This window comes from Terrabacter sp. RAF57, from assembly GCF_052113925.1.
Lineage (GTDB): Bacteria > Actinomycetota > Actinomycetes > Actinomycetales > Dermatophilaceae > Terrabacter.
Map to the genome: position 1 here is coordinate 1 of NZ_JBFRDT010000004.1, position 57,671 is coordinate 57,671.

The 57,671-nt window shown below is 71.9% G+C and carries 43 protein-coding genes, 1 pseudogene and 1 riboswitch (1 of these 45 running past the window's edge); of the genes and pseudogenes, 18 read left to right on the top strand and 26 right to left on the bottom strand.

Annotated features, from left to right (window positions below; all coding sequences use genetic code 11):
- The 4 genes and pseudogenes from AB4Y83_RS07205 to mraZ all read right to left on the bottom strand — a co-directional run.
- A pseudogene (locus AB4Y83_RS07205) lies at positions 1-257 on the bottom strand (hypothetical protein); the annotation flags it as partial.
- A 4-nt stretch (positions 258-261) separates the two neighbouring features.
- Complete coding sequence (locus AB4Y83_RS07210; protein ID WP_442296423.1) at positions 262-924, bottom strand: hypothetical protein; 663 nt, start codon at positions 922-924, stop codon at positions 262-264.
- Entirely contained in the window at positions 921-1,931 is a 1,011-nt protein-coding gene (gene rsmH, locus AB4Y83_RS07215) for a 16S rRNA (cytosine(1402)-N(4))-methyltransferase RsmH (protein WP_442296424.1), read from the bottom strand. Before rsmH ends, AB4Y83_RS07210 begins: the two co-directional genes overlap by 4 nt.
- Before the next feature lie 364 nt (positions 1,932-2,295).
- Positions 2,296-2,727, bottom strand: a complete 432-nt coding sequence (gene mraZ, locus AB4Y83_RS07220; protein ID WP_442275442.1) for a division/cell wall cluster transcriptional repressor MraZ — start codon at positions 2,725-2,727, stop codon at positions 2,296-2,298.
- 495 nt (positions 2,728-3,222) lie between these two features.
- Between mraZ and AB4Y83_RS07225 the strand changes: the two genes are divergently transcribed.
- Genes AB4Y83_RS07225 through AB4Y83_RS07235 form a run of 3 tightly spaced genes read left to right on the top strand, consistent with a single transcriptional unit; the run spans position 3,223 to position 7,842 of the window.
- Positions 3,223-4,275: an AAA family ATPase gene (locus AB4Y83_RS07225; protein ID WP_442275443.1), complete on the top strand. Its 1,053-nt coding sequence runs from the start codon at positions 3,223-3,225 to the stop codon at positions 4,273-4,275.
- Between the two features lie 16 nt (positions 4,276-4,291).
- Positions 4,292-5,536, top strand: a complete 1,245-nt coding sequence (locus tag AB4Y83_RS07230) for a DUF58 domain-containing protein (protein WP_442296425.1) — start codon at positions 4,292-4,294, stop codon at positions 5,534-5,536.
- Positions 5,533-7,842 carry a transglutaminase family protein gene (locus tag AB4Y83_RS07235; RefSeq protein ID WP_442296426.1) on the top strand — a complete coding sequence of 770 codons (2,310 nt, stop codon included), beginning with the start codon at positions 5,533-5,535 and terminating at the stop codon, positions 7,840-7,842. Before AB4Y83_RS07230 ends, AB4Y83_RS07235 begins: the two co-directional genes overlap by 4 nt.
- 106 nt (positions 7,843-7,948) lie before the next feature.
- Here the strand turns inward: AB4Y83_RS07235 and AB4Y83_RS07240 are convergent, their stop codons facing one another.
- The 6 genes from AB4Y83_RS07240 to AB4Y83_RS07265 all read right to left on the bottom strand — a co-directional run bounded on the left by AB4Y83_RS07240 (position 7,949) and on the right by AB4Y83_RS07265 (position 15,307).
- Positions 7,949-9,580 (bottom strand): RNA polymerase sigma factor, encoded by a 1,632-nt coding sequence (locus AB4Y83_RS07240; RefSeq protein WP_442296427.1) that lies wholly within the window; start codon positions 9,578-9,580, stop codon positions 7,949-7,951.
- A gap of 319 nt (positions 9,581-9,899) precedes the next feature.
- Positions 9,900-10,298 carry a universal stress protein gene (locus AB4Y83_RS07245; protein WP_020144644.1) on the bottom strand — a complete coding sequence of 133 codons (399 nt, stop codon included), beginning with the start codon at positions 10,296-10,298 and terminating at the stop codon, positions 9,900-9,902.
- 164 nt (positions 10,299-10,462) lie between these two features.
- A complete protein-coding gene (gene metX, locus AB4Y83_RS07250) occupies positions 10,463-11,722 on the bottom strand; it encodes a homoserine O-acetyltransferase MetX (RefSeq protein WP_442275447.1) in 1,260 nt (419 codons plus the stop codon).
- A 15-nt stretch (positions 11,723-11,737) separates the two neighbouring features.
- Positions 11,738-11,852, bottom strand: a riboswitch (SAM riboswitch).
- Between the two features lie 82 nt (positions 11,853-11,934).
- Entirely contained in the window at positions 11,935-13,605 is a 1,671-nt protein-coding gene (locus AB4Y83_RS07255) for a DUF4192 family protein (RefSeq protein WP_442296428.1), read from the bottom strand.
- Positions 13,606-13,766: 161 nt separating this feature from the next.
- A complete protein-coding gene (locus AB4Y83_RS07260) occupies positions 13,767-14,447 on the bottom strand; it encodes a YkvA family protein (RefSeq protein WP_442296429.1) in 681 nt (226 codons plus the stop codon).
- 104 nt (positions 14,448-14,551) lie between these two features.
- Positions 14,552-15,307 (bottom strand): EcsC family protein, encoded by a 756-nt coding sequence (locus AB4Y83_RS07265; RefSeq protein ID WP_442275450.1) that lies wholly within the window; start codon positions 15,305-15,307, stop codon positions 14,552-14,554.
- 159 nt (positions 15,308-15,466) lie between these two features.
- On the opposite strand from AB4Y83_RS07265, the gene AB4Y83_RS07270 reads away from it, so the two are divergent.
- Positions 15,467-16,633, top strand: coding sequence for a MalY/PatB family protein (locus AB4Y83_RS07270; protein ID WP_442296430.1), 1,167 nt, complete (start codon positions 15,467-15,469; stop codon positions 16,631-16,633).
- On the top strand, positions 16,626-18,377 hold the full coding sequence (locus AB4Y83_RS07275) for a DNA polymerase (protein WP_442296431.1): 1,752 nt from the start codon (positions 16,626-16,628) through the stop codon (positions 18,375-18,377). The genes AB4Y83_RS07270 and AB4Y83_RS07275 overlap by 8 nt, the downstream gene beginning before the upstream one ends.
- Positions 18,378-18,513: 136 nt before the next feature.
- On the opposite strand, the gene AB4Y83_RS07280 is transcribed toward AB4Y83_RS07275, so the two are convergent.
- Together AB4Y83_RS07280 and hrpA are read right to left on the bottom strand one after the other, a co-directional pair.
- Positions 18,514-19,452: a proteasome assembly chaperone family protein gene (locus AB4Y83_RS07280; RefSeq protein ID WP_056776172.1), complete on the bottom strand. Its 939-nt coding sequence runs from the start codon at positions 19,450-19,452 to the stop codon at positions 18,514-18,516.
- An 83-nt stretch (positions 19,453-19,535) separates the two neighbouring features.
- Positions 19,536-23,669: an ATP-dependent RNA helicase HrpA gene (gene hrpA, locus AB4Y83_RS07285; protein WP_442296432.1), complete on the bottom strand. Its 4,134-nt coding sequence runs from the start codon at positions 23,667-23,669 to the stop codon at positions 19,536-19,538.
- Positions 23,670-23,805: 136 nt separating this feature from the next.
- Between hrpA and AB4Y83_RS07290 the strand changes: the two genes are divergently transcribed.
- The 3 genes from AB4Y83_RS07290 to AB4Y83_RS07300 all read left to right on the top strand — a co-directional run bounded on the left by AB4Y83_RS07290 (position 23,806) and on the right by AB4Y83_RS07300 (position 26,560).
- Entirely contained in the window at positions 23,806-24,504 is a 699-nt protein-coding gene (locus AB4Y83_RS07290; protein ID WP_442296433.1) for a DUF4232 domain-containing protein, read from the top strand.
- Positions 24,505-24,711: 207 nt separating this feature from the next.
- Positions 24,712-25,518, top strand: a complete 807-nt coding sequence (locus tag AB4Y83_RS07295; protein WP_442296434.1) for a hypothetical protein — start codon at positions 24,712-24,714, stop codon at positions 25,516-25,518.
- 64 nt (positions 25,519-25,582) lie between these two features.
- Complete coding sequence (locus AB4Y83_RS07300; RefSeq protein WP_442296435.1) at positions 25,583-26,560, top strand: hypothetical protein; 978 nt, start codon at positions 25,583-25,585, stop codon at positions 26,558-26,560.
- A 35-nt stretch (positions 26,561-26,595) separates the two neighbouring features.
- Here AB4Y83_RS07300 and AB4Y83_RS07305 read toward each other — a convergent pair whose 3' ends face one another.
- Genes AB4Y83_RS07305 through AB4Y83_RS07315 form a run of 3 tightly spaced genes read right to left on the bottom strand, consistent with a single transcriptional unit; the run spans position 26,596 to position 28,699 of the window.
- Positions 26,596-27,837 (bottom strand): lipid II:glycine glycyltransferase FemX, encoded by a 1,242-nt coding sequence (locus tag AB4Y83_RS07305; RefSeq protein ID WP_442296436.1) that lies wholly within the window; start codon positions 27,835-27,837, stop codon positions 26,596-26,598.
- 24 nt (positions 27,838-27,861) lie between these two features.
- Positions 27,862-28,344: a hypothetical protein gene (locus tag AB4Y83_RS07310; protein ID WP_442275458.1), complete on the bottom strand. Its 483-nt coding sequence runs from the start codon at positions 28,342-28,344 to the stop codon at positions 27,862-27,864.
- The gene (locus tag AB4Y83_RS07315) at positions 28,337-28,699 is read right to left on the bottom strand and encodes a hypothetical protein (protein ID WP_020144632.1); all 363 of its coding nucleotides are present in this window, start codon (positions 28,697-28,699) and stop codon (positions 28,337-28,339) included. Before AB4Y83_RS07315 ends, AB4Y83_RS07310 begins: the two co-directional genes overlap by 8 nt.
- 154 nt (positions 28,700-28,853) lie before the next feature.
- Between AB4Y83_RS07315 and AB4Y83_RS07320 the strand changes: the two genes are divergently transcribed.
- Positions 28,854-30,299, top strand: a complete 1,446-nt coding sequence (locus AB4Y83_RS07320) for an ADP-ribosylglycohydrolase family protein (RefSeq protein ID WP_442296437.1) — start codon at positions 28,854-28,856, stop codon at positions 30,297-30,299.
- Positions 30,300-30,331: 32 nt separating this feature from the next.
- Positions 30,332-30,787, top strand: a complete 456-nt coding sequence (locus AB4Y83_RS07325; protein ID WP_442296438.1) for a hypothetical protein — start codon at positions 30,332-30,334, stop codon at positions 30,785-30,787.
- 73 nt (positions 30,788-30,860) lie between these two features.
- On the opposite strand, the gene AB4Y83_RS07330 is transcribed toward AB4Y83_RS07325, so the two are convergent.
- Positions 30,861-34,211, bottom strand: a complete 3,351-nt coding sequence (locus AB4Y83_RS07330) for a TM0106 family RecB-like putative nuclease (protein WP_442296439.1) — start codon at positions 34,209-34,211, stop codon at positions 30,861-30,863.
- Positions 34,212-34,454: 243 nt separating this feature from the next.
- Here AB4Y83_RS07330 and AB4Y83_RS07335 point away from each other — a divergent pair, with 243 nt between their 5' ends.
- Positions 34,455-38,420, top strand: a complete 3,966-nt coding sequence (locus AB4Y83_RS07335; RefSeq protein WP_442296440.1) for a S8 family serine peptidase — start codon at positions 34,455-34,457, stop codon at positions 38,418-38,420.
- Positions 38,421-38,624: 204 nt separating this feature from the next.
- Here AB4Y83_RS07335 and AB4Y83_RS07340 read toward each other — a convergent pair whose 3' ends face one another.
- The 3 genes from AB4Y83_RS07340 to AB4Y83_RS07350 all read right to left on the bottom strand — a co-directional run bounded on the left by AB4Y83_RS07340 (position 38,625) and on the right by AB4Y83_RS07350 (position 43,455).
- A complete protein-coding gene (locus tag AB4Y83_RS07340; protein ID WP_082619794.1) occupies positions 38,625-39,212 on the bottom strand; it encodes a DoxX family protein in 588 nt (195 codons plus the stop codon).
- Between the two features lie 174 nt (positions 39,213-39,386).
- On the bottom strand, positions 39,387-40,619 hold the full coding sequence (locus AB4Y83_RS07345) for an McrC family protein (RefSeq protein ID WP_442275463.1): 1,233 nt from the start codon (positions 40,617-40,619) through the stop codon (positions 39,387-39,389).
- 19 nt (positions 40,620-40,638) lie between these two features.
- Positions 40,639-43,455: an McrB family protein gene (locus AB4Y83_RS07350; protein ID WP_442296441.1), complete on the bottom strand. Its 2,817-nt coding sequence runs from the start codon at positions 43,453-43,455 to the stop codon at positions 40,639-40,641.
- Positions 43,456-43,778: 323 nt separating this feature from the next.
- On the opposite strand from AB4Y83_RS07350, the gene AB4Y83_RS07355 reads away from it, so the two are divergent.
- On the top strand, positions 43,779-44,432 hold the full coding sequence (locus tag AB4Y83_RS07355) for a DUF6318 family protein (protein ID WP_442296442.1): 654 nt from the start codon (positions 43,779-43,781) through the stop codon (positions 44,430-44,432).
- 473 nt (positions 44,433-44,905) lie between these two features.
- Positions 44,906-45,334, top strand: a complete 429-nt coding sequence (locus AB4Y83_RS07360) for a PKD domain-containing protein (protein WP_442275466.1) — start codon at positions 44,906-44,908, stop codon at positions 45,332-45,334.
- Between the two features lie 110 nt (positions 45,335-45,444).
- On the opposite strand, the gene arfC is transcribed toward AB4Y83_RS07360, so the two are convergent.
- The 3 genes from arfC to AB4Y83_RS07375 all read right to left on the bottom strand — a co-directional run bounded on the left by arfC (position 45,445) and on the right by AB4Y83_RS07375 (position 47,084).
- Complete coding sequence (arfC, locus tag AB4Y83_RS07365) at positions 45,445-46,257, bottom strand: channel accessory protein ArfC (RefSeq protein WP_442296443.1); 813 nt, start codon at positions 46,255-46,257, stop codon at positions 45,445-45,447.
- On the bottom strand, positions 46,254-46,535 hold the full coding sequence (locus tag AB4Y83_RS07370) for a hypothetical protein (RefSeq protein WP_442275468.1): 282 nt from the start codon (positions 46,533-46,535) through the stop codon (positions 46,254-46,256). Before AB4Y83_RS07370 ends, arfC begins: the two co-directional genes overlap by 4 nt.
- A gap of 114 nt (positions 46,536-46,649) precedes the next feature.
- Complete coding sequence (locus tag AB4Y83_RS07375) at positions 46,650-47,084, bottom strand: hypothetical protein (RefSeq protein ID WP_442296444.1); 435 nt, start codon at positions 47,082-47,084, stop codon at positions 46,650-46,652.
- Between the two features lie 156 nt (positions 47,085-47,240).
- Between AB4Y83_RS07375 and AB4Y83_RS07380 the strand changes: the two genes are divergently transcribed.
- Positions 47,241-48,707 carry an amidase gene (locus AB4Y83_RS07380; protein ID WP_442296445.1) on the top strand — a complete coding sequence of 489 codons (1,467 nt, stop codon included), beginning with the start codon at positions 47,241-47,243 and terminating at the stop codon, positions 48,705-48,707.
- Positions 48,708-48,743: 36 nt separating this feature from the next.
- Complete coding sequence (locus AB4Y83_RS07385) at positions 48,744-51,203, top strand: Tex family protein (RefSeq protein ID WP_442296446.1); 2,460 nt, start codon at positions 48,744-48,746, stop codon at positions 51,201-51,203.
- Between the two features lie 18 nt (positions 51,204-51,221).
- On the opposite strand, the gene AB4Y83_RS07390 is transcribed toward AB4Y83_RS07385, so the two are convergent.
- A complete protein-coding gene (locus AB4Y83_RS07390; protein ID WP_442296447.1) occupies positions 51,222-51,602 on the bottom strand; it encodes a VOC family protein in 381 nt (126 codons plus the stop codon).
- Between the two features lie 133 nt (positions 51,603-51,735).
- Between AB4Y83_RS07390 and AB4Y83_RS07395 the strand changes: the two genes are divergently transcribed.
- A complete protein-coding gene (locus AB4Y83_RS07395) occupies positions 51,736-52,170 on the top strand; it encodes an SRPBCC domain-containing protein (RefSeq protein WP_442275473.1) in 435 nt (144 codons plus the stop codon).
- A gap of 127 nt (positions 52,171-52,297) precedes the next feature.
- Here the strand turns inward: AB4Y83_RS07395 and AB4Y83_RS07400 are convergent, their stop codons facing one another.
- The 3 genes from AB4Y83_RS07400 to AB4Y83_RS07410 form a co-directional block, all read right to left on the bottom strand.
- Positions 52,298-53,221, bottom strand: coding sequence for a universal stress protein (locus AB4Y83_RS07400; RefSeq protein ID WP_442296448.1), 924 nt, complete (start codon positions 53,219-53,221; stop codon positions 52,298-52,300).
- A gap of 174 nt (positions 53,222-53,395) precedes the next feature.
- Positions 53,396-54,934, bottom strand: a complete 1,539-nt coding sequence (locus AB4Y83_RS07405; protein ID WP_442296449.1) for a S8 family serine peptidase — start codon at positions 54,932-54,934, stop codon at positions 53,396-53,398.
- Positions 54,935-55,149: 215 nt separating this feature from the next.
- Positions 55,150-55,587, bottom strand: a complete 438-nt coding sequence (locus AB4Y83_RS07410) for a ChaB family protein (RefSeq protein ID WP_442275476.1) — start codon at positions 55,585-55,587, stop codon at positions 55,150-55,152.
- A gap of 233 nt (positions 55,588-55,820) precedes the next feature.
- On the opposite strand from AB4Y83_RS07410, the gene AB4Y83_RS07415 reads away from it, so the two are divergent.
- Positions 55,821-57,284, top strand: coding sequence for an MFS transporter (locus AB4Y83_RS07415; protein WP_442296450.1), 1,464 nt, complete (start codon positions 55,821-55,823; stop codon positions 57,282-57,284).
- On the top strand, positions 57,281-57,671 hold the 5' portion of the coding sequence (locus AB4Y83_RS07420; RefSeq protein ID WP_442296451.1) for a universal stress protein. Its footprint extends 164 nt past the window's final position; 391 of the gene's 555 nt are visible here — the first part of the coding sequence; its start codon is at positions 57,281-57,283; its stop codon lies off the right edge, out of view. Before AB4Y83_RS07415 ends, AB4Y83_RS07420 begins: the two co-directional genes overlap by 4 nt.

Sequence of the window (57,671 nt, forward strand, 5' to 3'; positions counted from 1 at the left end):
CCGGCGGACGAGCCCGGCTTCTGGCCCGACTTCTGGCCCGGCTTCTGGCCCGGGGGGCTGGCTGGACCGCTCGTCCGGACGGAGCCCGGCTGGGCCGCGCGCCCCTGGCCGGACCGACCCTGGGCGGGCCGGCCCTGGCTCGCGCGCGCCTGGCCGACGCGGGCCGTGCCCGTCGCGGAGGAGGCGCGACGGGTGTCCCCTGCGGGCGCAGCACCGCGACCGGTCCGTCGTGGATCGGTCGCTCGGTTCTGCGTCACGGGATCACCTCACCGTCGTCTGCTGGGCCTGCCCTGCCTGGCCCGCCCCGGTCGCGCCCGTGGCCTGACCGGACGCTCCGGGCGTCGTGCCCAGTGTGGGTGCTGCGGGGGTCTCCGGCTTGGCACCCGGCGTCGTCGGCGTGGCGGCCTGGGACGGCGTGGCCGGCGTGGCCGAGGCCGCCTTGCTGGCCTTCGTCGCGGAGGACAGGACCTTCTTGACCTTGGCCGTCACGGCGGGCGGAGTCGGGCTCGTGACGATCGGGAAGGCGTTGTTCTTCGTCGCCGGCTCAGGCTCGCCCGACACGGTGCCCGTGGAGAGGTCGATGTAGCCGCGGGTGTTCATCCGCACCATGCCGATCTCGGCGGCGCTGCGGGCGAGCGCGCCCGTGGCAGAGGCCCGGTCGATGTCCTCCTGGAGGTTGCCGGCCGTGTCGCTGAGGCGTGCCGACTCGCGTTGCAGGTCGCCGACCGCCAGCGAGCCCTGGGCGAGTGCCGTGTTGAGCAGGAGCAGGGCGATGAGCCCGGCCGTGAGCAGCCCGATGCAGATCGTCACGAACGCGCCGTTGCCGGTGTGCGTGATGCTGCTCGGGATGACCCGGAGCGGCGTGGGGGCTGGGCCGCGCCGCGGCGCGCGGAGCGGTCGGGCCGTGGCGGTCATCTGGCTCATCGGGTGGGTCCCTTCCTGGTCCTGCTGGCTGAGGTGTGCGTGGAGGTGTCGCGCACGCGCTCGGCGACGCGAAGTCGGGCCGATGCGGCCCGCGGGTTCGTGGTGACCTCGTCATCGCCGGGCGCCTCGGCGCCGCGAGTGACGAGGGAGAGGTATGCCGCGTGCTCGGCGAGCTCGACCGGCAGACCTGCGGGGGTGCTGGACGTGGCGCCGGCGGCGAAGGCGCGCTTCGTCGCCCGGTCCTCGAGCGAGTGGTAGGACAGGACCGCGATCCGGCCGCCGACGGCGAGGACGTCGATGGCCTCGTCGATGGCGCGGCGCCAGACCTCGAGCTCGTCGTTGACCTCGATCCGCAGGGCCTGGAAGGTGCGCTTGGCCGGGTGGCCGCTCTGTCGCTGCGAGGCGGCGGGGATGACGCGACGCAGCATGTCGACGAGGCGACCGGACGAGGTGTACGGCTCGATCGCGCGGTCCTGCACCACGGCCTTGGCGATCTTGCGCGCGTAGCGCTCCTCGCCGTAGTCGCGCAGGATGCGGGCGAGGTCCTCGACGGAGTAGGTGTTGAGCACGTCGGCGGCGGTCTGCCCCGTGGACTGGTCCATCCGCATGTCGAGTGGCGCGTCGACCCGGTAGGCGAAGCCCCGGTCGGCCTCGTCGAGCTGGAGCGAGCTGACGCCGAGGTCGAAGAGGATGCCGTCGACCGCGGACACGTCGAGGTCGCCGACGACGTCCTTGATGTCGTCGTAGACGGCGTGGACCGGGCGGAAGCGGTCGCCGAACCGGGCGAGTCGCTCGCCCGCGAGAGCCAGCGCCTCACGGTCGCGGTCGATGCCGACCACGGTGCAGTCGGGGAAGCGTTCGAGGACTCCCTCGGCGTGGCCACCCATGCCGAGGGTGCCGTCGATGTGCACCGCCCCTGGCCGCTGCAGCGCGGGGGCGAGCAGCTCGAGGATCCGGTCGCGCATGACGGGGACGTGACGCTCCTGCGCCTGTCCTCGATCGCTCATGGTGCGTCCCTCTCACGCTCGTGCTGCTGGGCCCTGTGGTGCGTCTGTGATGCACGGGGCTGGTGTGACTGGTGTGACCTCACGGCGGATGGGGATCCGTCGTGGGGTGATGTGGTGGTGGTGGCCGGTCGGCCGGAGTGGCAGCGAACAGGTGGAGGGAGCTGGTCGCGTGCCGGTCGGGAGGTGGTGCTGTCGGTGCTGCTCTGCGGGTGCCCGTCGACCTGGGGGCTGGTCCCCATCCGCTGCCTCGCCCGGGACGGGGGAAGTCGTCCCGGGTGTGGAGCGGCTGGAGGCCGGCGCTCAGGTGCTGGTCGGTGGTGTGGGTGATGTCGTGGCGGTCGTCGTCGGAGGGGGTCGTCCGGACTCAGAAGAGTCCGGGGATCACCTCCTGCGCCGTGTCGGCGAAGCTCTGCTCGGTCTGCTCGAGGTAGGCGTTCCAGACCGCGCTGTCCCAGACCTCGAGGCGCGCGCCGGCACCGATGACCGTGACCTCGCGGTCGAGGCCGGCGTACTGGCGCAGGTTGGCCGGGATCGTGAACCGGCCCTGCTTGTCGGGGATCTCGTCGGACGCGCCGGAGAGGAAGACGCGCATGTAGTCGCGGGCGACCTTGCTCGTCGTGGGGGCCTGGCGCATCTGGTCGGCGACCTTGACGAACTCGTCCATCGGGTAGATGAACAGGCTGCGTTCCTGGCCGCGCGTGACGACGAGCCCGCCGGCCATCCGCTCGCGGTACTTCGCGGGCAGGAAGAGCCGACCCTTCTCGTCGAGCCGGGGCGTGTGCGTCCCGAGAAACATGGTCCGCCACCTCCCCTTTGTCGACCCGAAGGCGTCCCCATTCCTAACCTTGAAGCCCCACGATACTCCACTTTGCTCCACCGTCAACGAACTTTGACCCTTTTTGGCCCGGCGAGTCCCGCGTTTTCGCAGGTCAGACGGGGTGGAGTGAAGTGGAGCAGTTGGGGCACCACCACTCGCCCGAAGACCCCACGGCGGTGACGGCGACGCCCGCCCGGGCAACCGGCCCATGCCCGCGCCCTGCGGATCGTGCTCAGCAGTGGGTTCGGCCCCACCAGCACCCGCACCAAACCGAACCGAACGGCCACACCGGACGTTCGAGGTGGAGGAAAGTGGAGGTGGTCCCGGGCGCGCTCCCGGGGGCGTCTACCACGTGCCCACGACCTAGGTCTCCATCCGGTCACGACCGGGGCAGCCCTACCGGTGTCGAGGGTCCATGGGAGAAGATCACCTGACGGGTTGCGCAGCCCGCCACGAGCAGCGCTGCGCCACGACATGGGGACGACGACGGAGGACAGTGTGACGACGACGGACACGGGGCTCGGGACCACGGCATCACCGGGCGCGGGCGCAGGCGCGACCGCGACCACGGGCGCGGCCGACCTCGACCTCATCCACGACGTGGCGGAGCGGCTCATGGGCGCCATGACGAGCGTCATCGAGGGCAAGCCTGACGTCGTCCGCACGACCGTGACGGTCCTCTTCGCCGGTGGTCACCTGCTCATCGAGGACGTGCCCGGCGTCGGCAAGACGATGCTCGCCAAGACGCTGGCCCGGTCGATCGACGCGACGGTGCGCCGCATCCAGTTCACCCCCGACCTGCTGCCCAGCGACGTCACGGGCGTCAGCATCTTCAACCAGGACGCCCGCCGCTTCGAGTTCCGGCCGGGCGCCATCTTCGCCAACGTCGTCGTCGGCGACGAGATCAACCGCGCGTCCCCGAAGACGCAGTCGGCCCTGCTCGAGTCGATGGAGGAGCGCCAGGTCACGGTCGACGGGACGACCTACACCCTGCAGGCCCCGTTCATCGTCATGGCGACCCAGAACCCCATCGAGATGGAGGGCACCTACCCCCTCCCCGAGGCCCAGCGCGACCGCTTCATGGCCCGGATCTCGATGGGCTACCCGGCACCCAGCGCCGAGCTCGACCTGCTCGAGACGCACGGCTCGAGCTCACCGCTCGACGCCCTGACCCCCGTGACCGACGCCGAGACGATCAACCGCGTCGTGCACGCCGTCAGCCAGGTCCACGCGAGTCCCGCCATCCGCCAGTACATCGTCGACCTCGTGACCCGGTCCCGGTCGACGACCGCGCTGCGGCTCGGAGCGTCACCGCGTGCCGCCCTGCACCTGCTGCGCGCGTCCCGCGCCTTTGCCGCGCTCGAGGGTCGCGACCACGTGATCCCCGACGACGTCCAGGTGCTCGCGGGGCCGGTCCTCGCCCACCGGCTCATGCCGTCGAGCGAGACCCAGCTCGCCCGCCGCACCACCGCCGAGGTGGTCACCGACCTGCTGCGCCAGGTGCCGGTGCCGCCCGCAGCGCGCTGAGCGGGGGCACGCGCCCATGCGCTCGCTGCGCAGCGTCCTGACGACGAGGGGCCGGGCCTTCATGGGCTCGGGCGCGGTCCTCGTCCTGGCCGGGGTCATCTTCGGCTTCCGCGACCTGACCCGCTTCGGGGTGCTCCTCGTCGCGCTCCCCCTCATCTCCGCCGTGCTCGTGCGCACCCGCAAGACGCGGATGCGCATCGAGCGGCACAGCCACCCCGAGCGCATCAGCGTCGGTCAGGACGCACACGTCACGCTGTCCTTCGAGAACGTCTCGACGAACACGACGCCGATCTTCCTCGCCGAGGAGCGGCTCGACTACGTCCTCGGCGACCGGCCGCGCTTCGTCGTCGGCCGGATCCCGCCGGGCCGCGTCCGTGCCATCGACTACGCCGTGCGCTCCCACCTGCGTGGACGCCACCACCTCGGGCCCCTTGGGGTCCAGGTGCAGGACCCGTTCGGCCTCGCCAACCGCAACGCGGTGCTCGAGGGCACCGCCGACCTCGTCGTGCTGCCGGCCGTGCACCCGCTGTCGTCGAACCGCCAACCGAGCGCGGGCGTCGGCTCCGAGGGCGAGCAGGCCCACCTCATCGCGCTGCACGGCGAGGACGACGTCACGATCCGCGAGTACCGCGACGGCGACGACCTACGCCGCATCCACTGGCCCGCGACCGCCCGCACCGGCGACCTCATGGTGCGACAGGAGGACCGCCCCGCGCAGCGCCGCGCCGTCGTGCTCATCGACCCGCGGCCCTCCGCGCACGGGGGCACGGGAGTGAGCAGCTCGTTCGAGTGGGCCATCACCGCGGCCGCGTCCATCGCCGTGCACCTGTGCGACTCGGGGTATGCCGTCCACCTCGTCTGCGCCGAGACGGTCGAGACCTCCCGCGCGGCCGAGACCATGATGCCCGAGGAGATCCTCGACGTGCTCGCCGTGGCGACGCCGCGCGACGACGCGGGCGAGGACGAGATCCTGCGCGCCGGGCAGGCCCTCGCCGCTGCCGGCGGCTTCCTCGTGGCCCTCGTCGGACCGCAGGGGCGCGACATCACCTCCCGGGTGGCGAGCCTGCGCCAGCCGGGCACCACCGGTCTGGCGCTCGTCCTCGACGCCCGCAGCTTCGGCACGACCGATGCCGAGGAGGCCGAGCCGCACGTCGACACGTTGCGTCTCGCGGGGTGGCGTGCCGTCTCGGTCCAGCGCGACGAGGACGTCGCGCACGTCTGGGCCGTCCTGACGGCCGCCACCGTGGGAGGCAGCCGATGACCCGCCGTCGCTGGAGGATCACCATCCTGGCCGCCCTCGCCACCCTGGCCGCGGTCTACCCCATCACGAGCCTCTTCGTCGAGACCACGTGGCTGCCGCAGGCGGCCTTCGTCATCGCCCTCGTCGCCGGCCTCGGCCTCGTCGCCCGTGGCCTCACCCGCTCGCGCGGACTCGTCGTCCTCCTCCAGGTGGTCGTGACGGCCTACGTCATCCTCGCCCGCTCCACGGGTGAGTCCTTCGCCCTGTTCGTGCCGACACCCGCCACCCTCGACGCGGCCAACTCCTTGGGGCTGCAGGCCCTCGAGACGATCAACCGCTACTCGGCCCCCGCGCCGCTCAACGACGGACTGACGTTCTGCCTCGTCGTCGCCGTCGCGCTCGTCGCCATCGCGGTCGACGCCATGGCCGCCACGTGGCGCAGCCCGGCCGCCGCCGGACTGCCACTGCTGACGGCATACCTCATCACGGCGGCCAACGGCGACGCCGCCCTCGCGCTGCGCTTCTTCGTCGTGCCCGTCGTGCTCTGGCTCGTCATGCTGCACACGACCGCCCGGGCCCAGTTCGGGCGCTGGGGCACGGCCAGCGCGGCCGACGAGAGCGAGATCGACGAGGCAGCCCACGACCGCGACGCCCTGCGCTCGTTCACGGCGGGGGCGCTCAAGCTCGGCGCCGTCGGGGTCGTCGTCGCCCTCCTCGTGCCGGCCGTCATCCCGCACTTCCCACCGCGCTACCTCACCGAGGGGCTCGGCCGGTCGGGCGGCGGCGCCGGCGAGGGCTCCGTCGGGTTCAACGACACGCTCGACCTCTCGCGCAGCCTCAACAACCAGGACCAGTCGCCCGTCCTGACCTACACGACGACGGCCTTCACGCGGTCTCCCCTGCGGGTGCTCGCGACCTCGTACTACTCCCGCGGGCAGTGGAGCGTCGCCGGCACCACCGGCGATCGTCCCGACAACCCGTCTCCCCTGCCGCCACCGGACAAACGACGCGACTACGTCATCACCGTGACGGACAACACCCTCGCCGCGCCCCGCATCGCGGCGCCCTACCCCGTCGTCGCGGTCGCGATGGAGGGCACGCCGTGGAGGATCGACCCCATCACGCGCGACGTCCGCGTCGACCGTGCGGTGAGCAGCTACCGGGTGACGTATGCCGACCTCGCGCCCTCACCGCCGGAGCTGCGCCAGTCGGGAGCCCCGGACTCGCCGGACATCACCGACGACGACCTCACCATCCCGGACCGCTCGCGTGACCTGATCCAGCAGTGGTCCGACCAGGTCACCCGCGGCGCGGACAACCCGCTCGACAAGGCGATCGCGATCCAGGACCACCTGCGCGACCCGAGCCGCTACACCTACTCCCTCGACCTCGGCGAGCAGCTCCGCGACAGCCAAGGGCGCCTGCTCGAACCGATCCAGAACTTCTACCAGACCCGACGCGGCTACTGCGTGCAGTTCGCGACGGCCATGATCATGCTCGCCCGGGCCCAGGGGATCCCGGCCCGCATGGCGATCGGCTTCCTCCCGGGCCAGCTCTCGGGCGAGCGCTACATCGTCCGCGCGAGCGACGCCCACGCGTGGCCCGAGCTCTACTTCCAGGGCTACGGCTGGCTGCGTTTCGAGCCGACCCCGGGTGCCCGTGCCGGCTCGCCGCCACCGTACGCCGTCCTCGGCGCAGGCTCCGGCCCGACGGGTGGTGGGCGCGAGGTCAGCGAGACGAACACCGCGAGCGGCACGGCCTCGGCCACCAGCTCGACCACCCCGGCAACGGCGGCCCCCGTGCAGAAGGAGGAGACGTTCCTCGACTCCGTCGGGCACGTCTTCACCGTGCGCAACGTCGTGCTCGCCCTCGCGCTGGTGCTCGGCCTGCTCGCGGCGTTCGCGATGCCGATCACGGCCTGGCTGCTCCGGCTGCGTCGCCGACGAGCCGCCGTGACCCAGCAGGACCTCATCGAGGCCGAGTGGGACGACCTCACCTCGCACTTCGGCGACCTGGGGCTCAGTGCGCCCGAGGGCGTCACCCTGCGCCAGCTGCGCGAACGCTACGTCACCGACGGGCACCTCGACGAGGAGAACGCCACCGCCATGCGACGGGTCACGGCGACCCTCGAGAAGTCCCGCTACGACCGGCCCGAGCGCACGACACCGCAGGAGGCCTTCCGGCTGCACCACGACATCCGGTCGATCCGGCGTCAGGTCGGCCGCACCCGGGCCTGGCAGACCCGGGCACGGTCCTTCTTCTGGCCCGAGGCTGGTGTGTCGTTCTGGCGCTCCCTCCCGGACCGCCTGCTCCCCCGGCGCCGCTGAGCCCAGACCCGGCACACGCAGACAACGAGACACCGCAGACGCGAAGGAGCCCACGACGACGTGTCGTGGGCTCCTTCGGTGTCCGGGCGGCCCGGCGCGGCGGTCCTCAGTCGAGGTAGTCGCGCAGCACCTGGCTGCGGCTCGGGTGACGCAGCTTGCTCATCGTCTTGGACTCGATCTGGCGGATGCGCTCGCGCGTGACGCCGTAGACCTTGCCGATCTCGTCGAGCGTCTTCGGCTGGCCGTCGGTCAGGCCGAAGCGCATCGAGACGACGCCGGCCTCCCGCTCGGACAGCGTGTCGAGCACCGAGTGCAGCTGCTCCTGCAGGAGCGTGAAGCTGACCGCATCGGCCGGGACGACGGCCTCGGAGTCCTCGATGAGGTCACCGAACTCGCTGTCGCCGTCCTCACCCAGGGGTGTGTGCAGGGAGATGGGCTCGCGGCCGTACTTCTGGACCTCGACGACCTTCTCGGGCGTCATGTCGAGCTCCTTGGCGAGCTCCTCCGGGGTGGGCTCGCGGCCCAGGTCCTGGAGCATCTGACGCTGCACGCGGGCGAGCTTGTTGATGACCTCGACCATGTGCACCGGGATGCGGATGGTGCGCGCCTGGTCGGCCATGGCGCGGGTGATCGCCTGGCGGATCCACCACGTCGCGTAGGTCGAGAACTTGTAGCCCTTGGTGTAGTCGAACTTCTCGACCGCACGGATGAGGCCGAGGTTGCCCTCCTGGATGAGGTCGAGGAAGAGCATGCCGCGGCCGGTGTAGCGCTTGGCGAGCGAGACGACGAGTCGCAGGTTGGCCTCGAGCAGGTGGTTCTTGGCCTTCTTCCCGTCCTGGGCGATCCACCACAGCTCACGCTTGAGCTTCATGTCGATCTTGTCGCCGGAGTTGAGCTTCTCCTCGGCGAACAGTCCGGCCTCGATGCGCTTCGCGAGCTCGACCTCCTGCTCGGCGTTGAGGAGGGCGACCTTGCCGATCTGCTTGAGGTAGTCCTTGACCGGGTCGGCCGTGGCGCCGGCGGTGACGACCTGCTGGGCCGGTGCGTCGTCCTCGTCGTCATCACGGATGACGAAGCCGGACTCCTCGGTCTCCTCGGTCTTGGCGGCGGCTGCGGGGGTGGCCTCGTCATCGGCGTCGTCGTCCACGTCGACGGGCTCGACGACGACCTCCTCCAGCTCACCGACCGGCGCATCCTCGGGCTCGGCGTCGTCACCGGCGACGACGGTGCCGTCGGCCGACGTCGTGGCCTTCTTCGCGGCGGTCTTGCGGGTGGCGGTCTTCTTGGCAGCGGGCTTCGCGGCCGCCTTGGCGACACCGGCGTTCGTGGCAGCCTTCTTGGCCGTGCGGGCCGCAGCCGCCTTGGGGGCGGTGGCCGCCTCGTCGTCGGTGGTTGCGGCGGCACGGGTCGGCGCCGCCTTGGCCGTCGTCTTCTTGGCGGCGGTCTTCGTCGTCGCGGTCGTCGTCCGCGTCGCGGACTTCGTCGCCGCGGCGGTGGTGCTGCGTGCGGTGGCCACAGTGCCTCCCTTGGTCCCTGTACGGGTCTTCTTCGTCGTGCTGGAGTGCGGCGCGTCGACGACGATCTCGATGTCGTGGGCCTCGAGGGTCGTGAGGACCGGCTTCATCTGCTTGAGGTCGAGTCCTGCATCGACCTGGGCGCGCGCGATCTCCGTCCCGGTGATGGTGCCGCTGCTGCTGCCCTTGACCAGGAGCTGCATGATCGCCTCGTGCTGGAACACCTTCGGCAGGGTTTTGGGAGCTCCAGCGGTTGTTGCCTTAGGCACGGATGCAGTCGCCTTTCGTCGCAGGTCTCGTCGGATGGTCGACCCGAATCCGGGCATGCACCATCACAACGAACGAGAATGGGGGTTGGTGCCGGAAGAGCTTGGCCTGTCGGAGTCGATCCCTGTTTCGAGCTCTCGGTGCGCCTCGTGCGATCCGGTACTCGGACATTATAAAACGGCGTACGCCCTCCGAGCGAACGCGCGTCCAACCCGCGTGCCGCGAACGGGCGTCCGGCCCGCACGAACCGGGCCGGACGACGTGCCGGAGAGGGGCTCAGTCGCCCTTGACCGCGAGCACCGGGCAGCTCGCGTCGAGCAGGATGCGCTGCGCGTTGGACCCGAGGATCAGCTTGCCGACCGGGCTGCGGCGACGCAGGCCGATGACGATGAAGTCGGCCTTCTCCTCCTCGGCGACGGAGATGAGGTCCTCGGCGGGGTCGTTGCCCCGGACGAGCTGGCGCACCTCGTGCTCCAGGCCCTTCTCCTCGAGGAGCGTCTGCACCCGGGCGAGCTCGCTCTCGAACTGGCTGGCCTCGTTCGCGTCGAAGTCCTTGCCGCCCCGGTGGGAGCTGATGACGACGAGCTTCGCTCCACGCAGGACGCACTCCTCGGCGGCTCGCTTGAGCGCCGCGCGACCTTCCTTGGTGGCGACATAACCAACGACGATGGCCACTTTCCCGGACCTCCTTGGGACGGAAACAACCAGTGCTCGCACCGTACCCGATTACGAGGCGTCCGGCGCGTCCCGGGCGAAGTCTCACCGCGGCGTCGGCGACGCGGACGACGAGCGTGCCACAGCGCCGGCTGTCGGCGAACCGGCCCGGCGCGCAGAAGGGTTCAGTCGCGCGGCCGTTCGAGCGCGTCTCGGACGATGCGACCCACCTGGTCCTCCTCGATGAGGAAGCCGTCGTGCCCGAACTCCGAGGTGATGTGTGCGCGACGGGACCCCGGCAGGGCGGCGTGCAGCTCGTCGGAGAGCCGGGGCGGGTAGAGGCGGTCGGTGTCGACCGAGACGATGGTGCACTCGGCGCGGACGCGCTCGAGGGCGGCCTCGAGCCCCCCGCGGTCGCGCCCGACGTCGTGCGAGTTCATCGCCTCGGTCAGCACGACGTAGGAGTTGGCGTCGAAGCGCCGGGCCAGCTTGCCCGCGTGGTGGTCGAGGTAGGACTCGACGGCGAAGCGACCGCGGTCGCCGGCGCGCAACGGGTCCTCGCCGAGCTGGGGCTCGCGCCCGAAGCGGGTGCCGAGCTCGGTCTCGGTGCGGTACGTGATGTGGGCGATGCGGCGGGCCAGGCCCAGGCCGGTGTCGGGACGCGTGTGGCCCTCGTAGTAGTCGCCGCCCGCGAAGTCGGGGTCGTTGCGGATCGCCAACAGCTGCGGCTGGCACCAGGCGATCTGGTCGGCGGTCGCGTACGCCGTCGACGCGAGCACGATGCAGCGGTCGACGTCGTCGGGGTGCGTCGCGGCCCACTCCACCGCACGCATCCCGCCCATCGAGCCGCCGACGACGGCCGCCAGGCGGCGGATGCCGAGCCCGTCGAGGAGGCGTCGCTCGACGGCGACCTGGTCGCGGACCGTGACGTAGGGGAAACGGCTGCCCCAGGGACGACCGTCGGGCGCAGGGCTCGCGGGGCCGGTGCTGCCCTGGCACCCGCCGAGGACGTTGGACGCGATGACGAACCACCGCTCGGGGTCAACGGGTCCGTCGGGCCCGATGAGGGCGTTCCACCAGCCGGGCGAGGCGTGTCCGTCGCCGGCCTCACCGATGACGTGGCTGTCGCCGGTCAGTGCGTGCTCGACGAGGATGACGTTGTCGCCGGCCTCGTTGAGCCGGCCCCACGTCTCGTAGGCGATGCGAACGTCGGGCAGCACTCCCCCGCGCTCGAGCTCGATGTCACCGACGTGGGCGAACTGCCGCCGGCCGACCGGGTCGCCGTCACGCCAGGCGCCGTCGGGCCGGCGGGGCTCCGGTGCCGTCGGGTCGACGTGGCTCGTCGCCGCACGGTCCCTCGTCGCCGAGTCGCCGGTCTGGCCGGTGCCAGCGGTCCCGGGCCGCGCGCGGCGGCGGGTGCTCTGCGTCCGGTGGGTGACGGTCATCGGGGTACTCCTCGGTCCTCGCGCTTGCACGCACCCGGGGACGGGGCGGCCAGGTCTTCACCCGGGGCACCCCACCGCGAAGGAGGGTTGCCGACCAGCGAGCCGGGGCTTGTCGCTGGTACTCATGACCTGCTCCAACCATACGCGAGGCCTCACGGAGAGGCCGCGCGCCGTTCCACGACATGGACGGACGGCGCCGCCGCCGGAGACGCTCAGGCGCACTCCCGGGGCCGGAGTCCGACGTCGAGGGCGTGTCGCAACAGCCGCCCCAGCCCGTCATCGGGCTCCAGCTCGAGCGCACGGTCGACCGCGACCCCGGCCCGCGCACCGTCGCCGCACCACCACGCCATCGAGGCGAAGAGCGACAGGACGGGAACCGCATGATCCGCCGGCGTCAGTCGGCAGACCTGCTCGAGGCGGGACAGGACGAGTCGTGGCGTCGCAGCCTCGTCCCACTCCTCCCAGCCGCTCGGGTCGTTGCCGTCTCCGAGCCACGACTCGGGAGGCGCGTCGGGCGCTGCGGCGAGGCCGGCCCGAAGGTCGCGCGAGCGCGGTGCGTCCCGGTCAACCGACGCCTCGAGCGCCGCCAGGGTCCCCACGGCGTCCAGCTCGTCCAGCACCCGTCGTGCCTCGAAGACGTCGCGCGGCAGCTCGCCATCGTCCTCGTAGTCGTCCTCGTGGTCGTCCTCGTGGTCGTCTTCGTGGTCGTCTTCGTCGGTGTCCTCGTCGTCGGTGTCGTCGTCGTGCCGGTCCGACGACGGCGGCCCCGCAGCCAGCAGCTGCAACAGCGCTCGGAGCGCATCGGAGTCGCCCTCCTCGAGGCGCTCCTGCACGGCCGTCCCCGACCCCTCCGAAGTGTCGGGGTCGCCCGGGTCCGCGCGCGATCCCGGGGAGCGACCGGGCTCGGCGCCGTCGGGTGTCGGGACGGCGGCCGTCTCGTGATCGCCCGCGGCCGGGGCGAGCCGGAGGTCAGGACCGAGCAGCACCCCGAGGAGGGCTGCGAGGTCGTCGGACAGGAAGTCGGCCGAGGCCATCCCGGGGCAGAGCCAGGCCAGCAGGGCGTCATGGAAGCGCGGGTCACGCAGCGGACCGACGAGGGACGGGAGCCAGTGCTCGACGCCGTACCCCTCGATCTCGCCGTGCAGCACCCCTCCCCAGGCCACGAGGGAGTCGTGGACGAGGAACTGGCGGGCCGTCGGGTCGCCGCCGTCGAGGACCCMGAGCGCCGCGCCGGGTCGGCGCCCCCGTCCCGCCGGTCGACGGCGCCGACCCCGGTCGGGCTTCCGGTCCGTCCGGCTCGCCCGGGCCGGCGTCCTGCTGAGGGAGCCACCGGCTGCGACATAGCGGCGCTGCCAGTCGTCGATCGCGGCGGCAGCGAGGTCGTGCCGGGGCTCCGTGGGGGCGAGCGGCTCGACGAGCCTCGCCAGCCCCTCTCGGTCCGCCAGGACGGAGTGCCCGAGCGCCACGTAGCTCGCCACGGCCGGCACGTCCGCCTGCTCCGGGAGGAGCCAGCCCTCCGAGGGGCAGCAGTCGCACCCGACCGAGCGCCAGCGCCCCTCGAGGACCGCGAGTCGCTCCCGGACGACGACCCTGTGGTCCTCGACGCCCGTGGCGAGCGCCTCGAGCAGGGCCAGCGATTCGTCGCGCACCTGCTCGAAACCCACGAGGGCCACCGACGACGGGGAACCCTGGAGCAGGGTCGGCACCGTCTGGGCGGCGGCCTCGGCGGCCAGGGTCTCGTCGACGAGATCGAGCCGCGCGACGAGCCCGAGCCGCTTGCCGTGGAAGCACACCACGACGACGCTGCGCTCCGGCTGGAAGCCCAGGTGGAAGGGGATGATGGTCAGCAGCTCGGCCGGCCCGGACAGTGAGATCTTCGGCATGTCCCGAGCCTCGCGGCACGCACCGTTGACCGGCAGACCCCGATCGGCTCCTGTGGACCGAGGGCCTTTCGTGTCAGGGGGTGTGGATCGCGGACCCAGCGGCAGGGTTCACGTCACGCAGCACGCCGCAGCAGTACGCCGTGTCGCCGAGTGGGCTGGGCTCAGCGCTCGAGGCGCTTGCGCACCGACTCGAGGACGTAGTCGGTCGCAGCCTGGCGTGTCCCTTCCGGAAGTCGCGCCCGGTCGTCCCGACCCCGCCCGGGGTCACCGCTGGCGGACCTGCCCCTGACACGCGTGACGCGGCTGACGATGCGGCGGGGTGCAGCAGCCCCGGTGCTGTCACGGTCGCGGCGCAGTCCGTCCTCGGCACCTCCGGCCCACGCCTCGGTCGCCGGATCGCCCGGCACCGCGATCGGCTCACCCTGCACCGTCGTGCGCGACGCCTCGGTCGCCCGCTCGCCACCCGGCTCCCAGCTCGCAGAGCCACGCCGGGGCCGCGGCCGGTGCAGACCCTGACCGACCTCCCACGCGATGAAGCGCTCGGTCTCCTCGAAGAAGGCCTTGACCGCCCAGGAGATGACGACGGCGTCGTCGGCCGCGCCGATGACCGGTAGGACCGCCTCGGGCAGCAGGTCCACGGGCGAGGCGACGTAGGCGACCGCCCCTGCGACGAGCCCGAGCCGCTTGAGGGTCGTGCCGGCATACGTCCCGTCCACGGTGGCGCGTACGAGGCGCGGCACGGCCTGCAGCCGCTCCGGCAGGCTGGGCGCGCCGGGTCGCGTCGAGGCGCGCACGACCGACGCGACGGTCGCGGCCATCTTGATCCGGGATGCGGGCTTCATGCCMGGCCCAACGAACGGGTGACGCGTGCGATTCCCCGGCCCGGACGGCGATGCGCAACGGTGATCTGCGTGTCCCTCACGGTGAGGCCTGCCCAGCCGGTCGCTCAGCGACCGAAGGTCTCGACGGGAGGGAACTCCTTGGCCGCCTGCTTGCCGATGCGGCCCAGCATGTAGACGTCGATCGCGGCGCCGATCAGGCCTCCGACGACGGGCACGAGGCGCCCGAGCCGGGCGAAGGTCCCCTGCCCGATGCGCCCGAGCAGGCGGAAACCGACCGCCTTGTTGAGGACCATGAGCGCCGGGGCGGGCAGCCGGTCGAACGCGACGGACGACAGCTTCCCACCGCCGGCCTGCAGACCGGCCTTCTTGAGGAGGTCGTCGCTGTCGGCGCCCGCGAGGGTCAGCAGGATCGCGGAGCGGATCTCGGGCTGGTCGATGTCGTAGCCGCGCACCTTGGCCGTCGCCGCCGTCATGCGGGTGGCCAGCAGGTAGAACTCGAGCACGTTGGCCGGCAGCGAGAGCGGCATCGTGAAGAAGCCGCCCAGACCGGTGGCGAAGCCGCCGATCGCGCCGAGCTGCCGGTGGTCGCGCACGATGATCCGCAGGGCCTGGTCGCGGTCTCCCCGGGCGTGCTTGAGCGCGTTGGCGGCGACCTCGTGGGCCGGGTCGAACGGTCCCTTGCCGTCGATCCCGACGTCGAGGAGACGCTCGACGAGTCGGGTCGCGGCTCCCGAGAGACCTCCCTCGGCCGGCAGGGCAGCCCGCTCCAGCGCGCCGGCGTCCTTCGCCGTGCGCAGCTTCACCGCGGTCGCGTCCGATGCCTCGACGGTCTCGTCCCTGCCGTAACCCAAGATGCCCACCGGCTCCACCCCTTCGTCCGTCGTCCCTGTGTGGCGGCTGTCGATTCGCCGCCGACGCCACCGTATGCCGCCCGGGTCGCTCGTGGCACCCTCGTACCCAGTCGAGCCGACCGGGGACCGCGGGAGACGACGACGCCCCGCTCTCGTAGGGTCGCTCCCATGGGTGAGAGGCACGCAGACGGCGCGACGATCCTCGGCGTCCCGCTGGCCGACCTCCGGCGCGACCGCACGTCGGTCAAGTGGGGACGCTACGGGCCCGACGTCATCCCGATGTGGATCGCCGAGATGGACTGCGCGCCGTGCCCCGCGGTCGTGGACGCCGTGAGCGCCGCCGTGGCCCGGGGCGACACGGGCTACGCCCTGACGCAGGAGTATGCCGCCGAGATCGCCGCGTTCGCCGCCGACGAGTGGGGCTGGGGCTTCGACCACGACAGCACGACACGCGTCGCCGACGTGCTGACCGGCGTGACCCACCTGCTCGGGCTCCTCACCGACCCCGGTGGCCCGGTGGTCGTCAGCCCGCCCGTCTACAACGCCTTCTACGAGGTCATCGAGGYGTGCGGGCGACGGGTCGTCGAGGCCCCGCTCGGTCCGGACCACCGGCTCGACCTCGACCGCCTCGCCGACGTCTTCGCCGAGGTGACCGCTCACGGCGACCGCGCGGCATACCTGCTCTCCAACCCGCACAACCCGACCGGCTCGGTGCACACCCCCGACGAGCTGGCGGCCCTCGCCCGGGTCGCCGACGAGCGCGGCGTCCGGGTCGTCTCCGACGAGATCCACGGTCCGCTCGTGCTGCCGACGAGCACCTTCACGCCCTACCTCGCCGTCGCGGGTGCCGAGCGCGGCATCACCGTGACGTCGGCCTCCAAGGCGTGGAACCTCGCAGGGCTCAAGGCCGCGATCATCGTCCCCGGGGCCGACGCCGCCGACGACGTGCGCCGGCTCCACCCCTGGGTCACGTTCGGCGCGAGCCACCTGGGTGTCATCGCGCAGACCGCTGCCTTCCGCGAGGGGCGCGAGTGGGTGCACCGCCTCGTCCGCGAGCTCGACTCCAACCGGCGGCTGCTCGCCGAGCTCGTCGCAGCGCAGCTGCCCGGCGCCCGTCTCGTCGTGCCGGAGGCGACCTATCTCGCATGGCTCGACCTCTCCGGGCTGGGCCTCGGCGACGACCCGACCGGGGAGGTGCTGCGCCGCGCCCGCGTCGCGCTCTCCCCCGGTCCGATCTTCGGCTCCGGCGGCGCGGGGCACGCGAGGCTCAACTACGCGACCTCCCCCGACATCCTCCGCGAGGCCATCGAGCGGATCGCGGGTTGCCTTGACTGACAAGGCTTCCGGTCCACCGCTCGTCGCGCTCGTGGTCGGCCCCCGAGGGGCGTATGCCGTCGGGCCGGATGTCGACGAGGCGTGGCCGCTCGGCGACGTGGTGCGCCGGTTCGTCGACACGACGACGCGGCTCGGTCCGCGCTGGGTCGTGTGGTCGGCCGCCTCGACCCTGCGGCCCGTCGTCGGCGCCGGTGTCGACGTCTCCCGCACGTGGGACCTCGCCGAGGCCCACCGCATCGTCCACGGCGGCTGGTGGGCGACGCCCGGTCATGTCGTGGCCGGGTGCCGCGGGCTCGACGAGGCCGACGTGCCCGCGCCACGCGCGCCGCGGCTGAGCGGCTTCGACGGCGACCTCTTCGACGTCGCTGCCGGCGAGGACGTGTCCCTGCTGACCGCCGCCGGCCACCTCCGCGCCGATGCTCTGGCGTGGGCGACCGACGACGCCCGTCTGCGCGAGCTGGCCGTCCTGGCGCTCGAGTGCTGCACCGCGCAGCGCGAGGCACTCGCCCGCCTCGGCGGCGACCACGTCGGCCGGCTCGAACGCACCGTGTGGTCCGAGTCCGCCGCGGCCGTGCTCTGCCTCGAGCTCGAGCGCGACGGGCTCCCCGTCGACCGGCCCGCCGCCGAGGACCTCATCGCGGCGTCCGCCGGGGCGCGACCCGACGACGACGCCGACGCGGCGCGCATCAGGGCAGAGCGCGATGCGGTCGTGCTTCGCCACGCCCCCGGCCGGGAGCGCACCGACCTGCGCAACCCGGGCCAGGTGCGCGACCTGCTCCTCTCGGTCGGTGTCGACGTGCCCAACACGCGCGCCTGGGTGCTCGAGCCGTACCGGCACACCCATCCCCTCGTCGACGCGCTGCTCCGGTGGCGCAAGGACGAGCGGATCTCGACGACCTACGGCTACCGCTGGCTCGACGACCACGTCGGCGCCGACGACCGGCTCCGCGGCGGCTGGACCGCCTGCGACGGGGCGGCCGGGCGCATGACCGCGCAGAACGGTCTGCACAACCTCCCCGCACCCCTGCGTCCAGCGATCTGCGCGGCACCGGGCCACGTCTTCGTCCGCGCCGACCTCGGCCAGATCGAGCCGCGCGTCCTCGCCGTCGTCAGCGCCGACCGGGCGTTCGCCGAGGCCACCCGCGCCGACGACCTCTACGCACCTGTCGCCGCCAAGCTCGGCGCCGACCGGCCCCGGGCCAAGGTGGCCGTGCTCGCAGCGATGTACGGCCAGCGCTCGGGTGCGGCGGGCGAGGCCCTCAAGGACCTCGAGCGCGCCTACCCCGTGGCCATGAGCCTGCTCGACCGGGCCTACGCCGACGGGGTCGCCCGCCGTCCGGTGCGCACGTGGGGTGGACGGCTCATCCGCTTCGGCGGGGTGCCGGTGCCCGCGCTCGAGCCGGGCGCGCCCGAGCCGTCGGGCAGCGCCGAGTTCTCGGCGACGGGCGCGGACGGGGCGCGGGGCCGCTACGCGCGCAACGCGATCATCCAGGGCTCGGCGGCCGAGCTCTTCAAGGCGTGGGCGGCGACGGTGCGCCACGCGGTGCGCCCGCTCGGCGGGCAGATCGTGCTGTGCCTGCACGACGAGCTGCTCGTCCACGTGCCCGAGCAGCACGCCGCGGCCGCGGCGGCCGCCGTCGAAGGCACGCTGACGAGCGCGGCGCGCACGTGGGCCGGCACCGACGAGGTCCGGTTCGTCGCCGACACCTCGATCGTCCGCCGCTGGAGCGAAGCCAAGGCCTGACCCGAGGCAGCCGAGCCGAACACGAGCGAGCGGGGCGCGGGGGGAGCGGCATCGGCGGCGGCCGACGGCATACGGGAGCAGGGGACACGAAGGCGGGCCCGACCAGGTGGTCGGACCCGCCTTTCGTCAGAAGGCCTCAGGTGCGGTCGTCGCCCTGGTCCTCGTCGGTGACGTCCTTGAGGAACGCCTCGAACTCGGCGCCGATCTCATCGGCCGTCGGGAGGTCCGAGAGGTCGGTGGCTAGCAGGTTGCGCTGCTGGCGACCCTCGAGGAACGTGTCGTACTGCTGCTCGAGCGCGTGCACCACAGCGGAGATCTCGTCGGACTCCTCCATCTGCCGGGTGATCTCGGCCCGGTTGAGCCCGGCGGTCGCGGCGAGCTCGCGCAGGTCGAGGTCGAGCCCCGTCGCAGCGCGCACCCGCTCGAGGCCGAGCACGGCCGCGTCGGCGAACTCGCTCTGACCGAGGTAGTGCGGCACGTGGACGGCGAAACCGATGGCGTCGAGCCCTGCCTCGCCGAGCCGCAGCTCGAGCAGCGACGAGAAGCTCGCCGGCACCTGGACCGTGCCGAACGCCGGGTCGTTGCCGGTCACGAGGCGCGGGTTGGTGCCGTGCGCGGTCACGCCGAGCGGTCGGGTGTGCGGGACGGCCATGGGGATGCCGTGGACGCTCACGGTGAGGTCGACGCCGAACGCCTTGACGAGCATCGTGGTCGCCTCGACCATGCGGTTCCACTGGTAGTCGGGCTCGGGGCCGACGAGGAGCAGGAAGGGCACACCCTCCTTGTCGACGACGCGGTGCAGCAGCAGGCTCGGGTCGTCATAGCTGCTCCAGTGGTCGCGGTCGAAGACCATGACGGGCCGACGGCCGCGGTAGTCCAGCAGCTGGTCGACGTCGAAGGAGGCGATGACGCGCGACTCGTGCGTCTCGAGGATGTGGTCGGCCATGAGTCGCTGGGTGTGGCCGGCGTCGATGAATCCGCCGAGGGCGACCACGAGCACCGACGCCTGCAGCTGCTGGAGCTGGCTCGGTGAGGTGTCGCTCTCGAACTGGAAGAGCTCGGTCGGGTCCTGCACGGGTCTGGCCTTTCGTCGTACGGGGTCCTTCGTGCAACGCTCCCCTGCATCCCATGATTCCCCATGTCCGGGCGCGGCAGCGGTCAGGCGTCCACCTTGGCGATCGCCTTGAGGATGCGCTGCGGCGAGACGCTGTATGCCGTCCCGACCGTCTGCGCGAAGAGCGAGACCCGCAGCTCCTCGATCATCCAGCCGATGTCGACGACGTCGGCGGCGCCGCGCTGGGCGGGCCGCAGGGTGTCGAGCAGGTCGGCGTACCGGCCCTCGACGAGGTCGACCTGCTCGAGCGCCTGGGCGTCGCGGGCCAGGTTGGCCGGCGCCTTGTCGAGGCGGTGCGTGATCCCCCGAAGGTAGCGATCGAGGTCGGGCAGACGGCGCAGCCCGGTGTCGGCGACGAAGCCGGGGCGCACCAGCTCTCCCAGCTGGGCCCGGACGTCGGCGAGCATCGGTCGGATGGCCGGGCTGCTCGACCGGTCGAGCTCGGCGAGCCGGTTCGTCAGGGCGAGGTGCTTGGCGAGGATCGGCTCGACGAGCCCGACGACCTGCACGACCTTGGCGGTCGTGTGGGTGCGCACGGCCGACAGGGCCCACTCGAAGTCCTCGCGGGTGCGCACCGTGTGGTCCGACCTGTCGGTGACGGCGTCGTCGCGGATCGCGTCGATGGCCGCGGCGAGGCAGTCGTCGAGCAGGGCCGGGACACTGCCGTGCGGGTTGTGGCCGAGCGCGAGCTTCTGGGTGTTCGTCAGGCGGGCGAGGATCTGCTTCCACGGCGGCGAGATGCCGAGCAGGAGGAGTCGCCGGACCCCGAGGCGGTGCTCGGCGTCGGCCTCAGCACGCGTCGGGAGCACCCGGAGGTCGACGGCCGAGCCGGTGTCGACGAGGGCCGGGTAGCCGTGGACGCCCTGCGCGCTCTCGAACGACTCGGCCACGCCTGCGTCGGGGAACGACGTGAGGTCCGCGCGCTCGAGTCCGGAGCCGGCGCGGCTGACCTGCCGGCGCAGCTGCGGCGCAGCGATGTCACGGACCGCCTCGAGGTCCTTGCCGGTGGCGACGGGTCGGCCGTCGGCGCCGTCGACGCTGAAGGTGACCTGCAGATGCGGCGGGATGCGCTCGACGTCGAAGTCCGCGGGGGTGACGGCGACGCCCGCCCGGCGCCGCAGCACGGTCGCGAGCGTGACGAGGAGCGGTCCCGACATCGGGTCGAGCTCGGGCAGGACGGCGCGGGCGTGGTCGGGCGCCGGAACGAGGTTGCGGCGGATCCCCTTGGGAAGGCTGCGGATCAGCGCGGTGACGAGCTCCTCGCGGAAGCCCGGGACCTGCCAGTCGAAGCCGTCGGGTGTCACCTGGTTGAGGCGCTCGACCGGGATGTGCACGGTCACGCCGTCCTGTGCCGATCCCGGCTCGAACTGGTAGGTCACCGACAGGACGTTCTCGCCCTGGGTCCAGGTCGTCGGGTGGTCCTCGTCGGCGATGCTGCCCGCACTCTCGCGCAGGAGCAGCTCCTCGGTGAAGGTCAGCAGGTCCGGCGTCTGACGCCGTGCCTTCTTCCACCACGTGTCGAAGTGACGTCCCGAGACGACGTCGGCGGGAATCCGCTTGTCGTAGAACGCGATCAACGTGCTGTCGTCGACGACGATGTCGCGGCGCCGGGTGCGGGCCTCGAGCTCGCCGAGGCGTTCGACGAGGGCGGCGTTCTCGCGCAGGAAGGCGTGCTCGGTGTGCCAGTCGCCCTCGACGAGGGCGTGCCGGATGAAGAGGTCGCGCGCGAGCTCGGGGTCGATGCGGCCGAGGCCGACGACTCGGCCGACGACGAGCGGCACGCCGTAGAGCGTGACGCGCTCGGTCGCGACGGCGGAGCCACGCTTGCCCGACCACCGTGGCTCGGAGTACTGCCGCTTCACGAGGTGCTCGCCGAGCTGCTCGGCCCACACGGGGTCGATGCGGGCATTGACGCGCGCCCACAGGCGGCTCGTCTCGACGAGCTCCTCGGCCATGACGAACTGGGGTTGCTTGCGGAAGAGCGCCGAACCGGGACTGATGCCGAAGCGCGTGCCGCGCGCCCCGGCATACTCCCGCTTCTGATCGTCCCGGACACCGACGTGCGAGAGGAGTCCGGCGAGCAGCGACTGGTGGATCGCGTCGACGTCGAGCTCGCCCTGGGCCACGTGGGTGCTCCCGCGGCCCAGGTCGAGACCGGCCTGCTTGGCGGCCTGCTTGACCTGGCTGTGGAGGTCCTGCCACTCGCGGATGCGCAGGTAGTGGAGGAACTCTGCCTTGCACATCCGCCGGAAGGCGCTGCTGCTCAGCTCGTGCTGCTGCTCCTTGAGGTAGGCCCAGAGGTTGAGCCACGTGACGAAGTCGCTCGTCTCGTCGGCGAAGCGCTTGTGCGCCGCGTTGGCGAGCTCCTGCTTGTCCTGCGGTCGCTCGCGCGGGTCCTGGATCGACAGGGCCGCGACGATGACGAGCACCTCGCGCAGGACACCGCGCTTGTCGGCCTCGATGACCATGCGCGCGTGACGCGGGTCGATCGGCAGCGTCGCGATGGTGCGGCCGTATGCCGTCAGGCGGCGTCCCGGACGTCGCCTCCCCCGCGCCGGGGCGGGCTCGTCGTCCTCGGGGGCGAAGGCCTGGAGCTCCTCGAGGAGCCGGACGCCGTCGGTGATCTGGCGGCTGTCCGGCGGGTCGACGAAGGGGAAGCGTGCGATGTCGCCGAGCCCGAGACTCGTCATCTGGAGGATGACCGAGGCGAGGTTGGTGCGCAGGATCTCGGGGTCGGTGAACTCGGGGCGGCTGTCGTAGTCGTCCTCGGAGTAGAGGCGGATCGCGATGCCGTCGGAGACGCGTCCGCAGCGACCCGACCGCTGGTTGGCCGACGCCTGGCTGACCGGTTCGATGGGCAGGCGCTGGACCTTGGTGCGCTGGCTGTAGCGGCTGATGCGCGCCGTGCCGGTGTCGATGACGTAGCGGATGCCTGGGACGGTGAGCGAGGTCTCGGCGACGTTGGTGGCCAGCACGATCCGGCGGCCGGTGTGCGGCGAGAAGACGCGGTGCTGCTCGGCGGCCGAGAGCCGTCCGTAGAGCGGGACGACCTCGGTGACGGGCAGCTTCATGCCGTTGAGCGCGTCGGCGGCGTCGCGGATCTCTCGCTCGCCGGAGAAGAAGACGAGGATGTCGCTGCTCGTGCCTGCGTGCCGCTCGGTCCACAGCTCCTCGACCGCCTCGCAGACGCCGGTCACCATGTCGCGCTCCTCAGCCTCGGGGCGGTCGGGGTCGACGAGCGGGCGGTAGCGGATCTCGACGGGGAAGGTGCGGCCCGAGACCTCGATGATCGGGGCAGGCTCGCCCGTGGCCGGGTCGGCGAAGTGCTCGGCGAAGCGCTGGGGGTCGATGGTCGCCGAGGTGATGATCACCTTGAGGTCGGGGCGCCGGGGCAGCAGCTGCCGGAGGTAGCCGAGGATGAAGTCGATGTTGAGGCTGCGCTCGTGGGCCTCGTCGATGATGATCGTGTCGTAGCGGCGCAGCTCGCGGTCCCGCTGCATCTCGGCGAGCAGGATGCCGTCGGTCATGACCTTGACGAGGGTGTCTCGGCTGCTCTGGTCGGTGAAGCGCACCTGGTAGCCGACAGCGGTGCCGAGGTCGACGGCGAGCTCCTCGGAGAGCCGCTCGGCGACGGCGCGCGCCGCGATACGACGCGGTTGGGTGTGCCCGATGACGCCGTCGAGGCCGCGACCGAGCTCGAGGCAGATCTTCGGGATCTGGGTCGTCTTGCCCGACCCCGTCTCACCGGCGATGACGACGACCTGGTGGTCCCGGATCGCCGCCGCGATGTCGTCGCGACGCTCGACGACGGGCAGGTGCTCGGGATAGGTGATGGGCGGAACCGTCGCCGCCCGGGCGGCGCGGCGGGCCTCCCGCTGCTCGGGCGTCAGGGTGCGACCGCCCTGACGTCGCGCAGTCGCGGTGCGGCCGTGGTCGCGCCGGTCACGCTCCGTGGCCCCGGCGCGCTGGGCCGGCCGGTCCGAGCGGCCCCGGGCGGCCGCGGGCGTCGAGGGAGCCCAGGAGGCCGGTGGCTCGGTGGAGGCCGAGGAAGCCGAGGAAGCCGAGGCGGGGGCCGAGGGTGTCTGGGCCGGAGGCTGCTGGGCGGCCGCCGGACGTCGACGCCCGCGTCGACGGGGTGGCCGCGAGCGCGCGGGTGCGTTCGCAGGCTCGTCGGACATGCTCGACAGGATAGGCGGGCGGCGGCGGTGGCTCCGAACGGATATCGCTCCCGCGCTGTGTGCTGAGGGTGAAGACCTCGTCGAGGACTCGTCGGGCTCCGGTCGACGGCGCCGTGAACTCGCCTAGCGTGGAGCCATGAGGGTGACGGGCGTGCACGGGGAGGCAGGCAGGACGTCGGCCGGATCCGTCGTGTCCGCCGCAGCGCTCGCCTTGACCTCCCTTCTCGTCGCCGCTTGCGCCAGCCCGCCACCCGACACCTCCCTCGACGCGTCCAGCCCGCCGGCCACCACGGCCCAGACCGAGCAGACGCCGACGGCCCTGCCCACCGAGCCTCCGCTCGTGCTGCCGCCCAGCCGGAGCGCCGGTGCGTCCACGGGTCCGGTCGACCCGGCGGCGCCGCTCTTCCCTGACGGACCGTGCCAGCCGAGCCAGCTCGACGTCTCGGCGAGCCCGGTCGACCCCGCGCTGGGCTATCGGCAGATGCGCGTGCGGGTCACCAACTCCAGCCGGGTGCCGTGCGTGCTCACCGGGTATGCCGTGGTGTCCGCTCGAGGCCCCTCCGGGACCGTGTTCGCCAACCCTCGCGGTCGCCTTCACGACGCGGAGACCTCGAGTGCACAGACGGTGCCCCTCGACCCCGGTGACGTCGCCCACCTCGACCTCGGATGGCGGGGCGACCTCGCCGCCGCCGGCGTCGAGCAGACCGCGTCGATGACGATCGTCGTGAGCGACGGGTCGTCACCGGTCGCCGTGCCGCTGGACCCCACCTCACCCGTCGACATCGTCGACGRCACCGAGATCCGGGTCGGTGGCTGGAGGCCCGGCGCCGACTGACCGCCACCGAGCTGGGGTGACCCCGTCCGTCGACTGCGCGGTGACCGACYGGACGCGGAGCCGCGTCCGCTGAGCCCGCGCCGGCAGCCTCCCGGCTCGGGACTCGACAGCCGCACGGAACGCGCCGAGGCCGGGGACGGTCAGAGGTGCGACGACTGCGGCACCCGAGGACCTACCGTGGTCCCACCCGTCTGAAGCGAGGCATCGTTGTCCGACCGCGACCACCCCCGCCCGGCCCTCCCGGACCCCCAGCGGGACCGGCACGTCTCCTTCCCGGACGACGTGTCGAGCGCCGACCCCGCCACGTCGGGCCAGTCCCTTCCCCCGGAGGCGTGGGCGCCTCGGTCGTCCGCCCCCGCTCCGGGGTCAGCGACCCCGTCCTCGTGGCAGGCCCCGGTGCCGCCGGTCCTCACCACCCCGCCGGTCCGGCAACCGCCCCGGCGACGCCTGCCGGGATGGGCCGCCTTCTTCCTCATCCCGCTCCTGCTCCTCGGTCTCTCGAACCACGACGACGCGACCGAGAGCTACGAGTGCTGGACCTCCGACATCGGAGCGGAACCCGGCATCCCCGACTGCGACAGCACGATGGACGGGACGCTCGACGGCACGACCGACGGGAGCCGTGACGCCCCGGGATCCGTGATCGGCGTCCGTGCCCGTGACGTCACGGCCTCGACGGCCTTTGCGCCGTTGCTCGGCGGGACCCCGGACGTGTCCCCGGTGCCGGCGGACGCCACCTCGCTGACCGTCGAGGTGGTGTCGACGCCGAGCTCGCCCAGCGCGGGGCTCGTCGCCGGCGTCGACATCACCTCGGGCGGCGTCGTCCTGGACGGGCACCAGGGGCTCGGCCCGTACGCCGCCAAGATCACGCTCGACAGCCGGCCGTCCGAGCTGCAGGTCACGGCGACGGTCCTGACCGGGCCGGGCACGATCCAGTGCCGTGTCTACGCCGGCCGACAGCTCGTGGCCGTCGACACGTCGGACCACCAAGTCGTCTGCAGCCCCTCCCTGTGACCGAGGTCAGGGATGGTCGGCCGCACTAGATTGGGCAGCCGCACGCACGAGACGAGGGGACCCCGTGTCTGAGAATCCGCCGTTCGAGCCCGACCCGACCCGCGACACGACGGGAGATGTCGGCCCCGACCCGACCGACCCGCGTGACGGGTCGACGAGTGCCCGCGGTCTCGACCCGGCCGGTTCGGCTGACCCGGCCGATCTGCCCACGGCGACCGGGACGCCTGAGGACGTGACGGCATACGACACGACCTTCGGCCTCGAGCGGCCGCCGGCGACGGGCTGGGTGCCGCAGAAGTTCGGGGCGGACCCCGCACCGATGCCACCGCCTCCTCCCGCACCCGCCTCCCCGCCGATGACCGAGCGGCTGCGCACCGTCACCCTTCCCGGCGCCGCGGGACGCTCGCTCGGCGGGCGTCTCCAGGCCTGGCACGTCGTGGCGATCCTCGTCGGGCTGCTCGTCCCGCTCGGCTTCTGGGCGGCCATGAGCTCCGTCGACGATTTCGACCCGGTCGCCCGACCCGCCGTCAGCGTCACCCGCAACCGTCCCGTCGTGACCCGGACGTTCCCGGTCCCGACGATCACGCCCCTGGTTCCCGGCGCCAGCCCGAGCCGGTCGGCCCCCGGCGCGACCGCGAAGGCGACCACCCCGACCCGAGGCGTCATGACCTCTCCCCCCACCCTCATCCCCGTGCCGGCCGTTCCCGTGACGCCCGTTCCCGCGGACGCGAGGACGATCCGCTTCGAGGCGTATGCCGAGACGGGCGCCCGCATCGAGGTGTCCCTCTCGGACGCGACGCACCAGCGCTACGACTACCCCGCGCAGACCGCGCCCCTCGCCCTCGAGGTGCCGGTCAGACCGGGCGCGACGAGCAACGACTACTTCAGCCTCCGGGTGCGCACGAGCGACCCGACGGGGTCAGGCGTCCGCGGCGCCGTGTCGTGCCGGGCGCTCGTCGACGGGATCGTCGTCACGGCGCAGCAGGGGCAGGGCTATGCCACCTGCTACATCAGCCCGTACTTCGACATCCAGCGACGCTGACCCGAGGTCGGCGCGCCACCCACCGCGTCGATCGGTCAGATGTCGGCGGCGTCGGGCGAGGCGCGGGCCGCCTTGCGGCGCTTGTTGATCGCGATCCGGGCAGCCATGGCCTTCTCGAAGGCGAGGTGCCAGAACCTGCTGATGACGAGCTCGCGCTCTCCCACCAGCTCGACGACGTCGGCGCCGGCGCCGAGCTTGAAGAGGAGCAGGCCGGTGAGGGGGCTCGTGGCACCGAGGGAGGTGTTGAACCCCCTGAAGTCGTAGGACTCGCACCCGGCCGCGGCGGCGTCACGCATCGCCTGCCACTGCAGGGCGTTGGAGGCTCGTGCGTCGCGGTTGCGCTCGGTCGACCCGCCGTAGAGGTAGGAGAACGTGCGACCGAAGCGGATCATCAATGCCGAGGCGAGCACGTCGCCGTCGACGTGGGCCTCGTAGAAGCGCGCCGACACGGGACCGTCACCGTCCGTGCCGTCCGACGCGAACGAGCGCGCCATGACGTCGAAGTACGCCTTGGGCCGGGGCAGGAAGTTGTCGCGGTCGGCCGACTCGACGTAGAGGGCGTGGAAGGTGTCGAGCCCCTCGGGCCCGACCGCGCGCACCTGGACGCCGGCCTTCTCGGCCTTCTTGACGTTGCGGCGCCACTGCTGGTTCATGCCCTTGAGCAGCTCGGCGTCGGAGCGGCCACGCAGGTCGACGATGCAGAGCAGGCGGGGCTGACCCACCGCGACACCGTCGGCGCCGAGCGGGAGCCAGTGGTTGCGGTCGAGCCAGGCCTCGAGGGTGCGGGCCGTCGGGTTGTCGACCGCCGCGGGCAGGCTGGTGAAGCTGAGCAGGCCGTTGTCGACGACCTGCTTCTTGACCGGCTCGCGGTCCCAGACGCGGGAGACGACGGGGTAGCCGAGCCGGAGTGCGAACGCCTTGTTGGCCTTGGCCCAGGCGACGAGCGGGTCGAGCCACGCCGCCGGGTCGGTCGCCACGACGTCCCACGGCAACCCCGGACCCTCGGGCAGGTAGGCGTAGGACATGGAGAGGCGCGGGATGGTGCGCGAGAGGACGAGGCCAGCCCCGACGCAGGCCCCCGAGGCGTCGAACCAGCCCAGGTGCGTGCGCCGCCAGCCTGCCTTCGCCCGTCCCCAGGCAGGCGTCTGGAGGAAGCTGCCCCCGACCTCGAGGAGCGTCTCGACGGCCTCGTCGGCGCTGATCTCGCGCACCGTCAGCGGGCCGGCGACAAGGGTCGCCTGCGTCGTCGGCGCAGGGGCAGGGGTCTGCTCGGTCATGGCCGCAACCCTATCGGCGGCGCGTCAGTCCGCCGACCGCGCCACCTCGGCATCGGAGGCGGCGGTCGCCCGGGCCGTGCGACGGATCCACCAGAGGCCGACGAGCGGCAGCACGAGAGGGACGTAGCCGTAGCCTGCGCCGAAGTGTGACCAGACGGTCTTCTCGGGGAAGGCCTCGGGCCGCGCGACGCTCCAGGTCCCGACCACGAGCACGCCCACGAGCTCGACCGTGAGGGCGATGGTCGCGAGGCGCACTGACGCACGGTCGCCGCGGGCCAGACCGATGGTCGCGACGAGGTAGATGAGCGCCGCGAGCGCCGACAGCAGGAACGGGACGGGTGCCCGGTCGAAGTACTCGGTGATCTGCAGGATCGAGCGCCCGGTCGCTGCGAGAGCGAGCAGGCCGTAGACGGCGACGAGCACGCGGCCGAAGCCGTGCCCGGTGTGCGGCCGCTCCGTGACCGGCTGCTCCGACGAGGCCTCGGGGGTGGGCGCCGGCTCAGACATTGAGGCTCCAGACCTGTTGCAGGCGGGCGACGAGGATCGCCACGACGAGAGCGCCACCGAGGACGACGGCCATGGCCCACTGCGTCTTCTCCTTGACGGCGATGACGATCGTGGCCGGGATGACGAGCAGGACGGTGAAGAGGTAGGCGATGAAGGTGGCCCGCTCGGCGCCGTCGCCGATCGCGGACGCCTTCGTGAGCCCCACGACGAGCTGCACGACGAGCGCGAGCTCGATGGCGGCGCCGACGATGATGAGCGGGTCGTCGACGAGACGGCCCCGGAGCAGGTGGTGGGCGGCCAGCAGGCCGAGCAGGCCGCTCGCGACGAGCAGCACGACGGTCAGGGGTTGGAGCACGCGAGAAGCCTACGGCGTCGGTCGGTGCTCCCCGACGTGGCATCGACGGTTGGACCGGACCGTCGGCCGGGCCGGCGCGGACGGTAGTTTCGTCCCGAAGCACCACCCACGTCCCCGGGCGCCCGAGCGTCCACACCGTCCAGAAGGAGCCGTCGTGTCGATCCGCCCCATCGCCGTCGACCGCGCGGCGGGGGTGCTGCTCGGCGAGGCCTGCGGCGACGCCCTCGGCGTGCCGTACGAGATGGCGGCCCCCCCGGTCGGCGAGGCGGTCATGAAGGGTGGTGGCCTCGGGCCGTACGAGCCCGGCGAATGGAGCGATGACACCCAGATGACCCTCTGCGTGGCGCGCATCGCCGCCCAGGGCATCGAGCTCACCTCGCCCGAGGGCCTCGACGGCGTGGCCGATGCGTTCACGGCCTGGCTCGACGGCGGCGCCACGGACGTCGGCATCCAGACGCGCTCGGTGCTGACCGAGGCGAAGGAGCTGACCGGACGCTCGCACGAACGCCTGACCCGGGCGAGCGAGGCGCTGCACGCCCGCACCGGGCTGACCGCCGGCAACGGCGCGCTGATGCGGACCCCCATCGTCGGCCTGTCGGCCCTCGACGACCGCGACGCGACGGCCCGCGCCGCCCGCGCCATCGCCCTGCTCACCCACGCCGACCCGCTCGCCGGTGACTCGGCGGTGCTGTGGTCGGAGGCGATCCGGGTCGCCGTCACCGAGGGGCGACTCGACCTCGCGGCCGGTCTCGACCTCGTGAGCGCGACGCACGTCGGGCGTTGGGGCGACTGGATCGAGGCGGCGACCGGCGCGGAGCCGGGGCAGTTCGGCAACAACGGCTTCACGGTGACGGCGCTGCAGGACGCCTGGGCCGCGATCACGACGACCGACCGCGGCGACGGCTCGGCGATGCACCTCCAGCGGGGGCTGCAGGCCGCCGTCCGGGCCGGCCACGACACCGACACCGTCGCCGCCATCGCGGGCTCGCTGCTCGGCGCCCGCTACGGCGCGTCGGCGGTGCCGACCCAGTGGCGGCGCATGGTGCACGGATGGCCGGGGCTGCGCGCCCACGACCTCGTCGAGCTCGCCGTGTCGACCTCGGAAGGCGGACGTCGTGTCGGCGAGTGGCCGTCGGTCGCCTCGATGGGCGATGCGCGGATCCCGACGCTGGGCATCCCGCACCCCATCGACCCCGACATCGTGCTGGGCACCATCACTGACCTCGGACGCGTGCCCGAGCTCGACGTGCAGGCGATCGTCTCCCTCTGCGCGCTCGGCCTGGACGACATCCCCGCCGCCGGCATGACGGCCCGCGACCACATCGAGTTCTGGATCAACGACGAGGAGCAGGAGGAGAGCAACCCCCACCTCGACTTCGTCCTCGACGACGCCTCGTCGGCACTGCGACAGTTCCGCGCCGAGGGCAAGCGGGTGCTCGTGCACTGCCGTCAGGGCGTCCAGCGCACCCCGGCGGTAGCGCTGCGGTATGCCGTCGACCTCGGTGTCGCTCCCGAGCTCGCCGAGCGGTCGATCCGGGAGGCCCTGCCGGGCATCCGCGGGGAGGGACGGCTCTGGGACGTCGCCGCCCACGGCGCCTGAGCCCGAACCGGGCTGCGGTCTACAGTGCCGCCATGAGCGAGATCGACCACCGCCGCCTCGCGGTGGACCTCTACAACGCGACGTGGGAGCTGCTCGAGCAGACGGACCGGTCGCCGGAGGACGACGACGAGATGCTGGCCCGCGCCCATGCCTCGATGTACCACTGGGGCAGGTTCGAGGGGGTGCGGCCGGAGAACAGAGGTCGGGGTCACTGGCTCGTCTCCCGCGTGCATGCCGTGCTCGGGCAGCCTGATGCCGCTGCGTACCACGCGGGGCGGTACGTCACCATCGCGCGCCGTGGGGCCGGCGAGCGTTGGGACCTCGCGGCCGCCCTCGAGGCGTCCGCGAGGGCGGCGGCGGTCGGCGGAGACTTCGATGCCGCCGAGCGCTTCGAGGCCGAGGCCCGCGAGGTGCTCGCCACGATGGACGACCCGGAGGACCGCGAGGTCGTCGAGAAGGACCTCGCCTCGCTCCCCCGCCGCGCCTGACGCGCCAACCGACGCGGGCCGCTGCGATCGACGCAGCCCCACACCGAGCGGCGCGGCGCCGCCGGGTCCCGGCTCAGACGGTCTTGGCCTCGTCGACGTAGCGGCACAGCGCGTTGACGGCGCGCAGCTCCTCCGGTGTGTGGACCTCGGCGTCGGTGAGCAGGGGGCTGCCCACGATGACCGCCATCGCCTTGGCGCGGGAGATCGCGACGTTGAGCCGGTGCAGGTCGTAGAGGAACGAGACGCCGCGGGGCGCGAGGGCCGCCGTGGTGCTCGCCATGGAGTAGATGACGACGGCGCCCTGCTGGCCCTGGAACTTGTCGACCGTGCCGACCCGGGCGCCCTCGGGTAGCTCGGCCGCGAGGGTGGCGACGTGCGCGTTGTAGGGCGCGACGACGAGGACGTCGGCAAGACCGATCGGACGCGAGTCGCCGTCCGCCGTGGTCCAGCTGCCGCGGAGCAGCTCGTCGACGAGGGCACGGACGACCCGGGCCTCCCGGCGGCTCGACTGTTCGCACAGGGTGTCGTGCTCGACGGGGACCCAGCGCAGCCCGTCACCCGACAGGGCGCCGGGCGCCTCGACGCGGAGCTGCTCGCGCCCCGGCGCCGACTCGAGCCGGCCCTCGTAGGCGAGCTGCGACACGAACGCCGTCAGACTCGGGTGCATCCGGTGCGTGCGGTCGAGGAAGACACCGCGCTCGGCAGGAATGACGTCGTGGACGAGCCCGTCGTCACCGGCGCGGAGGTGGTCGAGCGCAGAGACACCGGAGCCGTAGGGGTGGACCGCCTTGGTCGGCTGGGTCAGCTGTTGCGGGTCTCCGAGCAGGACGAGCGAGCACGCGGCCGGGGCCACGGCCACGGCGTTGGCGAGCGAGAACTGGCCGGCCTCGTCGATGACGAGCACGTCGACGGCATCGACCATGTCGTCGCGCGACCACAGCCAGGCGGTGCCCCCGACGAGGGTCGCCTCTCCGCTCGCGAGCGCAGCCGCGATGGCGGCATTGTCGGACGTGTGGCGGATGAAGGTGTTCGGGTCGTCCGGCTCGTCGCCTTCCTCGACGTTGGTGCCGTCCTTGTGCCAGGCAGGACGGGCCACCTCGTCGAGGAGGTTGAGCACGACCGCATGGGACTGCGCGGTGACGCCGACGCGCAGGCCGGCGTCGAGCAGCTCGCGGATCAGCGCCGACCCGGCATACGTCTTGCCGGTGCCGGGGGGCCCCTGGACGGCCAGGATCTCGCCGCGCAAGCCGCGACCGACGCGGACGACGACGTCCTTGGGCGACTCTCCGGCACGGGCCGCGAGCAGGTCGGCGGCCGGCACGACCCGCTCGACGAGCCGCGTCGCGAGGTTGGACCCCCCGGCCAGCGCGAGCTCGCCGGTGCGGGCGATGCTCGCCCGGAGCGCCTGGTCCATGACCGGTCCGGGTCCCCCGAGGCCGCGCGGACGTGGCGGCTCCAGCGACTTCTTCATCGACAGCTCGACCCAGCCCTCGACCGGGTCGAGGTCGACGACCTTGCCGACCGGTGCGTGGGTGTCGACGTCGGGGACGTACTTGCCGACCGACACCTTGCAGTCCTGGGGCGGGAAGGGGTAGCGCCAGACCTTGGAGAGCTTGACGATCCGCATCTCCTCGGGCTCACCGAGGTCGCCGATGGCGGTGCCGTCCTCGACGAGCTCGGCCGTCTCGAGCTCCTTGTAGCGGAAGAAGTCCCACCACTCCGGGCGCTTCTCGCGCCGGTGCCACCCGACGAGGCCCGCGAGCAGCAGGTGGCCGCCGGCGACCAGGCGCTCGGAGAGCGCGATCTCGGCACGCTCCTCGTCGCTGATCTCGCGCAGCTCCTCGGGCACCGGCCGGCTCAGCGTGTGCCCCGCGCGGGCGAGCTCGGCGCGTCGCTCCTCGAGCCACTCGTGCAGCGCCAGCGTCGAGCGGACGTCCTCCTCGTTGTAGCGCCGGATGTCGTCGAGGATCGCCTGGTCGGCCGACCCGTCGTCGCGACCGGCGAGCCAGCGTTCGTACTCGACGACGGACGAGAGACCGTCGGCGACACCCGCGCCGTCGGCGGATCGCGTGTGGCCCCAGTAGAACTCCTCGAGCTTCTTGATGGAGTAGGAGCCCTTGCTGATGCGCACGCCCTGGCGCACGACGGCATAGAGGTCGACGAAGACCTCGTGGCGCAGCAGCTGGTCGAGCTCGGCCTCGCGCGTCGCGTGCTGGCCGACGAGCCTCTTGAGAGCCGTCGTCTCGTAGGGCGCGTAGTGGTAGACGTGGAGATCGGGGAAGCGCTGCCACCGCTCCGTCAGCCAGTCGACGAGGTCGGTCGTCAGGCGTCCCTCCTCGACGAAGTCGTGCGCCCAGAACTCGACGAACTCCCCCTGCCGCGTCCAGATGCCCGCGAGGTACTCGCGCCCCGCACCGCCCTCGGCCCACGGGTCGCCCTCGAAGTCGAGGTAGACGTCGCCCTCGTCGGGCTCGGGCAGCATCTGCAGCCCCCGGGCCGGCTCGGGGTCGAGCAGCTCGTACTGCGCCTGGCCTGTCTCGCGCTCGGCGAGCTGGAGCCTGGCCTGCTGGAGCAACCGACGCCGGCTCGCGATGGACAGGGCCGGGGCCAGCCGCTCCTCGCTGGACTCGGCCAACGAACGAAGCGTCGGGATGCCGAGGTCGATGAGCGCGGCGCGGTGGTCGGCGCGCATGCCCGCGACCTGGATGAGGTCGTCTCGATCGAGCCACTCCTGCGCACACCGCTCCTTCCACCGGCACTGACCGCAGTGCTGGACGCGCGCGGACTCCGTCTCGCGCGGGTTGGCGATGGCGTCGAGCAGCTCGGCGCGGCGACGGCGGGCGTAGGGGGCCACGTCGACGAGCCGCCACGGGTGCGACTCGGTGTCGCCGGTGACGACGGTCAGCCACTGCGGCGGGACGCCCTGGAGCAGCTCGAGCCGGGCGGCATACGTCGCCATCTGGAGCAGCGCTGGGACCTTGAGCCGCCGCGCCAGCTTGGTGTCGGCGATGTCGTAGCGCCACGGGCCGAGGTCGCTCGGCTCGTCGACGCGCAGGAGGAAGTCGGCCAGCCCCACCCAGTTCCCGTCGAAGAACGTCGCCTGGTAGATGACGTCGACACCCCTGCTCATGGCGTCGAGCGTCGCCGCCTCGGCCTCGACACCCCGCACCCCCAGGGCCGCGATGTCCTCGACGACGCGCCCCTCGGCGACGAGACGCTCGAGGTAGGCGCGCTCGTGCTCGAGCCCCTTGGCGAAGACGAGGTTGAGCGAGTCGTCGGCGCCGCTCGCCCCGCCGCCGGTCCCGGCGCCCGTCCCGTGGCCGGCGTCGAGGGCCTCGAGGTCGAGCGTCGTGATGTGCGCACAGGCCACGTGCTTCGTCAGGTCCGTGGGACTCAGGACGAGGTGACCGTCGATGCGCTGCATGGCGCCGAGTATGCCGTCCGGCACCGACACCCTCGACAACCCGCGAATCAGTTTGCCCGGAACGCGCACCAGCGGCTCGAACGGGGATAGGTTGCATCCGGCGTGGCAGGCAAGTTCGGGGGCGAGCGTCCCTGCGCCCGCGGTGCGCAGGTGCATCGCGGGCGAATGGAGCCACGCAAGGAGGATCTGTTGTCCGACAACACTCGGGGACCATGGCGCTCGCGCCGTGGCGTGATGAGCTCGGTGAGCGCAGGAGCCATCGCGGCCCTGGCCGCCACCACCCTCGGGGCCACGCCGGTGTCGGCGAGCCCTGACCCGTCCGTCAAGCACCGCAGCAACGCCTCGGTTCCCGACGGCCTCACGAGCGCCGGCTCCCTCGGCCTCGGCACCCAGCGCGTGGCCGCTGGCGACAAGGTGGACGCCGGCCTGCGCAAGGCCACCGGTCCCGTCGACGTCATGATCGAGCTCGACGCCGCACCCGCGACGACGGCGTTCGGTCAGGCCCGCGGGCGCGGGCTCGCCGCCGCCAAGAGCGCGGCGCGCACCCAGACCTCGGCGGTCAAGGCAGCCCAGAAGGGCGTCGAGTCCCGTTTCGCCGCCACGGCGACGAAGGCACGGACGCTCTACAAGGTGCACGCCGCATACGCCGGCATCGCGGTCCGCACGGACGCCGCGAAGCTCACCGCCCTCGCGGGCATCCCCGGCGTCAAGGCGATCCACCGACTGACGCCCAAGGCACCGACCAACTCCTCCTCCGTGCCGCTCATCGGCGCGCCGAAGGTGTGGAAGGCGCTGTCGCAGACGGGCAAGGGCGTCCGCGTCGGCATCATCGACACCGGCATCGACTACACCCACGCCGACTTCGGCGGCCCGGGCACGGTCGACGCGTTCACCGCGGCGGGCGCCTCCAACACCTTCACGCCGACCGCCAAGGTCGTCGGCGGCTACGACTTCGCGGGCGACGCCTACAACGCCGACCCGACCTCGGACACCTACGACCCGAACCCGCAGCCCGACCCCAACCCGCTCGACTGCAACGGCCACGGCTCGCACGTCGCGGGCACGACCGCCGGTTTCGGCGTCGCGTCCGACGGCACGACGTGGTCCGGTGGCTACAGCTCGGACATCGACCCGGCCAGCCTCGACATCGGCCCCGGCGTCGCCCCCGAGGCGAGCCTCTACGCCCTCAAGGTCTTCGGCTGCGACGGCTCGACGAACGTCGTCGGGGAGGCGCTCGACTGGGCGGCTGACCCCAACGGCGACGGCGACCTGTCCGACCGTCTCGACGTCGTCAACATGTCGCTCGGCAGCTCCTACGGCTCGCCCGAGGACCCCGACGCCGTCGCCGCGAACAACCTCGCCGCGCTCGGCACCGTCGTCGTCGCCTCCATGGGCAACTCCGGCGACGTCTACGAGGTCGGCGGCTCCCCGGGCAACGCGCCGCGCGTGCTCGCGGTCGCCGCGTCCGACGACGGCAACGACGTCGTCGACGGCCTCAAGGTCGACTCCCCCGCCGGCATCGAGCCGGCCGACACCGTCGACGGCGTCCAGGACAACGTCTTCGCCGCTCTCAATTCGGTCGCCTACGACTGGGCCGCCGAGCCCGGCGTCACGAACGTCCCGGTCGTCACCGTCGGTGACTGGTCGCAGGACCCCAACGCCGGCAACAACACCGACGGCTGCTCGCCCTACTCCTTGGCAGACCAGGCCAAGGTGACCGGCAAGGTCGTCCTGCAGATGTGGCTCGACGGCACCGGTCGTCGCTGCGGCTCGGCCGCGCGCGCCCAGCTCGCGCAGGACGCGGGCGCCGTCGGCGTCATCTACGGCAGCGACGTCAACGCCTTCTCGGCCGGTGTCACCGGCGACGCCGACATCCCCGCGATGCTCACCGTCAACCAGGCGACCGTGGCCATCAAGGCGCAGCTCGACGCGTCCAACGAGGTCCGCGTCACGATGACGAACGACCTCCGCAACGGCGTCTCCATCCGCAACCCCAAGGCGATCGACCAGCTCGCCGGCTTCTCGTCGCGTGGCGTCGGGGTGGCCGGTGGCGTCAAGCCCGACGTCGCGGCTCCCGGTGTCACGACCTTCTCCGCGGCCGTCGGCACGGGCAATGAGGGCATCGCCGAGAGCGGCACCTCGATGGCGTCGCCGCACGTGGCCGGTGAGGCCGCGCTCGTGCGCGGCTCGCACCCGACGTGGACGGTCGAGGAGGTCAAGGCCTCGATCATGAACACCGCGACCCAGGACGTCTTCGTCGGTCCCGACCACACGGGCGACGTCTACGGTCCCGAGCGCGTGGGCGCCGGTCGCGTCGTCGCCGACGCGGCCGTCGGCACGAGCACGCTCGCGTACGTCACCGACGACAAGGGCGCCGTGAGCGTCTCGTTCGGTCCCGTCGCGGTGACCGCCCCGACGCAGACCCTGACGAAGACCGTGCGCATCGTCAACAAGCGCCCGGTCACGTCGGCGGCCTACGCCCTGTCCTACGACGCCGCCCACCCGACGCCGGGCGTGACGTACTCCTTCAGCCCGTCGCAGGTCCGCGTCCCGGGCAACGGCTCGGTCGACGTCTTGGTCACGGCGACCTTCACGCGTTCGGCGCTGCGGGCCGTCGCCGACCCGACGACCGTGGCCGACCCGCTCGAGATCGGCATCCAGCGCAGCTACCGCGCCGACGCGAGCGGCCGCATGCTGCTCGAGCCGGTCCAGGGCACGTCCGGTGGCACGCTGCGTGTGCCGGTCTGGTCCGCTCCGCGGGCGGCGTCGACGATGTCGTCGCCCTCGAGCACGACGGTGACCAAGCAGTCCGGCCTCCCGGCCGGCATCGCCACCTCGATGCTGCCGCTCACGGGCACCGGTATCGACCAGGGCACCGACAGCACGTCGTACGTCTCGACGGTCTCGACGTTCCAGCTGCAGGGCACGAGCCCGCGCCGTGCGGACTGCTCGTCGACCCGCGTCGTCGACTGCAACGCAACCGCCGACGACCGCGGGGCCGACCTGCGCTACGTCGGTGCGGCCACCGACGCACCCGTGTTCGGTCTCGCCAAGTCGATGCTGACCTTCGGCATCAACACCCACGGCCCGTGGCGCACGCCGGCCACGTCCACGGAGTTCGACGTCTTCCTCGACACGAACGCCGACGGCACGGCCGACGCCGCGGTCTACAACACGCGGCTGTCGACGACCGACGACTACGACTACTTCGTGGCCGAGCTCGTCGACCTGCGGCCGGGTGCCGGCTTCGGTGACGTGCTCGACCAGGAGCTCGTCAACGGGGTCGACGGGTCGTTCGACACGAACGTCTTCAACAGCGACTCGCTCGTCATGCCCGTCTCCGTCGAGGTCCTCCAGAAGGCCGGCCTCGTGACGGGTGCCGCGCCGAAGGTCCGCTACTGGGTCAGCTCGCTCGCCCAGGGCTCCGCCGTCGACGCCGTCGGCTCGGCCGCCAAGCCGATGACGATCAGCCTCGCGTCCCCCGGTCTGTCGGCCTACGGGGACTTCGGCACCCTCCTCAACAGCGACCTCCCCGGCGAGAAGCTCGAGGTCCGACGTGACGAGGCCTCCGCCGCTGTCGACAAGCCGCAGGGTCTGCTCCTGCTGCACCACCTCAACACCGACGGCTCCCGGGCCAAGGTCGTCACGGTGCGCACGACGTCGACCACGAAGCTGACGGCCAGCCCGTCCAGCTACACGTATGGCGGGCACTCGACGCTCACGGCGACCGTGTCCCCGTCCACCGCGACGGGCACCGTCACGTTCATCCTGAGCGGCAAGGTCGTGCGCACGGTGTCGCTCAGCGGCGGCAAGGCGGTCCTGCCCCTCAGCAGCAGCCTCGGCCGCGGCGCCCACGCGTTCACCGCGCGTTACAACGGTGACGCGAAGCTCGCCGGCAGCACGTCGGCGTCCGCCGTCGTCACCGTCAAGGGGCTGTCGAGCCGCACGAGCCTCTCGTCGAGCAGCAGCGCCTACCGCTACGGCGGGCGGCCGGTGCTCACTGCGACCCTGTCGCCGAGCTCGGCCACGGGCACCGTCACCTTCCGTGACGGCTCGCGCGTGCTCGGCACCTCGACGGTGAGCAAGGGCAAGGCCACGCTGTGGGCGCCCGTCCTCTCGCGCGGGACGCACTCCGTCAAGGCGACGTACAACGGCTCTGGCGCCTACGTCCCCTCGACGTCCACGGCGGTCACCCTGCGCGTGAGCTGAGCGGTCACCGCGCACCATCCCGACGACGTATGCCGTCCGGCCGCCTCGGCCGGGCGGCATACGTCTGTCCCCGCGACCGTGGGTCGGTCCGCCCGGGTGTGCCGCACGCAGCAGGAAGGCGGCCCTCCGAGGAGGACCGCCTTGCTGCTCGGGCCCGAGGGCCCGTGCTGGTGGCCGGGTCAGGGACGCGGCCACCGATCCGACTCACCGCAGGAGGCCGTTACCGACGTGGCGGCCCCACCACTTGCCAAGGCCCCAGGTGTCCCCGGCGAGCGTCGTGGCGAGAACCGCGACGCCCAGTGCCTCGATCCAGTGGCTGTCGATGAGCGGGTTCGTGTAGACGCCGGTGGTGCCGAGGGGGAACTCGGCGAGGTACATCAGCGCCAGGAGGAGTGCAGCGGTCCAGGCGGCGATCTTGAGGCCGGCGCCGGCGAGGAGAGCGATGCCGATGCCGAGGAGGCCGGCCATGAACAGCCAGTCGGCCCACGGGCCGGCGATGTTCTTGAAGAAGGAGGCGAACGGGCCCTCGGCGTGCTTCATGAAGCCCTGGGCGGGCGTGCCGCCGTGGATCCAGGCCTTGGCCGACGGGGTCATGTAGCCGAGCCCGAACAGCTTGTCCATGAAGGGCCAGAGGAAGGTGAAGCCGAGCACGATGCGCAGACCAGCGAGGAACTTGCGGGCAACGGCCGAGCGGACCACCTCCTCCTGGAAGGTGACGACGCCCTTGGTGGGGTCGTGCGTGGTGACCGGCGCACTACCTTCGGTGTGCGTGTCGCGCGGGATGGTGCCCATGGAACTCAACTCCAGAACTCGGTGTGTGTTCCGGCAGCTTCTCTGTCGGTACTACACAGCGTAGTAGTGACTGGTCCACAACGCTCCCACATCGGGGTGTGATCTGCCGGACACCGGGGCGCCCCGGCTCCGGAGAGCGCGGCGATCCGCTCCGACAGGCGACGCTCCGCCGCGTCAGCGGCGCGAGCGGATGAGGGTGGGGACCTCGAGCTCCCCTGGGGCGTCAGCGAGCTCGCGCACCAGCTCAGCGAGCGCATCGAGCGAACGGCACACGGCGGCATACGACCCGTCGAGACGGATCGGACGGCAGAGGATCCGGGTGCCCGCGTTGCGGATGACGATCTCCGACTCCGGCGCACGGTCGCTGTTGCAGTGGATGAGCAGGCCCGTCGGCAGGCCCATGGCCGTCGTGTAGGCGACGAGCTCGAGGTAGTCGCGCGAGGCCATGTAGCCGTCGGCGCCCATCGAGTACTTGGCGTCGCCGACGAGGACGACCTCGCTGCCGCGGCGCACGACGAGGTCGGGGGCCATCGTGACGGCACGGCCCTCGTCGAGCCAGACGTCCTCGTCGCGCTCGATGCGCATCTGCGGGGCGAGGCGCAGGTCCAGCTCCTGGGCGATCCACCGCTGGAAGAGGTCGTCCATGTCGACCATGAGGCTGTTGGCCTGCTGGTCACCGGCTTCGTGGCTCAGCGACATCGCTTGCAGGACAAGGCGACTGAGCCGCATCGCGTCCTCGTAGTGCTCGTTGAGCCGCGTGATGGGCTGCGGTGCCGCGTGCCTCGTCGCCGGGGTGTCGGCGACGCCGTCGAAGCGGCCGAGGACGCGCAGGGCCTCTCGGCGGACGTGCGGCGCGAGCTGGGGCCACGACAGCATCGCCTGCAGCGTGCAGCGGAAGAGCTGGTTCTCGACGATGTCGGCCGTGAAGTCGTCGAAGCGGCACTGCGGCTCGGCGGCGCTCCACGGCCGGCGCGCGAACTCCTCGACGAGCAGCCGCCCCCGGATGGTCCGCATCCGCTCCTCGCGCGGGACGTAGCCGTGCACGAGACCGCGCATCGTCGACGAGTCGATGAGCCGGATCGCGAAGTACGCGACGCCGTCGATGAGCTCGTCGGTGTCGCTCCACGTCACGTGCTCGTGGTCGAACGCGTCGGGCGAGACGCCGGCGCCGAGCATCGCGAAGAAGTTCGTGACCGACACCTTCGGCGTGACGCGCACGACGAGGCCGGGCACGGCGAGTGCGCCGACCCAGCTCGTCGCACCGATCGTGACGACGTCGGGGTCGGCGGTCGCGTGGATGACGAGCCGCTCCCCCGCTGCCGCGACGAGAGCCGCTCGGGTCTCCCGGGACAGCCGGACCGGACCCGAGCGTCCGTGCTCGGGGATCGGGGCCAGCTCGATGGTCATCGGAGGATCGACTCCACAGTCACGGCCTCGTCAGGTCGAACTGGCCGTAGCGGGCTCGGACGTTCTCCCAGCGGAACTGGGCCAGCTCGTGCTCGCGGCCGTAGAGCTGGTCCTCGATGAACGGGTAGACGTTGTAGTCCCAGATGCGGCGCAGGGTGGCCTCGTCGCCGTCGAGACCGGGGCGCATGAAGTAGCTGTGGCCGATCTGCAGGTGCGGGCCGCGCAGCGCCCGACGCAGGTCCTCGTTGACGCGGTCGACGAGCTCGGCCACCCACACGGGCCCGTCGTGGACCTCGAGCCAACGGCGCAGCAGGCCTTCCATCGGCCCGTCGTGCGGCATGAACGGCACGAAGTCGAAGCGCCGGCGCAGGGCCGCGTCGACGAGCGCGATGGAGCGGTCGGCAGTGTTCATCGTGCCGATGAAGTAGAGGTTGGGCGGCAGCTCGAAGCCCTCGTCGGGCCGGTAGCTCGTCTTGACCGAGTGCGAGCGGTACTCGAGCAGGAAGAGGAGCTCACCGAAGACGCGCGGGAGGTTCGCGCGGTTGATCTCGTCGATGATCATGATGTGCGGTGTCAGCGGATCCGCCTCGGCCGCCTCCGCGAGGAGGGCGAGCGGGCCCTTGCGCAGCTCGTAGACCATCTGGCCCTGGTGGTCGATCTGCGGCCGGAAGCCCTCGAAGAAGTCCTCGTAGCTGCTGCTCGGGTGGAACTGGACGATGTCGCGCTTGGCCGGGTCGGGCTGCAGGGCCTGCGCGAACCGCTGGGCGAGGTAGGTCTTGCCGGTGCCGGGAGGGCCGTAGAAGATGACCTGCTTCTTCTCCTCGAGCAGGCCCTGGATCTCGCGGAGGAAGTCCTCCTCGATGAGCAGCTCCGCGGCGGCCTCGCCGAGGGCGTCGTGGTCGGGCATGAGCGCCTTGTCGGAACGGCGCATGAGCCAGTACGCGAGCTGCGCCTGGCCCCACGGGTCGTCCGGCAGCAGCGGGTCGAGCGTCTGCTTGAGCAGGGCATTGGTCTCGACGTGCGTGCGGCCGCGGGACTTGCCCTCGGTCCAGCGCGCCGGCCCGCCGAGGCGGCCGAGCATCGCGATCTTGCCGGAGTCCCCGCCCAGGGCGAAGAGCGGCAGCCAGTGCTCGGGGTGCGCGATGGCGAAGAGCTTGAGCACGACGCTCTCGCCGAAGCCCTGGACCGGGACGTCGTCGGAGCCGAGCACGCGGTTGATCCGCTCCTCGTCGCGCCCCTCGCCCCACAGCAGGTCGCGCACCATGACGCGCAGCTCGTCGATGCCGGCGGCGTCGAGGGCGTTGATGCTGCTGATGAGGACGGACTGCGCGCCGATGTCGCCGTAGCCGCGCGTCGACACGATCCGCTTGAAGGTCGGCAGGTCGAAGGCCTCGAGCCCCTCCCGCGACAGGCAGGCGGCGAAGACGCGGCGCTGCTCCTGGTGCCAGGCGTCGCGCTCGCTCGGGTAGGGCCGCTCGGCCTTGAAGATCTCGACCTCGCTGTCGAGGTCGACCATGGCGGCGAGCTCGAGGCTGGGGTCGTCGAGGGGCCCGCGCTGGCTGGAGGTCATGAAGCGCAGCAGCGGCGTCAGGGCCCGGGCGGTCGCGATGACGTCGTCGGCGAAGTCGGCGCGTCCGACGGCCTCGTCGCCCTTCCACCAGCGGCCGACGAAGGCCTCGCCGCCGGGGTACTCGCGCCCGACGGGCTCGAGCCGGTCGGTGCGACCGTCCTCGTGGACGCGCAGGAAGCTGAGGCCGCGCGGGAGGTGCTCCTGGACGATGGTGCCGACCTCGCGGTGCTGCTGGTCGCTCTCGCCCTCCCAGCCGCCGTGCAGTCCGAAGGCCACGCCCGACGGGGTGACCCACAGGCGGAAGCCGGGGGCGCCGGCGCCGCCGACGAGGATCCACGCGGCATACAGGTCGGAGCGGTAGGCGGCGTCCTCCCCCGTGTGCTGCTGAAGGGCGAGCGTCGGGGCCTCGAGGTAGAGGCCCGTCTCGGTGGAGAGGCGGTCGATGAGGCTGTCGCTGATGTGGTCGGCCTCGCCGCGCAGCTGGCGTGCGAGATCGGCCGCGCGGTCCTCTCGCCGGCTGTCGCCGTAGCCGGTCGACGGGCGGAAGTCCGCCGCGATCTCGGCCGCCTCGACGCAGACGTCGAGCACCTTGGGCGCGATCCCGACGAACGCCTCGGTCTCCTTGAGGTACCAGAGGATGCGAGCTGCATACTTCGGGTCCTCGGGGCGCAGGGCCGCGCAGAGGTCGGCGAAGGCGACGTAGCGCTCCGCGTGGCTCAGACCGCGCTCGAGCCAGCCGAGCCGCTGGAGCATGTGCGGGGCGTTCTCCCACATGAGCGGCCACTTGCCGCCGTCGTCGGTGGACCAGAAGAGCGAGAGCACGTATGCCGTGTGGCCGGGTCCGGGGGCGCGCTGGCCGCGCGAGCCACCGCGGGCGAGGAAGGCCTCCATGGCCTGGAGCTTGTCGCCGGCGTCCTGCGGGGAGGCCGGGGTCTGGAGGGTGAGCTTGAGCAGGCCGACGACCTCGGCGTACTCCTCCTCGGAGCGGCGCATGAGCGAGGCGAGCCACGGGCCGCCGATGGGGCCGAAGCCGACGTAGGGACCGTCCTTGCGGGTCCACTGGTTCATCGCCTCCTTGAAGGCGACGAGGTCGCTGGAGGCCACGAGGTCGGCGAGGATCTCGCGCAGCTCGCCGTTGCGGGCGGCCCGCTCGGAGTCGAGCTCGGCGAAGAGGGCCTGGGCGTCCTTGTCCGCCTCGGCGGCCCGCTCGATGAGGGCGTACTTGGCGCGCCAACGCTTGACGTCGACGGTGTCAGTGCGAGACATGGGGCTCCCTTGCACGCCCACTTCTAGGGCGCATAGCTACTGCGCGCGTGGAGGTGCGCACAGGACCGCGAAAAGGTTACCTGCCGGTCGCCCATGCTCCGAACTCGTGGGTGTGTCGCCGGTGAGACCCCAGTAATCGCAGCGTCGAACGGCCCCTGACGGCAGCGAATCGCCACCATTGTCACCCGAGCACCCCGGCTCGGTGCACCCGGGGTGCCTGTGGATGACGGACGGGGCTCGGCGTGCGGGTGCGGCACGATCGTCGTAGGTTGCCGTCGTGGAACAAAGGGTGCACAACGCACCTCAGACGACGCAACCGCACGATGATCGACGATCGACAGGGGACGCCGATGACCGCCGCCGCACGCCCGCACCGACACCGCACACTCCTTGCGTATGCCGTCGCCCCCGTCGCGCTCGCGGCGCTGGGTGCGTGCACGGGCAGCGACACCGGTCCTGCGGTGACGACTCCCCCGTCGACCTCGGCCGTCACGAGCTCCTCTGCTCCCACGACCACCACAACCTCGGCCGCCCCGAGCCCCACCGCAACGGTCGACCCCGTCATCGCCAAGATCCCCGCCGCCGCCCGACCCGAGACACAGGCTGGCGCCGCTGCCTTCACCAGGTTCTTCTTCGAGCAGTTGAATCGCTCATTCAAAGACGCCTCACCAGAAGTCCTGGACGGTCTCTTTGCATCTTCCTGCGAGATCTGCACGGACTTGAGCAGGTCCGCCAAGGAATTGAAGATGGCGTCGGAACATCACGATGGCAACACATTGAAGGTCACTTTCTCATCAGCGACGATATTCAATGACCGCGACCGCCAAGTTCTGGTCAAGCTTGAGCAGTTCGCCGTTCCCGTCGTAGATGAGAACGGGAAGCGTGTCGACACGACAAGGGCTGGCTCGGGCGCCTTCGTCGCAGTCCTGCGGTTCAGTACGCACTGGGAACTTACCGACCTAGGCCGCCCGTCATGAAGTCCCTGCGAGTTGCCTTGGCCACGTGTTTGGTCGCCGTAGCCGCCCTCGTCATGTTTCCAAGCGATGCCTTTGCGTGCAGCAGCCGAGACGTTGTTAATTGCGAGACAGATAGCGACTACGCCACGATTGGGCTTCTGAGTCGCACCGAACTGAAGGCGCTGCCCAAGTTCCCGGGAGACAAGGGATCGACTGTTGTGGACGCAAATGACGAGAGGCCGCATTACGAGTACCGAACCCTCGCCGACTGCGACGAAGCAATACCAGGCACCCCGAACGAAGACGTGCAGTGCAGCAAAGCTCTGAGGGCGTGCCCACCTGACACCGTGGGCCCCCTGGCTCGCGTTTGGAGGCAAACGGTCTTGAGTGGTCGCGTGGTTGAGCCTTGGAACAGCGTGGGCCTCACCTGCCACACAGATGTGGCTCCCGGGTCAAGGCCGACGTTGACGATGGCTGACCTCAAGGCGGCGTTCATGAGAACGCCTTGGTCGAAGCCGCAGATCTCCAGCCAGCCGGCCGGCAACACGACACTCGTCAACCTCCGCACCTTCTACAAGGTCAACTGGACGTCGCAGGGATTCCAGCCCGGGGAGGTCGACCGGTCGGTCCTGCGGGGCATCCCGGTCCAGATCCGTCCGAAGCTGGTCGGGTTCACCTACGTGTTCGGCGACGGCTCGAGCACGGGCCCCACCACCTCGACCGGAGGCGTCTACCCGGACGGCGACGTCACACACGTCTACCGCGCCAAGGGCGAGTACCCCGTTCGCGTCGACACCGCCTTCGGGGCCGATTTCAGCCTCGACGGGTCGACGTGGGACGAGATCCCCTCGACGGTGACCGTGCCCGGACCCTCCACCACGGTGACGGTGCGTGAGGCGAAGGGCGTGCTCGTCAACCACTGACGTCACGCCGAGCCCTCATGACCTGATGGTGTGTGCAGCGAGCGTTGCCGGGGCACCGTTCAATGCACACAGGGCCGTGTGACGAGGGCCTGTGACGAGAGTGATCCGGGTCAGGGCTTCTCCTCCGGGGGGACGGAGTCATCCGGCTCGTCGAAGGTGAGCTCGCCCTGCGTCGGCCGTGCCCCGGGTCCAGCGACGCCGGCCACGTCGCCGCTCGGGGTGGCGTCGGCGGCGGGAACGATGTTGTTCGCCGGCGGCACCGACACGTCCGCGTCGAGGTCGTCCTCCTGGCTCGGCTCGACATCAGGCACCTCGTCCGCCCACGAACCCCCATCGTCCTCCTCGACTGCCTCGTCGAGCGCCGCCACAGCCTCGGGCTCACCCACTCCGGCCAGGTCACCGTTCGGGGTCGCGTCGACGACCGGTGCGATGTCAGAGGCCGCGCCATACGTCGCGTCGGCCACGGGTGCGATGTCAGAGGCCACGTCATCGTTCGGGGTCGCCTCTGCGACGGGCGCGACGTCGGCGGACTCGGCCGAGGACCTCGACAGCAGCGCGTCCTCGTCCTCGGCGTCACGATCCCACGACTCCGCCGCGCCCGGAGCCTCCGAGAGCGGCGTGTGAGGCCCTCCGAATCCACCCGCGTCACCATCGACCTCGTCGTGCGACCTCTGCGACGTCTCGGCGGGCTCGGTGGCCAGGACTCCGGCGCCGGCCGCGGCGGCGAGGTCGGCCCCTCCGGCGATGCCCACGGCTCCTGCCACGGGCTCGCCCGGGGAGACCACCGGAGTGAGTTCGGGCGCCGCCGGGTCGGCGGGGGCGCCTACACCCTCCTGCACCGTGCGGCTCGCGTGCTTGACGGTGAGGAACCACGTGATCGCGGCACCGAGGACGAACGCCAGCACCAGGAGCAGCCACTTCATCGCGTGCCCTCCCAACCGCCCGAGCCGCCAAGATCGGCGAACGCCTCGTCCGCGGACCGAGCCGGCACGAGCCGCCCGGACACCGCGATGGCGACGAGCGAGCCCACGACGAACCCGACGATGCTCCACAAGAAGCCGCTCCAGAAGCCGCCGTCGCTGCGACCGAGGAAGCCGAGCAGCACGGTCACGACGACGAGGGCCGTCCACCACGCGCCACCGACCCCGGTCCGGTACGAACGGGTCACGGTCTTCCCACTGCTGTGGGCCTGCTGGGACATCGGTCCTCCACGGGTTGCGTCGCGCGGTCGCGACGACGCTACCCCGCCCGCCCCCGAGGACGCAGGAAACGCCACGGCGTCCGTCGCCACTCCACGGTCCCCCGACGGTCCGTCTCAGGCCGCGGCGCAGCCACCCTCCGCCGTCAGCACCGCAACGGCGTCCGGGGCCGCGATCGCAACCGCGTGCAGGGTGAACCCAGTCGTGCGGCAGGCGTCTTCGAACGCCGCCCGCAGGTCACGATCACGAGGGGTGGGCGCCGCCCGGCCGGGCCGTGCGATCACCATGACGACGTCGTGCACGTCATGCCGCGCCATCTCGGACAGGAGCAGCCCGACGCCCTCGAGGACCTGGCCGACATCGACGCGCCGCGGCTCGTCGGGCAGGCAGATCGGCTGGAGCAGCCGCCCGTTGTCGTGCATGAACAGCAGGTAGGTCGCTCCGTCGCACCTCGTCTGCTCGGTGACGATGAGGTCGACCACCCCCTCGAAGACGTCGGGGTCGGTGATCGGTCGCTGGGCCCAGTCTCGCGGAAGCTCGTCGAAGCGCATGGCAAGAGCATGGCCGCCACCGCTGACAGTCGACCGGCGTTGTCCACACGCCCCGACGACGCCTCACCGCGAGAGGTAGCGTTCTGGCACCAGGTCCGATGCCACGATCTCCTCGCCAGCGGGCGGCGCGAGGCCGACCGCCGCGGAAGGACGTCCATGCCGCACACGTCTGGCCGACCGGCCAGCCTCACCGCCACCGAGCTCGTCGCTGCGTACGCCTCCGGCGACCTCTCTCCCGTCGACGTGCTGCACGACGTCGCCGACGTCATCGAGACCCGGGAGCCTCTGCTCAACGCCTTCTGGCGGCTCGACCTCGAGGGTGCCGAGGCTGCCGCCCGCGACAGTGAGGCCCGTTGGCGCAGGAGTGAACCCGCGGGGCCGATCGACGGCGTGCCGGTGACGATCAAGGAGAACCTCGGTCGCGCCGGCGTCCCGATGCCCTTCGGCAACGCCGGCGTCGAGCCCGTCGTCCCGACACGGAGCAGCCCGGTCGTCGAGCGGATCGAGGAGTCCGGCGGCGTCGTGCTCGGCTCCACGGTGATGCCCGACTGGGGCATGCTCAGCTCGGGCGTCTCGAGCCTGCACGGCATCACCCGTTCGCCGTGGGACCCCTCACTGACGACGGGGGGCTCCAGCTCAGGCGCCGGCGCCGCCGCCGCTGGCGGCTACGGGCCGCTGCACGTCGGCACGGACATCGGCGGCTCGATCCGTCTGCCGGGCACCTGGCTCGGCCTGACGACCCTCAAGCCGAGCGCCGGACGTGTCCCCCTCGACGCCCCGTACCTCGGCCGAGTGGCCGGCCCGCTCGTACGGTCGGCCGCAGACGCGGCGCTGTTGCTGTCGGTGATCAGCCGCCCCGACCCGCGCGACTGGACGAGCCTCCCGCCCGCCGACCTCGCCGCTGTGCTGCCCCACGACGCCCTCGACGTCTCCCGTCTGCGCATCGGTCTGCTGCTCGATGCCGGGTGCGGGCTTCCGGTCGACCCGGTCGTGGCGCACGCGGTCGAGGCTGCCGCCGCCCTCTTCGCCGACTCCGGAGCGGAGGTGGTGCCCCTGGCCCCGTTCATGGCGCCGAGGATGCTGCGGGATCTCGACGAGTTCTGGCGGATGCGTTCGCTCACCGACTTCGACGCCCTGACACCGGAGGCCCGCGCGCGGGTGCTCCCGTTCATCCGGCGGTGGGTGCTCGCCGTACGCGGCGTCGACGGGCCGTCGGTCATGCGCGACTACGCGAGCATCATGTCCCTCCAGCAGGCCACGATCGCCGCCACCGAGCGTTTCGACCTCGTGCTCTCCCCCGTCGCACCGATGACGGCGTTTCCTGCAGGGTGGCCGATGCCGTGGGGCGACGACGACGAAGGCATGGCGCACATCGGCTTCACCGTGCCCTACAACATGTCCGGTCAGCCCGCGGCCTCGGTGAACTGCGGTTTCACCCCAGACGGGCGCACCATCGGCCTGCAGGTGTCCGGGCGACGCTTCGACGACCTCGGGGTGCTCCGCGCCGTCGACTGGTACGAGCGACGCCGCGGCGCGGCGGCGACGCCCCGCTGGCCCATCCCCGAGAGAGAACGAGGCGCGACTGCCACCCCCGCCCCTCGTCACGAGCAGGGCCGTCCGTGAGGCCCGCCCGAGGGGCGATCGGGCTCGCACGGCAGAATGCGTGGCCCCGGTGTGTCGTCGACGTCTAGGAGTTCAGCCCCCGTGAGCGTGCAGGTGAAGGTGCCGTCCATCGAACGTCGCATCGCAGAGGAGCTCGGTGTCCGCGACGGACAGGTGGCCGCGGCCGTCGGCCTGCTCGACGGCGGCTCGACGGTGCCCTTCGTGGCGCGCTACCGCAAGGAGGTCACGGGCGGCCTCGACGACGCCCAGCTGCGCACGCTCGAGGAGCGTCTCGGCTACCTCCGCGAGCTCGAGGAGCGACGCGCTGCCGTGCTCGCCTCCGTCGAGGAGCAGGGCAAGCTCGACGACACCCTGCGCGCGCAGATCCTCGCCGCGGAGACCAAGGCGCGCCTCGAGGACATCTACCTCCCGTTCAAGCCGAAGCGCCGCACCAAGGCGCAGGTCGCCCGCGAGGCAGGACTCGAGCCCCTCGCCGAGCTGCTGCTCGGCGACCCCGGCACCGACCCCGGCACCGCCGCAACGCGTTTCGTCGATGCCGACCGTGAGGTCGCCGACGCCGCCGCCGCTCTCGACGGCGCCCGCGCGATCCTCGTCGAGCGCTTCGCCGAGGACGCAGACCTCATCGGTGACCTGCGCGAGCGCGTCTGGAAGCAGGGCCACGTCGGCTCGCGTGTCCGCTCCGGCAAGGAGGAGGAGGGCGCGAAGTTCTCCGACTACTTCGACTTCGCCGAGCCCCTCGCCAAACTGCCCTCGCACCGCATCCTCGCCCTCTTCCGCGGCGAGAAGGAGGACGTCCTCTCGCTCGAGATCAACCCCGAGGACCCAGCGGCCGAGCAGCCGCCCGGCCCGACGGCATACGAACGCGCCATCGCTCGGCGATTCGGCATCGAGAACACCGGGCGCCCCGCCGATCAGTGGCTCGCCGACACCGTCCGTTGGGCCTGGCGCACGAAGATCCTCGTCCACCTCGGCATCGACGCCCGGATGCAGCTGCGCCGAGCGGCCGAGGAGGAGGCCGTACGCGTCTTCGCGGCCAACCTGCGCGACCTGCTGCTCGCTGCTCCCGCCGGTGCGCGGGCCACGATGGGTCTCGACCCGGGCTTCCGCACCGGCGTCAAGGTCGCCGTCGTGGACGGGACCGGCCGCGTCGTCGCGACCGAGGTCATCTACCCCCATGTCCCGCAGCACCAGTGGGACCGCTCGCTCGCGACCCTCGCACGGCTCGCGAAGGAGCACTCGGTCGACCTCATCGCCATCGGCAACGGCACCGCGTCGCGCGAGACCGATCGCCTCGCCGCCGACCTCATCAAGGCACACCCCGAGCTGAAGCTGACGTCGGCCGTCGTCTCCGAGGCCGGTGCCTCGGTCTACTCCGCGTCGGCGTTCGCGTCGCAGGAGCTGCCCGGCATGGACGTGTCGCTGCGCGGCGCCGTGTCGATCGCGCGGCGCCTGCAGGACCCCCTCGCCGAGCTCGTCAAGATCGACCCGAAGTCGATCGGCGTCGGTCAGTACCAGCACGACATCAGCCAGACGGCCCTCTCGCGCTCGCTCGACGCGGTCGTCGAGGACTGCGTCAACGCCGTCGGCGTCGACGTCAACACGGCGTCGGCTCCCCTGCTCACCCGCGTCTCGGGCATCACCCCCGGTCTCGCCGAAAGCATTGTCGCCCACCGTGACGCGACTGGCCCGTTCCGCACGCGCAAGGCTCTCAAGGACGTGCCGCGCCTCGGGCCGAAGGCGTTCGAGCAGGCGGCCGGCTTCCTCCGGATCCCGGGCGGCGACGACCCGCTGGACGCGTCGGCCGTGCACCCCGAGGCCTACCCCGTCGTCCGACGCATGCTCGAGTCGACCGGGCAGAAGCTGACCTCGCTCATCGGCAACACCGTTGCGCTGCAAGCAATCCGTCCTGCCGACTACGTCGACGACAGCTTCGGCCTGCCGACCGTCACCGACATCATCAGCGAGCTCGACAAGCCCGGGCGCGACCCGCGACCGACCTTCAGGACGGCGACCTTCAAGGACGGCGTCGAGGAGATCAAGCACCTCAAGCCGGGGATGACGCTCGAGGGCGTCGTGACCAACGTCGCGGCGTTCGGTGCGTTCATCGACATCGGTGTCCACCAGGACGGCCTGGCCCACGTCTCGGCGCTCTCCAAGAGGTTCGTGCGCGACCCGCACGACGTCGTGAGGTCCGGCGACGTCGTCATGGTCAAGGTCCTCGACGTCGACGTGCCCCGCAAGCGGATCTCGCTGACCCTGCGCCTCGACGACGAGGTGACTCCGGGCTCCCCGAAGGAGCGGACCGGACAGGGCCCGGGAGACCAGCCGCGCGGCGACCAGAGCCGTGATGGCCAGGGCCGTGGCGGCCAGGGCCGCGGTGGCCACGGTCGCGGAGGTCAGGGCTCTGGAGCCCAGGGCGGCCGGCCCCGCAGGGACGACCCGCCCGCCAACAGCGCCATGGCCGACGCCTTGCGCCGCGCCGGTTTCACCGGCTGACCGCGCGGCGACGGCGCCTCAGGCGTCCGGCGCGGCTGCGTGGAAGACCGCCTCGACGTTGTTGCCGTCGGGGTCGCGCACGAACGCGCCGTAGTAGCCGGGGTGGTACTCCGGCCACAGGCGCGGCTCGTGCAGCGACTCGGCGCCGAGCTCGAGCGCCGTGGCGTGGAAGGCCCGCACCGCGTCGACGCCGTCCGCCTGGAACGCGCAGTGCATCTCGCGGTTGGGCTCGGTCCCCTGCCATCGGCTGATCCAGAAGTCCGGGTGCCCCTCGGTGCCGTAGCCGATGGCCACGCCGACGTCCATCTGTCGGGTGTAGCCGAGGACGCCGAGCACCGCGTCGTAGAAGCGGGCGCTGGCCTCGAGGTCGGAGCAGTTGACGCCGAAGTGGTCGATCATGCCCCCGAGGCTAGGCCCGAAGCGGACCGAAGTGGGGGCCTTCACCCATTGTCTTCCGGGCCAGTCTTTGGTCGACTGTCAGTGGTGGGTCCGGCCCCATCAGGGGGCCGGTCCGTACGACCCGGAGGTGCCCATGAGCAGTTCAACGCAGTCGATCCCCGAGAACGCGGAGGATGCCGAGCTCGAAGGATCTCCCGCGGGCGTGCACTCGAGCCTGACCGTCGGCGCGCCCGTCGACCGGGTGTGGCAGCACCTCATCAGCGCCCGCGGCACCGAGGCGCTCCTCGGCCCCGGCGTCACGCTCGGCAACAAGGGCGAGTCGTGGCACAGCTCCGACGGTCCCCATGGCGTCGTGCGCAGCTACCACCCGATGGAGCAGGTACGCGTGTCGTGGCACCCCCACGCGGACGGCCCGCTCAGCATCGTCGACCTGCAGCTCAAACCGGACGGTGAGGGCACGCGCGTCGACCTCTACCACGAGGGTCAGGGCATCGCCGAGGACGGCGCCGGCGACAAGTCCCGCTGGGACGACGCCCTCGGCCGTTTCGCGCAGGCCCTCGACGCCTGAGCCCAGCGCCCGGGCCGAGGGGCCAGGCGCCGACGACGCCGTCGCGGACGCTCGACGCCGTCGCGGACGCTCGACGCCGTCGCGGACGCTCGACGCCGTCGCGGACGCTCGACGCCGTCGCGGACGCTCAGCGGACGACCATGACGGGGCAGGCCGCGTCGTGGATGGCGCGGTGGCTGACCGACCCGAGCAGCATGCCCGTGAACCCGCCGTGCCCCCGTGAGCCGACGACGATCATCCCTGCCGTCGCGCCCAGGTCGGCGAGGGACTGGCCCGGGTCTCCGTAGAGCACCTCCGTCGTGACGATGACCTTCGGGTGCAGCGCCCGCACGCGCTCGGCCGCGCGCAGCACCGACTGCTCGGCGTTGTCGCGGATCGCGTGTGTCTCCTCCGTCCCGCCCTTGGCGGTCTCGACGTACGTCCAGGCCTCCATCGACGGCGAGTGCGCGACGCGCACGATGTGCAGCACGGCCCCCTCGCGCTCGGCGACCTCGACGGCCGCGTCGACCGCCCGCATCGCGGCGTCCGAGTCGTCGATGCCGACGACGACGTCGTGCCCGCGCCCGGGACGGGGCGGCATCGGCACGTCGTCGGGGGTCTTGCCCTCCGGTCCGCGGACGACGACGACGGGGCAGTGCGCGTGCGCGGCGACGGCATACGACGTAGAACCGAGCAGCCCGGCCAGGATGCGTCCACGCCCGCGGCTGCCGACGACGACCATGGCGGCGTCCTTCGACATCTCGACGAGCTGGGCGGCGGCGCTGCCGAGCCAGTACTGCGTCGTCACCTGGGAGGCGTCGAGCGTGGCGCCGGCGCGGACCGCACCCTCGTCGACGATCGCCTTGGCGGCGTGCTCGAGCGAGGGCTCGATCTCGGAGAGGTCCATCGCCGGGAACGCGGGGGTGGCGGCCAGGTTGACGTTGTGCACCAGGGTCAGGTGCTTGCCCTGCTGCCGAGCCGTCTCCGCGGCCCACTCGAGCGCGAGCTGTGATGATGCCGAACCGTCGTAGGCGACGACGATCCCGTTCGTGGTCCACACCTGGCCGTTCATGGTGCTCCCCTTCTCTCGTTCACATGGCCGGGCCTCTGCTCCGTCCACCTCCATCGTCCCGCCCGGCCAAGAGGCCGCAGGTCCTTTGTGACCACTCAGACAGGGCACGCGTCCCCGATGGCGTATGCCGCCGGGCCGGGTCGAGCGACCCGGCCCGGCGGACTGCGTGGTGGGTCAGCCGACGGCCTTGAGCGCGTCCACTTCCCCAGCGCCGAACCAGCCGTTCTGGCCGCGGCCGCCCTGACACCGCTGCGCCGCGCCGTCGTCGACGCCCGGGAAGAAGGCGTACGGCGAGATGTCCGCGGGGCACGCGATCGGGTTCGTCGCACGCTGCAGATCGGCTGCGAGCGCACCACCGGTGTCGCCGGTGACACTCGCGATGAGCGCGGCCACGCCGGCGGCGTGCGGGGAGGCCATCGACGTGCCCTGCTGGTAGCAGTACGTCGCGCCACTCGCATCGACGAGTCGACGTGCCGGCAGGCACGTCACCGTGAGCAGCGCCGCGGGCCAGGTCGAGAGCACCCGGCCGTTGGGAGCGGCGGGCGTCAGCTGCAGGATGGAGTCGCCGCCCGGCGCCGCGACGTCGACCGCCGAGATGCCGTAGGACGAGTAGAACGACTTCATCTGCTTGTTGCCCGTGGCGCTGACGCCCACGACGCCCGGCACCTCGGTCGGGACGACGGCACACGCGTTGCTGATCGTCCGGAGCACCGGGTTCGTGTCGTCGGGACTCGTCGCGTCCTGGGTCGGGTGCGACAGGTCGTCAGCCTGGTTGCCCGCGGCCGCGACGACGAGCACACCCTTGTTCTGGGCGTACTTGATGGCGCGACGCTCGGCGGTCCAGATGGCCCGCTGCTCGGCGTCGTTGCGGCAGTTGAAGAGCCACGGGTCGGCGAAGTAGCTGTTGTTCGTCACGTCGACGCCGTGGTCGGCCGCCCACATGAAGGAGCAGACGACGGCCTCGGGGAAGAAGAAGCCGTCGGCGTTGCCGGCCTTGATGCCGGCGATCTTCACGCTCGGTGCCACCCCGACGATGCCGATGCCGTTCGCAGCTGCGGCGATCGTGCCGGCCGTGTGCGTGCCGTGACCGTTGTCGTCGGCGGCCGCCACCGCGCCGGGCACGGGGGCCCCGCTGACGCAGTTGGCGCTCGCGGCGGAGTCGACGTTCGGCGCGAGGTCCGGGTGCGTGTAGTCGAGGCCGGTGTCGATGTCTCCCACGAGGATCGAGGGGTCACCCGTGCTGATGGCGTGTGCCTCGCCGACCTTGATCTGGGTCATGTCCCACTGCAACCCCGACAGCGAGTCGTTGAGGCCCGGGAGTCCTGCCACGTTCGCGGTGGTCTGGGTCGCGGCTGCGGTGTCGGCCGAGACCGCTCCGCCGTCGACGGCGCTGGCGAACCTCGTCGTGGCGACGGCGCCCTCGACACCCGTGGCCCGACGCATCTTCGCGGCGAAGTCGGGGCTGGCAGACCGCGCGACGACGACGCTGATGGGGGCGTAGGTCGCGACGACCTGACCGCCCGCTGCGGCGACGGCGCTGCCCGCGCCGCTCGTGGAGGTCTTCTCCTTGTAGACGACCAGATAGGTCGAGCTCGCGCCGGTCGTGGAGGCGTCGGCCGACGCCACCCCGGTCGCGAGTGCGGCGGCCGCGACGACCGCGACCGCCCCGAGTACTGCAGTCCCCCGAGATCCACCCCTTCGTGACACGGACATGGTGCTCTCCTCCGCGGTGGCGGCGTGTGCGTCCCACCGCTCCGGGCCGACTCCTGTGGCGGCCCAGTTGTCCACGCTAGGGCTGTCGGGTCGTCGGCACCGGCCTTCTCAGGAGCCTGAGAGTCCGCTCGACGATCGCTGGGAATGATTCGGGCGTTTGGGGCTTCTGCGAGCGAATTCTCCCGTGCGAGTAGAGGACTCGAGTCGAGGACTCGTCAGGTCGAGTCCCGGGCGGCAGCCGTGGCGCGGTCGTTGGCGCGCTGGATCGCCTCGACGAGCTCGGCCTTGCTCATGGTGGAGCGCCCCGACACCTCGAGGCGCTTGGCGATGTCGTAGAGGTGTCGCTTCGAGGCGTTGGCGTCGACCCCGCCRGCCGAGTCCCCGTCGTCGCGGTGGGCCCTCGCCTCGGCACCGCGGCGTTCGGCCTGGCGGTCGCTCGGTCCCTTCTCGGCCTTCTCCTCCCAGTGGTCGCCGACCTTCTCGAAGGAGTGCTTGAGCGAAGCGAACGCCGTGCGGTGGGCTCGCTCGCCCTCGCCGTACTGCTCCACCGCGGCGTCGTGCGTCGCGAGCCACGTCTCCTGCGCCTTCTTCGACGACCGCTCGAGGGTCGAGGGCAGGTCCGTGCTTCCGCTCGTTGGCTTCCTGGCCGGCATGTCGTTCCTCCTGCGCTGTCGAGGGAGGGCGCCTGTGCCCCCGCCACCCTGACGTACCCAGCGGGACGGCGTGTGACCACCCGACGGCATACGCACTCGGGAGGGCACCGGGGCAAACCGACACGAAGCACGTTCGTCGTGCCGGGCCATGGGGTAGGACTCCGGCGGTGAGGACGCGGCGCCGCGCGCCCTGACCCGACGGTTCACAGCGATTCGGATCGAAGGAGATGGGGATGAGCGAGGCTGTCGCACAACGCACGGACGGTGCCATCAGGAGTCTGGTGCCCGCCCGTATGGACCGGCTCCCGTGGACGAAGTTCCACTGGTCGGTCGTTCTCGGGCTCGGGGTGTCGTGGATCCTCGACGGACTCGAGATCCAGATCGTGTCGGAGTCGGGGTTCCAGAAGACGCTCGGCATGTCCGCCACGCAGGTGGGGCTGACGGGCACGGTCTACCTCGTCGGCCAGGTGGTCGGAGCGCTGACGTTCGGTCGCCTGACCGACCGGCTCGGGCGCCGCAAGCTGTTCATCATGACGCTGGTCATCTACCTGATCGGATCAGGCCTGGCCGGCCTCTCACCGAACATGTGGTTCCTGTGGGTCTGCCGCTTCGTCGCCGGTTTGGGCATCGGCGGTGAGTACACCGCGATCAACTCGGCCATCGACGAGCTGATCCCCGCGCGCTTCCGCGGTCGCGTCGACATCGCGATCAACGGGACGTACTGGTTCGGCGCGTTCTTCGGAGCGCTCGCGAACCTCTACCTGCTCAACCCCGACAACGTCGCCGAGAACGTCGGCTGGCGCCTGGCGTTCTTCATCGGCCCGATCCTCGGCCTGTCGATCATCTGGCTGCGCCGGCACATCCCGGAGAGCCCGCGCTGGCTGCTCACCCACGGTCGCGGGGAGGAGGCCGAGCGCACGGTCGACGAGATCGAGGAGCGGGTGCGTCGCGAGGGTGGCGAGATCCCGGAGGTCGACGACAGCAAGGCCATCCTCGTCAAGCCCGAGGACCGCATGGGGCCGAAGGTGCTGTGGGACGTGTTCGTGCGGCGCTACGGACGACGCACGGTGCTCGGCCTGACGATGATGGTGACGCAGAGCTTCCTCTACAACGCGATCTTCTTCACGTACGCGTTGGTGCTGACGAACTTCTACGGCATCAGCAAGGCCCAGACCTCGCTCTACTTCCTGCCGTTCGCGGCCGGCAACCTGATGGGACCGCTGCTCCTCGGTCATCTCTTCGACACCATCGGGCGTCGCAAGATGATCTTCAGCACCTACACGATCGCGGGGCTCGTCCTGCTCGTGTCGGCCTGGGCCTTCCACGCCGAGATCCTCACCGCGACGACGCACACGATCTTCTGGTGCGTCTCGTTCTTCTTCGCCTCGGCTGGAGCCTCCGCCGCCTACCTCACCGTGAGCGAGATCTTCCCGATCGAGGTGCGCGGCCAAGCGATCAGCTACTTCTTCGTCGTCGCCCAGTGCGCCGGCGCCGTCGCACCCGTGCTCTACGGCGCACTCATCGGCGACGGCAAGGACCGCGGCCCGCTCACGTGGGGCTACGTCGCCGGTGCGGTCATCATGATCATCGGTGGGGCCGTGGCCCTGGCGATCGGGATCGACGCGGAGCAGAAGTCCCTCGAGGACGTCGCCGACCCGCTGAGCAAGGTCTCGGAGGAGTCGGGGGCCGCGGCATGAACGTCGCGGACCTGGGGCGCCAGCACACGATCGTCGTCGGCGTGAGCCCCACGAGTGGCTCCCCCGGTGCCCTTCGATGGGCCGTCGAGCAGGCCGCGGCGCGCGGTGGACGCGTCGTGGCCGTCCGGGCCTGGCGCCCGCACGCACCCGAGACGGCGACCGGCGGCCGCGTGCCGTCGGTCGTCTCCGACGACAGCGCCCTCTCTGCCGAACAGTCACGCCTGGCCGAGGACGTCGCGCACGTCCTCGGCCGCGACCACCTCGTGGAGACGCGCGTCGTGGCGGGCAAGCGTCGTGCCGTCCTCGTCGAGGAGAGCCGCGGCGCCGACCTCGTCGTCATCGACGCCGGTCACTCCACCGAGGTCGGCGCCCGCTGGCTCGGCAGCC

Bases quoted from the DNA above. Each gene is read 5' to 3' on its own strand.
- AB4Y83_RS07395 (WP_442275473.1), top strand. From the start codon at position 51,736: ATGAGCAGTTCAACGCAGTCGATCCCCGAGAACGCGGAGGATGCCGAG.
- AB4Y83_RS07355 (WP_442296442.1), top strand. From the start codon at position 43,779: ATGATCGACGATCGACAGGGGACGCCGATGACCGCCGCCGCACGCCCG.
- AB4Y83_RS07380 (WP_442296445.1), top strand. From the start codon at position 47,241: ATGCCGCACACGTCTGGCCGACCGGCCAGCCTCACCGCCACCGAGCTC.
- AB4Y83_RS07360 (WP_442275466.1), top strand. From the start codon at position 44,906: ATGAGAACGCCTTGGTCGAAGCCGCAGATCTCCAGCCAGCCGGCCGGC.
- AB4Y83_RS07310 (WP_442275458.1), bottom strand. From the start codon at position 28,344: ATGTCTGAGCCGGCGCCCACCCCCGAGGCCTCGTCGGAGCAGCCGGTC.
- AB4Y83_RS07340 (WP_082619794.1), bottom strand. From the start codon at position 39,212: ATGGGCACCATCCCGCGCGACACGCACACCGAAGGTAGTGCGCCGGTC.
- AB4Y83_RS07325 (WP_442296438.1), top strand. From the start codon at position 30,332: ATGAGCGAGATCGACCACCGCCGCCTCGCGGTGGACCTCTACAACGCG.
- AB4Y83_RS07210 (WP_442296423.1), bottom strand. From the start codon at position 924: ATGAGCCAGATGACCGCCACGGCCCGACCGCTCCGCGCGCCGCGGCGC.
- AB4Y83_RS07415 (WP_442296450.1), top strand. From the start codon at position 55,821: ATGAGCGAGGCTGTCGCACAACGCACGGACGGTGCCATCAGGAGTCTG.
- AB4Y83_RS07350 (WP_442296441.1), bottom strand. From the start codon at position 43,455: ATGTCTCGCACTGACACCGTCGACGTCAAGCGTTGGCGCGCCAAGTAC.
- AB4Y83_RS07390 (WP_442296447.1), bottom strand. From the start codon at position 51,602: ATGATCGACCACTTCGGCGTCAACTGCTCCGACCTCGAGGCCAGCGCC.
- AB4Y83_RS07235 (WP_442296426.1), top strand. From the start codon at position 5,533: ATGACCCGCCGTCGCTGGAGGATCACCATCCTGGCCGCCCTCGCCACC.
- hrpA (WP_442296432.1), bottom strand. From the start codon at position 23,669: ATGTCCGACGAGCCTGCGAACGCACCCGCGCGCTCGCGGCCACCCCGT.
- AB4Y83_RS07385 (WP_442296446.1), top strand. From the start codon at position 48,744: ATGCGTGGCCCCGGTGTGTCGTCGACGTCTAGGAGTTCAGCCCCCGTG.
- AB4Y83_RS07305 (WP_442296436.1), bottom strand. From the start codon at position 27,837: ATGACCGAGCAGACCCCTGCCCCTGCGCCGACGACGCAGGCGACCCTT.
- AB4Y83_RS07375 (WP_442296444.1), bottom strand. From the start codon at position 47,084: ATGCGCTTCGACGAGCTTCCGCGAGACTGGGCCCAGCGACCGATCACC.
- AB4Y83_RS07370 (WP_442275468.1), bottom strand. From the start codon at position 46,535: ATGTCCCAGCAGGCCCACAGCAGTGGGAAGACCGTGACCCGTTCGTAC.
- AB4Y83_RS07400 (WP_442296448.1), bottom strand. From the start codon at position 53,221: ATGAACGGCCAGGTGTGGACCACGAACGGGATCGTCGTCGCCTACGAC.
- metX (WP_442275447.1), bottom strand. From the start codon at position 11,722: ATGACCGTCACCCACCGGACGCAGAGCACCCGCCGCCGCGCGCGGCCC.
- mraZ (WP_442275442.1), bottom strand. From the start codon at position 2,727: ATGTTTCTCGGGACGCACACGCCCCGGCTCGACGAGAAGGGTCGGCTC.
- AB4Y83_RS07345 (WP_442275463.1), bottom strand. From the start codon at position 40,619: ATGACCATCGAGCTGGCCCCGATCCCCGAGCACGGACGCTCGGGTCCG.
- AB4Y83_RS07225 (WP_442275443.1), top strand. From the start codon at position 3,223: ATGGGGACGACGACGGAGGACAGTGTGACGACGACGGACACGGGGCTC.
- AB4Y83_RS07260 (WP_442296429.1), bottom strand. From the start codon at position 14,447: ATGAAGCCCGCATCCCGGATCAAGATGGCCGCGACCGTCGCGTCGGTC.
- rsmH (WP_442296424.1), bottom strand. From the start codon at position 1,931: ATGAGCGATCGAGGACAGGCGCAGGAGCGTCACGTCCCCGTCATGCGC.
- AB4Y83_RS07405 (WP_442296449.1), bottom strand. From the start codon at position 54,934: ATGTCCGTGTCACGAAGGGGTGGATCTCGGGGGACTGCAGTACTCGGG.
- AB4Y83_RS07230 (WP_442296425.1), top strand. From the start codon at position 4,292: ATGCGCTCGCTGCGCAGCGTCCTGACGACGAGGGGCCGGGCCTTCATG.
- AB4Y83_RS07330 (WP_442296439.1), bottom strand. From the start codon at position 34,211: ATGCAGCGCATCGACGGTCACCTCGTCCTGAGTCCCACGGACCTGACG.
- arfC (WP_442296443.1), bottom strand. From the start codon at position 46,257: ATGAAGTGGCTGCTCCTGGTGCTGGCGTTCGTCCTCGGTGCCGCGATC.